We start from the raw sequence: 57671 nt of genomic DNA on the forward strand, positions 1-57671 counted from the left end.
AATCAGCTGACGGAAACGCTGCTCCTGTTCCGGCGACTGGAAAGGAAAAACATCAATGGCCGCCTGGGCCGAAACTGCGAGGAAAAGAAGCAGCGGCAGGATTTTTTTCACAGGCTGCTCCCCGAGGCATCGTCGTCGGCCGGCAGCGGCTTGTCGGCCAGCAGCGCCTCATAGCGCGGACGCAGCACGTTTTCCCATTTTTCCGCATCCAGCACGCCGATGTAGCGGTAACGGATATTGCCAGCTTTGTCGACCAGGTAGGTTTCCGGCGCGCCATAAACCCCGAGGTCCAGGCCCAGGTCGCCCTTGTCGTCAAACAGGGTGAAGCGGAAAGGGTTGCCGTGCAGTTCCAGGTATTTCTGTGCCGACTCGCGGTAATCCTTGTAATTGATGCCGATGATGGGCACGCCCTGCTCCGCCATGTGCTTGAGCACGGGATGCTCGACCTGGCAGGAAATGCACCAGGTTGCCCAGACATTCAGGAACAGCACCTGCCCTTTCACATCGGCTGCCGTCAGTTTTTTTTCCGGCGTATCCAGTGTGCTGAGGCTGAAGTCCGGCAGTGGCTTGCCGATGCGGGCAGAAGGCAGTTCGGTGGGGTCCTTGCCCAGGCGACTGCCCAGCAGGACGGCAAGACCGATGAAAAGGAGCAAAGGCAGGGCATAAAGTGCAAGGCGAACGGGCTTGCTCATCAGATTTTTTCTCCCGTCACCGGTAGGGCGGATGCTGTTGTCTTGCGCATGCGGTAACGGCGATCCGTCGCGGCCAGCACGCCGCCCGCGGCCATGACGAGGGCACCCAGCCACAGCCAGCGCACAAAGGGTTTGTGATAAACGCGCACAGCCCAGGAGTTGCCGTCTTCCAGCGGTTCGCCCAGCGCCACATAAAGGTCGCGGAACAGGCCCGGATCAATCGCCGCCTCCGTCATGGTGTTGCGCTGCACGTTGTACACGCGTTTTTCCGGATACAGGTGACGGATGCTGCTGCCGTTCTTCAACACTTCGACATCACCGCGACGCGCCATGTAATTGGCACCCTTGCGCTCGCTCACGCCGTGAAAGACAAAGCTGTATTCACCTTCCGTCACGGCCTCGCCCGGCGCCATGCGTACGTCCCGCTCCATGCTGTGCGTGGACACCAGCGTGACGCCCAGCACTGTCACCAGCAGGCCGAGATGGGCCAGCTGCATGCCGACATAGCTGCGCGACAGGCGACGCAGACCGGCCCACGCCCCTGCCCTGGCAGTACGCACTTTTGCCAGCACGTCACGCACGATGGCAATCGCCACGGTGAACACCAGCGTGCAGGCAATGGCCACGCGCACATTGATGTCGCCAAACCAGAGCAGCGGCAGCACCACGCCCAGCAGCATCCCGCCCAGCAACACCAGCAGATGCGGCTTGAGCAGCTTGCCGGCATCCTGGCGCTTCCAGTTGGCCTGCGGTCCCAGCGCGAGGAAGAAAAGCAGGAGCAAGGTCAAGGGCACGAAAAGCAGGTTGAAATACGGCGGCCCCACGGAAATCTTGCCGAGATGCATGGCATCGGCCACCAGCGGAAACAGCGTACCCAGCAGTACCACGGTGGTGGCGGTCAGCAGCAGGAGGTTGTTGGCCAGCAGGAACATTTCGCGCGAGACGAGCTCATAACGCGATTCACTGCTGAGCGCGCCGGCACGCACTGCAAACAGCGTGAGCGAGCCACCGATCACGACCGCGAGGATGCCCAGCACGAAAAGTCCGCGCGAAGGGTCGGACGCAAAAGCATGCACGGAGGTCAGCACGCCGGAACGCACGAGGAAGGTACCGAGCAGGCTGAGCGCAAAGGCGATGATGGCCAGCAGCACCGTCCACGCCTTGAACACGCCGCGCTTTTCCGTCACGGCCAGCGAGTGCAGCAGCGCGGTGCCGGCCAGCCAGGGCATGAAGGAGGCATTTTCCACCGGGTCCCAGAACCACCAGCCGCCCCAGCCCAGTTCGTAGTACGCCCACCACGAGCCCAGGGTGATGCCGATGCCCAGAAAGGCCCAGGCGACGATGGTCCACGGCCGCGACCAGCGCGCCCAGGCGGCGTCCAGCCGGCCGCCCAGCAAGGCCGCAATAGCGAAAGCAAACGCCACCGAGAAGCCGACATAGCCCATGTACAGCATCGGCGGGTGAACGATCAGGCCGATGTCTTGCAGCAAGGGATTAAGGTCATTGCCGTCGCTCGGAATCTGCGGCAGCAAGCGTACGAACGGGTTGGAGGTGAGGATCAAAAACAGCAGAAAGCCGATGCTGATCATGCCCATGATTGCCAGCACCCGCGCCAGCATCACCTGCGGCAACTGCCGCGAAAAGACCGACACGGCAAAGGTCCAGCCGCCCAGAATCATCGCCCACAACAGCAGCGAGCCTTCGTGGGCACCCCACACGGCGCTGAACTTGTAGTACCACGGCAACGCGGTGTTGGAGTTGCTGGCGACATAGGCCACCGAGAAGTCGTCGGCCATAAAGGCGTAAGTCAGGCAGCCGAACGAAAACAGCAAAAAGGCAAACTGCCCCCAGGCGGCGGGCTGAGCCAGGCTCATCCACAGTTTGTCGCCCCGCCACGCCCCCAGCAGCGGCACAGTGGCCTGCACCACGGCAAAACACAGGGCCAGAATCATGGCCAGGTGGCCCAATTCCGGAATCATCAGACCAGACATCATCACTTGTTCCCCTCAGCCGGCGCAGCATTGGCCGGCACAGGCGCGGACAGGCCGCTTTCGTTCAGCGCTTTGGTGACTTCAGGCGGCATGTATTTTTCGTCGTGCTTGGCCAGTACTTCATCGGCGACCACCACACCCTGGGCGTTCAACTTGCCCAGCGCGACGATGCCCTGCCCCTCGCGGAACAGGTCCGGCAGGATGCCGCGGTACTGAATGGTCACGCCCTTGTTGAAATCGGTGACCACAAATTCGACGTCCAGCGAATCGCCCGAGCGCTTCAGCGAACCGTCCTGCACCATGCCGCCCGCACGGATGCGGGTGTCGAGCGGTGCTTCGCCATTGGCGATCTGGGTCGGGGTGTAGAACAGGTTGATGTTCTGCTGCAAGGCGCTCAGGGCCAAGGCCAGCGCGGCACCCACGCCCACCACAAGCGCCAGGATGATGATCAGACGTTTTTTGCGCTGCGGATTCACTTCGAGTTCTCCCGGCGCACACGACGCGCCTCTTGTTGCAGATAACGCCGGCGTGCCAGGATCGGCAGCGCCACATTCAACCCCAGCACCGCCAGGCAAATGCCGTAGGCCGACCAGACATACACGCCGTGATGGCCCATCGCGATAAAGTCGCCAAACGACGCAAAGCTCATCGTGCCCCCTCCAGCGCTTTCAACACTTCTGCCTTGACCCAACTGCTGCGCGCTTCGCGCTTGAGCACTTCCAGGCGCATGCGCAACAGCACCACCGCGCCGAAGAAGCAATAAAAGCCCAGCACCGTGAGCAGCAGCGGCAGCCACATTTCCACTGGCATGGCGGGTTTTTCCGTGAGGGTAAACGTCGCGCCCTGGTGCAGGGTGTTCCACCACTCCACCGAGTACTTGATGATCGGGATATTGACCACGCCGACGATGGCCAGCACCGCACAGGCCTTGGCTGCACTGTCGCGATGGGCGATGGCGTTGCCCAGGGCAATCAGCCCGAAGTACAGAAACAAAAGGATCAGCATGGAGGTGAGGCGTGCATCCCAGACCCACCAGGAGCCCCAGGTCGGCTTGCCCCAAATGGCCCCGGTGATCAGCGCCAACGCCGTCATCCAGGCACCGATGGGCGCAGCGGACTGCAACGCGATGTCCGCGATTTTCATTTTCCAGACCAGGCCCACCACGCCGCAGACCGCCAGCATCACATAGCATGATTGCGCCAGCATGGCCGCCGGCACATGGATATAAATGATGCGAAAGCTATTGCCCTGCTGGTAGTCCGGCGGCGCAAACGCCAGGCCCCAAGCCACCCCACCGGCAATCAACAACACGGCGGCACTGCTTAACCACGGCAACATCCGCCCACTGATGCCATAAAACCATTTGGGCGAGCCGAGTTTGTGAAACCAAGTCCAGTTCATCACGCTGTTTCCATCACGGTGCCGATCACGACAGGTCACTGTCATGCCAGCCAGGGTCTTTACTGGCCCCGCAGGGCCAGACCTCATTATTCGCCGACGCTAATCTTCAGGCCGGCCGCTATTGCAAAGGGTGTCAAAGTGACTGCCAGGGCCGTGAGGCTACCCAGCCACAGCAAATAACCGGTCGCAGGCATGCCCTGCAAGGCCGCCTGCAAGGCGCCACTGCCCAGGATCAACACCGGGATGTACAACGGCAAAATCAGCAGTGCCAGTAACAGGCCGCCACGCTTGAGGCCCACGGTCAACGCCGCCCCCACCGCCCCCAGCAAGCTCAACACCGGAGTGCCCAGCAGCAACGACATCAGCAGCACCGGCAGGCAGGCCACCGGTAACCCTAACATCAAGGCCAGCAGCGGTGACAGGATCACCAGCGCCAACCCTGAAAACGCCCAGTGTGCCAGTACCTTGGCCAACACCAGAAGAGGTAGGGGGTGCGACGAAAGGACCCACTGCTCCAGGGAGCCGTCCTCAAAATCACTGCGAAACAGCCCGTCCAGCGAGAGCAACACCGACAAAAGTGCTGCCACCCAGAGCAGCCCCGGAGACAAGGTTTGCAACAATTGAGTCTCGGGCCCGACCGCCAAGGGAAACATGGCGATCACAATGGCAAAGAACACCAGCGGGTTGGCCAACTCGGCGGGGCGCCGAAACAGCAGGCGTGCCTCACGCACGACCAGGGTTGCAAACACACTCATACGGCCCAACGCCCCAGATCAATATCGCGGTAACCGGCCGGCGTCCGGGTCAACGTGTGGTGGGTAGTGAGCACCACCATGCCGCCCGCTTCGCAGTGGCGGGCCAGGTGTTCTTCCAGGTGTGCGACACCCTGCTTGTCGAGCGCCGTAAAGGGCTCGTCGAGGATCCACAAGGGCGGGCTGTCCAGATGCAGCCGGGCCAGGGCGACGCGACGCTGCTGACCGGCCGACAACGTGTGGCACGGCACATCTTCAAAGCCCTTGAGGCCGACCGCCGCCAGTGCCGCCCACATCGCGTCACGGCTAGCCGGGCGGTGCAAGGCACAGAGCCAGCTGAGGTTTTCTTCAGGGGTGAGCAAATCCTTGATCCCCGCCGCATGGCCGATCCACAGCAAGTGACTGGCCAGCTCCGCGCGCTGGTTGACCAGAGGCTGGCCGTTCAGTCGAATTTCGCCCGCGGTGGGCTGCATCAGGCCCGCCAACAGACGCAGCAGGCTGGTTTTGCCGCTGCCGTTGGGGCCACTGATCTGTAGCATATCGCCACTGCCGAGTCGCAATTCGAGACGCTCGAATAACATCCGCCAGTCACGCTCACAGGCAAGCGCTACGGCTTCTAAAAGAGGGCTGGTCACGTAATTGAGGCCTTCACGGTTCAAGTCGGCTCAGGCGCGGCCGTTAACGTACTGCAGGATAAAGGCATTTGCGGCCTGTTTCAGAGAGCTGGGTCAATGTTTTTATCCTCTCTGAACAACGGGGCAGCATTATACATGCCATGTCCTACGCTTATTGCGGCAATTTCGACAGGTTGTAACGATGAAAAGTGACATGACACTTCCCCCCATCCCACCTGCCGCAACCAACACCGTGCGGCCCGGCGTTGTGGGCGGTGAACGACTCACGTTGCTCAATCCCCTCGAAGGACTGATCAGCCCCGGTCACAACGCCCAGGCGCAAGTGCTGACGCTTAAACAAGGCGATGCGGCCTTTCAATTGCTGCTGCGATTGACCCTGGAAAACGGCCGCCAGACCAACGTTCAAGTCAGCAGCAACCAGGTGTGGCCGCTGGGCACCTTATTGAGCGTGTCACAACCAACCCCCGGCAGCCTGGCGGTGAGCGTGCAGCAGGCCATGAGCAGCAGCGCCGCCACCCTCACCCGTCTCGACCCGCAACAATTACCGATTGGCACGTTGCTGCAAGGCAAGGTGCTGACCACCCAACTGTTGCCCTCCGCCAATGGCCAGCCGTCGGTGTATCGCTCGATGGTGACGCTGCTCAACAGCGCCCTGAGCGGCAGCACCTTGACCCTCGACAGCCCACAACCCCTGCGTATCGGCAGCCTGTTAAGCGCCGGGGTCCAGGACGCGAACACCCTCAACTTCGTGCCGCTGAGCGGTCGCCAGGACCAGTTGGCCGTGGCGCAACAACTGGCCGCCCAGCAAAGCCGCCAGGGTTCACTGGAAGGCCTGCTCAGCGCACTGCAAAAACTCCCGGCCAGCGACAACACGTCTGACGCGCTGCGCACCGCTGCCGACAAATTGCTGTCGGGTTTGCCCACAGCCGCGCAACTCAGCAACCCCAAAACATGGGCCAATGCCCTGCTTAATAGTGGCGCTTTTCTGGAGGCCAAATTGCTGGATGGTCAGACCCAGGCCCTGGCCCCGGACATGAAAGCCACGTTACTGCGCCTGATCACGCATATCCTACCCGGCGTGCCGGCCAACGCCGCCTTCAACCCCGGCATGGCCGCCAGCACCCAGGCTCAGGCGTTGCCGACCTTTGTGCGCAATGCGCTGGGCATGCTCGGCCAGGTCAGCGTCAAACCTCAGCCCACCGGATTTCCGCTGCCACCGCGCACCGTGCGCAGCGGCGAAGGCGAAAGCAGCCTCGAAAACCTGCTAAAACTGGCCGCTGCTGCCCTTTCGCGCCTGCAAAGCCATCAACTGTCCAGCCTGGAACAAAGCGGCCGCACCGCTGATGGCAACCTGCTAACTACTTGGCAAGTGGAAATCCCGATGCGTAACGCCCACGACATCGTACCCTTGCAAGTCAAATTCCAGCGCGAAGACCCGCCCGCCAAAAGCCCCCAGGACACCCCCGAAGCCCGCGAGCAAGCTGATCAACTGTGGCGCGTCGAACTGGCGTTCGACCTCACCCCTCTGGGCCCGCTGCACGTGCAGGCGCAACTGCTGCGCGGTACGTTATCGGGCCAGCTCTGGGCCGAGCGCGCCTTCACCGCCGAACTGATCGCCAGCCAATTGGGCCAATTACGCCAACGCCTGAACGACGCCGGCCTGAGCGTGACCGACCTTGACTGCCATCAAGGCACTCCCCCTCCCAGTGGCCACACCCCACTGCACCAACGCTGGGTAGACGAAACCGCATGACTGACGACCGCGAAACCCGCCAGGCCATCGCCCTCCAATACGACGGCCAACAGGCCCCCACGCTCACCGCCAAAGGCGACGACGCGCTGGCCGAAGCCATCCTGCAACTGGCCCGCGAACACGAAGTGCCCATCTACGAAAACGCCGAACTGGTGAGGTTACTGGCGCGCCTGGAACTGGGCGACAGCATTCCGCAAGCGCTGTACCGAACCCTGGCAGAAATCATCGCCTTTGCCTGGCAGTTAAAAGGCAAATACCCGCCAGGGTTCGACCCCGATGCCGAGCCGGTCGAGCGGGATGTGACGCCGGAGTAGCCGCCGTGCCGCCCCGGCCTTGCTCATAGACCACTGCGCTAAATCAGCTCGCCCAACACCGTTTGCAGCGCCACCTGCCCTTGGCGCGGCGTACCCGCAAATTCGGTCCAACCTTCGTTGAAGCCATCGATCATTGGCATTCTCGGCAACGGACTGCGCGCGCCCTGCGTACTGAACACCTCGTGCCAGGTCTCACGGGGCACACCGCGCTGCCCGATTTCACGACGACTTCGTCGCCGGACGTAGCCTCGTTCACCTCGTCAACTGCTACGCGGGGGGATATCTGGGCCCTCAGGTCGGGCCGGTAGTGCGCATCTCACCCTTTGTGCATTTTGCGCATCAGTTCCGCTTCGGCTTGGGTCAGGCCGCAGGATTGGGTGAGTTCGTCGACGCTGGCACCCATGCCCACCAGGCGCGCTGCCTGGGCAAATGACAGGCTGGAGGGGTCGCTCTGTTCCAGCTGGGTGAGTTTTTCAGGCAGGGGCGCGACCACGGCTCGCAGTTCGTGCAGGGCTTCGCCCATTTGCACGTTGCCGTTCTGGTAGGTGTCCAGCCGGCGGCCCAGTTCCTTGAGGCGACGGTCGCGCATCAGGTCGGCGGCGGCCTGTTGTGCGGCCGCCACGCGCTGACGGCGCACGTACACCACAAACAGGCACGCGGTAACTGCCCAAAGCAGGCCCAGTACAATCACCGCCACCTCAAGGATCAATCAGATGCTCTCCAGTTCAGACCACTCTTCTTCGCTCATCATCTTGTCCAGTTCAACCAGAATCAGCAGTTCGCCGTTCTTGTTGCACACGCCCTGGATAAACTTGGCCGATTCGTCGTTGCCTACGTTGGGGGCCGTTTCGATTTCCGACTGGCGCAGGTAAACCACTTCCGCGACGCTGTCCACCAGAATGCCCACCACTTGTTTGTCGGCTTCAATGATGACAATTCGGGTGTTGTCGCTGGTTTCAGCGCTGTACAGGCCAAAACGCTGGCGCGTGTCAATGACGGTGACGACATTGCCACGCAGGTTGATGATGCCCAACACGTAGGAAGGCGCACCCGGTACCGGAGCGATTTCGGTGTAGCGCAGCACTTCCTGAACCTGCATCACGTTGATGCCGTACGTTTCGTTGTCCAGCTTGAAGGTGACCCACTGCAGAATCGGATCTTCGGAACCCTGTGCGCTTTGCTTCATACCCAAAACCCCTGACTTAAGTGCTGTACGACCGCGCCCTGGCACGGTCTTTTATTTATCTGCCTTGTGGGCCGTGTCCAGGTGGCGGGCTTCACCACTGGCAATCAACTCGGCCAATTGCGCCACATCCAGCAGCGCGCACATGTGTTCAATCACCGTGCCGGCCAGCCACGGGCGTTGCCCGCGCCGGGTGCGCCACTTGATCTGGCCCGGGTCCAGGCGCAACGAGTGACGGACCTGATGCACCGCCAACCCCCAGTCGTAGCCCTGAACCGAAATAACGTATTGAAGCCCGTCGCGAAAATCGGCGCGATAGCGCTCCGGCATCACCCAACGCGCCGTGTCCAGCACGTTCAAGTTGCCGCTCTGGCCGGGGATCATTCCCAAAAACCACTCGGGTTGACCAAACAACGGGGTCAGCTCAAGGCCTTCCAACGCGTAAATCGAACCCAGGCACACCAGCGGCACGGCCAGGGTCAACCCGGCCACGTCGAACAACAAACATTCGAAGGGCTGCGCCGCCCACACAGGGCGGCCGTCGTCCAGCACTGGCAGACGCGCGTGAACAGAGGCCGGCCGATGCACGTCCACCCCCAGCACATCCAGCCGCACCGGAGCCGCAAGCTCCTGCACCGGCAGTGCCACGGCCTGCACACGGGCATCACGCACCTGCTCTTCCAGTACCGCCGCAGCAAACGCATCCAGCTCGCCAGCCGGTGCCTGAACCTGTGCGGGTTCCGGCAAGGGCTCCAGCGCCTGCTCGGTCGCATCGAACAACAAGGCGTCGAGATAAGACTGCAGCGCCAGTTGCGGGCGGGTAGCCGGTGATACGGGTGGCTTCATGGGGTGACCCCTTCGATGAGGGCACAATACAGGCATTTGGCCATTATCGGCCATACTGAATACCTGCCTGAGTGCACGGGTGCCATCACCTTACACGGCCTGCGGCGCAAGTTGAGAGGTCAGCACGTGTTTGAGCAAGGCGCGGTAGGCGATTACCCCACGGCTTTTGGCGTCGAACTGCGATGGCGTTTGTCCCGCCCGGCTGGCATCGCGCAAGCGCGTGTCGACCGGGATAAAACCCGGCCACAGGGTGTCGGGGTACTGATCACGCAGCACCCGCAAGGTGCTCATCGAGGCCTGGGTACGGCGGTCGAACAGGGTCGGCACAATGCTGAAAGGCAAAGGCTGCTGACGCGAACGGTTGATCATCGTCAGGGTATGCACCATGCGCTCCAGGCCCATCAGCGCCAGGTGCTCGGTTTGCACCGGGATCACCAATTGCTGGCTGGCCGCCAAGGCGTTGACCATCAGCACGCCCAGCAACGGCGGGCTGTCGATGATCGCGTAGTCGTAGTCCTGCCACAGCTGCGCCAGGCTGCGCGCAATCACCAGGCCCAGGCCACTTTGCCCGGGGGATTGGCGCTCCAGGGTCGCCAGCGCCGTGCTCGACGGCAACAGGGAAATGTGCTCGTTACTGGTGGGCAACAGCAGTTGCGCGGCCAGACCGTCGGGTACCTGACCCTTGTGCAAAAACAAGTCGTAACAGCTCTGCTCCAGCGCATCCGGGTCATACCCGAAGTAACTGGTCATGGAGCCGTGCGGGTCGAGGTCGACGATCACCACGCGCTTGCCCGCCTCAGCCAGCAAACCGGCCAGTGCGATGGATGTGGTGGTCTTGCCGACCCCACCTTTTTGATTGGCTACTGCCCAGACTCTCATTATTTTGTTCCTCCCGGCTGCAGTCTTACCTGCCGAGACTTGACATGCACTTATAGGGCCGGTGACGGGGAATTGACGCCATCCCCGCGAACCAGTGACTTGACCTGCGTCGGTGCAGTTTGTGTGCCAGCCCGCTTCAGGGCCGCGTCCGGTGTTGCATGGGCCGTGCCCGTGCCGGTCAGGCTACGGCGCACGTCCAGGTTGCGCGACACCACCAGCACCACTCGGCGGTTAAGCGCACGGCCTTCGGGCGTAGCATTGTTGGCCACGGGCTGAAACTCGCCATAGCCCACAGACGCCATGCGCCCGGGGTTGATGCCTTGCATGGCCAGCAGGCGAACAATGCTCGCAGACCGCGCCGAAGACAGCTCCCAATTCGTCGGATACTGCGCCGTTCGAATCGGTAAATTGTCGGTAAACCCTTCAACGTGGATCGGGTTGTCAAACGGCTTAAGAATCGCGGCCACTTTATCAATGATGCTAAATGCCATGTCGCTGGGCATGGCATCACCGCTGCCGAACAGCAGGCTGGAATTAAGCACGATCTCGACCCACAACTCGTTGCCGCTCACCGTCAATTGTTTGGAGGCAATCAGGTCGCCAAAGGCGTCGGTGATATCGCTGGCAATGGTTTTGAGCGGGTCATCGGGGATTTTCCCCAGCCCGGCGTCCGTGTGCTCGCTGTCCTTGATCAACGGTTCGGCGGGCTGAGTGGTCAGCGGCCGTTCCTCGCCAATCGGGATGGGTTTAATGCTGCGCTCAGAATCACTGAACACCCCCACCAGTGCTTTGGAGATCACCCGGTATTTGCCTTCATTGACCGACGAAATCGAGTACATGACCACAAAAAAGGCAAACAGCAAGGTGATGAAATCCGCGTAAGACACCAGCCAGCGGTCATGATTGGCGGGCTCTTCAGCAGCGCGACGGCGGCGGCTCATACTTACCCCGCAAAGCCATGGAGCTTGAGTTCGATGGAACGCGGGTTTTCACCTTCGGCAATCGACAGGATCCCTTCGAGCAGCATTTCGCGGTACAGCGACTGGCGCAGCGCAATGGCCTTGAGTTTGCTGGCGATGGGCAACAGCACCAGGTTGGCACTGGCCACGCCGTAGATGGTCGCGACAAAGGCCACGGCAATGCCATTGCCCAGTTGGCTGGGATCCGCCAGGTTGCCCATCACATGGATCAACCCCATGACCGCGCCGATAATGCCAATGGTCGGCGCGTAGCCGCCCATGCTTTCAAACACTTTCGCCGCGTCGATATCACGGCGTTCCTGGGTCATGTAGTCGACTTCCAGAATGCTGCGGATGGCCTCGGGTTCGACCCCGTCCACCAGCAATTGCAGGCCTTTGCGCGAGTAATTGTCAGGTTCGGCGTCGGCCACGCCTTCAAGGCCCAGCAGGCCTTCCTTGCGCGCCGTGAGGCTCCAGTTGACGACGCGGTCGATGCCGCCGGCCATGTCGACCGTCGGCGGGAAAAAGATCCAGCCCACCGTCTGCATGGCCCGTTTGAAGGCGCTCATGGGCGACTGCAACAGCGCCGCCCCCACCGTGCCGCCCAGCACAATCAATGCCGCCGGGCCGTTGGCCAACGCCCCCAAATGACCGCCTTCCAGGTAGTTGCCGCCGATTATCGCGACGAAGGCCATGATGAGGCCGATCAGGCTGAGCACGTCCATCAGTGGCAGGCCTCGACCAGATGCCGACCCATGTCATCGAGGCTGTACACCGCGTCGGCCAGGTTGGCCTTCACAATTGCCATGGGCATGCCATAAATCACGCAGCTGGCTTCGTCCTGGGCCCACACGTTGCTGCCGTTTTGCTTCAACAGACGCGCACCTTCGCGGCCATCGGCCCCCATGCCGGTCAACACCACCGCCAAAACTTTGTCGCCGAACGACTTGGCCGCCGAGCCAAAGGTGATATCCACGCTGGGCTTGTAGTTCAGGCGCTCATCGCCCGGCAGAATTCTGACAGCGCCACGGCCGTCGATCATCATTTGCTTGCCGCCGGGGGCCAACAGGGCCAGACCAGGGCGCAGCAGATCACCGTCCTCGGCTTCCTTGACGCTGATGCGGCAGAGCTTGTCCAGCCGTTCGGCAAACGCCCGGGTGAACGCGGCCGGCATGTGCTGCACCAACACGATGGGGGCCGGAAAATTGCCCGGCAATTGGGTTAATACCCGCTGCAAGGCCACGGGGCCGCCGGTGGACGTACCGATGGCGACCAACTTGTAAGCCCGGCGTTTAGGCGCGGGGGACGCGGCAGCGGCAGGCAGCGGAGCCCGGCTGGCAAGCGGCGCGGTGCGCACCGGCGCAGGAGCGGCCGAGTGAGCAAACCCCGGGCGTGCCACCGGCACCGGAGCAGGTGCCGGGGCGCTGTAGCTGGCCAGACGCCGGTTGCTGCGTGAAATCGAGTGCACTTTTTCGCACAGCAGCTGTTTGACCTTCTCCGGGTTGCGCGAGATGTCTTCAAAGTTTTTCGGCAGAAAATCCACAGCCCCGGCGTCCAATGCATCCAGGGTCACGCGGGCACCTTCGTGCGTCAGGGACGAGAACATCAGGACCGGCGTCGGGCAGCGCTGCATGATATGACGCACGGCGGTGATGCCATCCATCAACGGCATCTCGTAATCCATCGTGATCACGTCGGGCTTGAGTGCCAACGCCTGATCAATCGCCTCCCGGCCATTGCTGGCCGTGCCGATCACCTGAAGGGTGGGGTCGGACGACAGAATTTCCGAGACGCGGCGACGGAAAAAACCGGAATCATCCACCACCAGGACCTTGACTACCATAAACACTCCGTTAGGCCGTGCGGGGGCTCGCGCGCCCCGCCGCCACCATCAAATGCGCCGTGAGGCGTAGTGCTTGAGCATGCTCGGCACATCGAGGATCAAGGCGATACGGCCGTCGCCCGTAATGGTGGCACCCGACATCCCGGGCGTGCCCTGCAGCATTTTGCCCAGCGGCTTGATCACCACTTCTTCCTGGCCAACCAATTGGTCGACCACAAAGCCGATGCGCTGGGTACCCACCGACACAATCACCACATGCCCTTCGCGCTGTTCTTCGTGCGCCGCCGAGCGCACCAGCCAACGCTTGAGGTAGAACAGCGGCAATGCCTTGTTGCGCACGATGACCACTTCCTGGCCGTCGACCACGTTGGTACGCGACAGGTCCAGGTGGAAGATTTCGTTGACGTTGACCAGCGGGAACGCAAAGGCCTGATTGCCCAGCATCACCATCAGGGTGGGCATGATCGCCAGCGTCAGCGGCACCTTGATGACGATTTTGGAGCCCTGCCCCAGGGTCGAGAACACACTCAGCGAACCGTTGAGCTGGGCAATCTTGGTTTTCACCACGTCCATGCCCACGCCGCGCCCGGAGACATCCGAGATTTCGGTTTTGGTCGAAAAGCCTGGCGCGAAAATCAGGTTGTAACAGTCCGACTCACTCAAACGGTCAGCCGCGTCCTTGTCCATCAGGCCTTTTTTCACCGCCAGCGTGCGCAGCAAATGGGCGTCCATGCCTTTGCCGTCGTCCGAGATCGACAGCAGGATATGATCGCCCTCCTGTTCAGCGGACAGCACCACCCGCCCGCACCGCGGCTTGCCCGCTGCTTCACGCTCTTGCGGGGTTTCTATGCCGTGGTCCACCGCGTTGCGCACCAAGTGCACCAGCGGGTCGGCCAGTGCCTCAACCAGGTTTTTGTCCAGGTCGGTGTCTTCGCCGATCAGTTCGAGGTTGATTTCTTTTTTCAGTTGACGCGCCAGGTCACGCACCTGCCGAGGGAAACGCCCGAAGACTTTTTTGATCGGCTGCATGCGGGTCTTCATGACCGCCGTTTGCAAGTCAGCAGTGACCACATCGAGGTTGGAGACCGCTTTGGCCATCTCTTCATCGCTGCTGTTCAACCCCAGGCGCACCAGGCGGTTACGCACCAGCACCAGCTCGCCGACCATGTTCATGATTTCGTCGAGCCGCGCCGTGTCCACCCGCACAGTGGTTTCCGCTTCAGAGGCCACCGGCTTTTCCGCCGGTGCAACCGGGGTGCGCGGCGGCGTGGCGGGGGGTGTTTTCGCCGCCGTAGCCACGACCGCTTCAACGGGTTTCACCGCCGCGACGACCGCCGGGCTGTGGGCCGAAAACTGGCCTTTACCGTGCAGTTCATCAAGCAGCGCTTCAAATTCATGATCGCTGATCAGGTTCGGGTCGTCAGCGGTAACGCCTGCCACGGGGGTAGCGGGGGCTGCCACGGCCGCCTCGCTGCTGCACGAACCGTTGCCGTGCAATTGATCAAGCAAGGCTTCGAATTCATCGTCGGTGATTTCATTGCCCGGCGTCTCGGGCGCGGCGGGTACCGGTTCAAGCGTTGGGCTGGCGACCGCGCGCGCAGAGAACTTGCCCTTGCCGTGGAGTTGGTCGAGCAAGGACTCAAACTCGGCGTCGCTGATTTCATCGTTCGCCACGGCGTCAGGCACGCCGGGCGTTACCACGGGTGCGGCCGCAGCAACCTTGACCGCATTCAACGAGTCCAGCAGTTGCTCGAACTCATCATCGGTAATGTCCATATTGCCACCGGTCGCATCCACCTGCGCCACCGGCTCGGGTTGCGCCGCAACCACGGGCTCGGCCACACCCGGTTCGGCCAGACGCGCCAGCGCCGCCAGCAATTGAGGCGTTGCCGCCGTAATCGGGCCGCGTTCGCGCACCTCGGTGAACATGCCATTGACCGCATCCAGGGCCTCAAGCACCACGTCCATGAGTTCCGCGTCGACACGCCGCTCACCCTTGCGCAGGATGTCAAACACGTTCTCGGCGATGTGACAGCATTCCACCAACTCGTTGAGTTGCAGGAAACCGGCGCCCCCTTTTACAGTGTGAAAACCGCGAAAAATTGCATTGAGCAAGTCCGCATCATCCGGTCGGCTTTCCAGCTCAACCAGTTGCTCGGACAACTGCTCTAGAATCTCGCCGGCTTCAACCAGGAAATCCTGAAGGATTTCTTCATCGGCGCCGAAGCTCATGGACCTGCTCCTTGAAATTGAACCTGGCAACACCGGGCGCACCAGCGCACCCGCACGCCCGCGACAGGCCTAGAAACCTAAACTGGACAGCAAATCGTCTACATCATCCTGGCCGGATACGACGTCTTCACGTTTATCGGCATGAATCTGCGGACCTTCACCCTTCGTCTGGTTTTTTTGCGAATTATTTTCTGCGCGCAACGCTTCGCGGTCATGTTCGATGCCTGCAAAGCGGTCGACCTGGCTGGCCATCAGCACCAGCTTGAGCAGGTTGCTTTCGACGTCAGTCACCAGCTGCGTTACCCGCTTGATCACCTGCCCTGTAAGGTCCTGATAATCCTGAGCCAGCAAAATGCCCGTCAAATGACCGGACACGGCCTGGTTCTCGACCTCGCTGCGCGCCAGAAAACGCTCCACCCGACGCGCCAACTCACGAAACTCTTCAGCGCCCACTTCGCGACGCATAAAGCGGCCCCAGTCGTGGCTCAAGGCTTTGGCGTCCTGGCTCAGGCCATTGACCAGCGGCGTGCTGCTTTCAACCAGGTCCATCGTGCGATTGGCGGCCGCTTCCGTGAGTTTCACAACATAAGCCAATCGCTCAGTGGCATCCGTGATCTGCGACACTTCTTCGGCGCGCGGCATGGACGGGTCGATGTGAAAATTGACAATCGCACTGTGCAGCTCGCGTGTCAGTTTGCCGACTTCCCGGTACAAACCGCGGTCGCGGGTCTGGTTCAATTCATGAATCAGTTGCACCGCATCACCGAACTGGCCTTTTTCAAGGCTTGCGACCAACTCATGGGCATGTTTTTTCAGGGTCGATTCAAACTCGCCCACTGTAGATTCCTTGTGCTCCATAGCGCCCCCGAGGCAAACCGGTCAACCGATACGGTCAAAGATCTTTTTAATCTTGTCTTCGAGTGCAAGCGCAGTGAAAGGCTTGACGACATAGCCGTTAACCCCCGCCTGGGCCGCTTCAATGATTTGCTCGCGCTTGGCTTCAGCCGTCACCATCAACACCGGCAAATGCTTGAGCTTGTCGTCAGCACGCACATGGCGCAGCAGGTCGATGCCGGTCATGCCGGGCATGTTCCAGTCGGTCACCAGAAAATCGATGCCACCGTGATTAAGGATGGGCAATGCCGTGGTGCCGTCATCGGCCTCGACCGTGTTGGTGAACCCGAGGTCACGCAACAGGTTTTTGATGATCCGCCGCATCGTCGAGAAGTCATCCACGATGAGGATTTTCATGTTCTTGTCCAATTCGACCTCCAAGCAGTCTTTAACGCGCCCACAACAGGACCGCGCCATTCAATCAAATTCGGTAAAAAGCGGACTTACCTGCAGGAGCAGCCGGTCGACGCTCCTACACGTGATCAGCGCGCGCGCCACTGGCCCAGGCGGGCCCGCAGGCGGGCGGCGCACTGGCTGTGCAATTGGCTGACGCGCGACTCGCTGACCCCCAACACTTCGCCGATTTCCTTGAGGTTCAATTCCTCGTCGTAATACAGCGCCAGCACCAGGCGCTCACGCTCAGGCAAATGGGCAATGGCATCGGCCAACGCTTTCTGGAAGCGTTCTTCCTCCAGATCCCTCGACGGTTCAAGGTGCGCACTCGCGCCATCCTCATGCAGCCCCTCATGTTCACCGTCCTGCAACAGGTCGTCGAAACTGAACAGGCGGCTGCCCAAGGTGTCATTCAAGATCGCGTAATAATCATCAAGGCTTAACTGGAGTTCGGCCGCAACTTCGTGATCTTTAGCGTCACAGCCGGTTTTTGCTTCAATTACCCGGATTGCGTCACTGACCATGCGGGTATTGCGGTGCACCGAGCGGGGAGCCCAGTCGCCCTTGCGCACTTCATCGAGCATCGCACCACGGATGCGTATACCGGCGTACGTCTCAAAACTTGCACCCTTGGTGGCGTCGTACTTGGTCGAAACTTCGAGCAGACCAATCATCCCGGCCTGGATCAAATCATCAACCTGTACGCTGGCCGGCAAACGCGCCAGCAAGTGATAAGCGATACGTTTGACCAGCGGGGCGTACCGTTCGATCAGCTCATACTGGCTGTCTCGCGATGACTTGCTGTACATGCGATAGCCGCTGGCAGTCATCAGGGGCGTCCTCCGCCCGTTTGCTGCACCAAACGCTCGACAAAGAACTCCAGGTGCCCGCGAGGGTTGGCCGGCAGCGGCCAGGTGTCGACTTTTTGCGCAATGGCCTTGAACGCCAGCGAGCACTTGGAACGCGGAAACGCTTCGTAGACGGCCCGCTGTTTTTGCACGGCTTTACGCACACACTCGTCGTACGGCACCGCGCCGACATATTGCAGGGCGACATCCAGAAAGCGATCGGTCACTTTGGTCAATTTGGCAAACAGGTTGCGGCCTTCCTGCGGGCTTTGCGCCATGTTGGCCAACACGCGAAAGCGGCTCATGCCGTAGTCACGGTTGAGCAATTTGATCAACGCATAGGCATCGGTGATCGACGTCGGCTCGTCACACACCACCAACAGCACTTCCTGGGCCGCCCGCACAAAGCTCACCACCGAGTCGCCAATACCGGCAGCGGTGTCAATCACCAGCACATCCAGGTTGTCACTCAGGTCGCTGAAGGCCTGGATCAGGCCGGCGTGTTGCGCAGGGCTCAGGTTGACCATGCTCTGGGTGCCCGAGGCCGCCGGCACGATGCGAATCCCGCCGGGGCCTTGCAACAACACATCGCGCAGCTCACAGCGCCCCTCGACCACATCAGCCAGGGTAAATTTGGGGGTCAGCCCCAGCAGGACGTCGACGTTCGCCAAGCCCAGGTCGGCATCCATCAACATCACACGCCTGCCCAACTCGGCCAGCGCGATGGACAAATTGACTGACACATTGGTTTTACCGACGCCACCCTTGCCGCCGGTCACTGCGATCACCTGTACGGGATGCATGCTGCCCATGATCTTTCTTTACCTTGTCTTACTTAGACGCGGCTACAGAGGTTGGCTGCGCGTTCCCCAGTGGAACAACACCTTGCAGGCCATCAATGTAGGTACATTGCAACGTAGTTTTTATAGTGCTAGCCGACCCTTTTAGGGGGGCTGTGATAGATATCTGCAAACATGTCGGCCATCGCTTCTTCACTGGGTTCTTCTTGCATTTGCACACTCACCGCACGGCTCACCAATTGGTGACGACGCGGCAGGTGCAGGTCATCAGGAATGCGCGGGCCGTCCGTGAGATACGCCACGGGCAACGCATGGCTGATCGCCAGGCTCAACACTTCGCCCAGGCTGGCCGTTTCATCCAGCTTGGTCAGGATGCAACCGGCCAGTCCGCAGCGTTTGTAGCTCAGATAAGCCGCCGCCAGCACTTGCTTCTGGCTGGTGGTGGCCAATACCAAATAATTGCGCGCCTTGATGCCGCGCCCCGCCAGGCTTTCCAGTTGCAGGCGCAGCGCCGGGTCGCTGGCTTGCAAGCCGGCGGTGTCAATCAGCACCACGCGCTTGCGCACCAGCGGCTCCAGGGTCTGACCCAACGACTGGCCGGGGGCAACATGGGTGACAGGCACATTGAGAATGCGACCCAGGGTTTTGAGCTGCTCCTGAGCACCAATGCGAAAACTGTCCATGCTCACCAGGGCAATGTTCTGCGCGCCGTACTTGAGCACGTAGCGCGCCGCCAACTTGGCCAGCGTAGTCGTTTTACCCATGCCTGCCGGACCGACCATCGCAATCACGCCGCCCTCTTCCAGCGGCTCCAGCTCCGGCGTGATGATCATCCGCGCCAGGTGCGCCAGTAGCATCCGCCACGCTTGGCGGGGCTCGTCTATCTCTGCCACCTGGGCCAGTAAGTCCCGCGACAGCGGCCCCGACAGGCCGATGCGCTGTAACCGGCGCCACAAGTTCGCTTGCTCGGGCCGGGTGCCCTGCAATTGATTCCAGGCCAGCGAGCCCAGTTGCACTTCCAGCAGTTCGCGCAAGCCGTTGAGTTCCTGGCGCATGCTGTCGAATACGCGCTGGTCAATCGACGGCGCGGGCATCTGCACCGGGCGCGGCGCTTCAAGCACCGTCGGCTCGATCAGCGGTTCAGCCGCCGTCAGTGGCAAACCTGCAAACAGCTGACGGCTGACCTCGGCATCGCCCTCCACGCGCAGGCTCAACTCCGCCTGGGCCGAGACAATTTTCGACTGGGTCTTGCGCAGCTCTTCTTCAAGCTCAATATTCGGCACACGCGGTGCCAGCGCCGATAATTTGTAGTCCAGCGCGGCAGTCAACTCAACTCCGCCGGCGATGCGGCGGTTGCCAATAATGGCGGCGTCGGCCCCCAATTCATCACGAATCAGCTTCATGGCCTGACGCATATCGGCGGCGAAAAATCGCTTCACTTGCATAAACCAAACCCTCAGCCGTTAGGGCCTACTGTCGCAACGATCGTGACTTGCTTGTTGTCAGGAATTTCCTGGTACGCCAGCACATGCAGGTTAGGCACCGCCAAACGTCCAAACCGCGAAAGCATCGCGCGCACAGGGCCTGCCACCAGCAAAATCACGGGATTGCCTTGCATCTCTTGACGCTGAGCCGCGTCGATCAGTGAGCGCTGGAGCTTTTCAGCCATGCTGGGCTCCAGTAAAACGCCTTCTTCCTGACCTTGCCCTGCCTTCTGCAAACTATTGAGCAATATTTGTTCCAACCTTGGCTCAAGCGTGATAACTGGCAGCTCAGACTCAACACCGACAATGCTTTGCACGATGGCGCGGGACAATCCGACCCTCACAGCGGCAACCAAAGCGGCAGTATCTTGACTCTTATGGGCATTGTTCGCGACGGCCTCGGCAATGCTGCGGATATCGCGCACCGGCACCTGTTCGGCCAACAGCGCCTGCAACACCTTAAGCAACTGCGACAAGCTCAAAATGCCCGGCACCAACTCTTCAGCCAATTTTGGCGACGATTTGGCCAGCAGTTGCATCAGTTGCTGTACTTCCTCGTGGCCAATCAGTTCGTGGGAATGCTTGTACAGAATCTGGTTGAGGTGCGTGGCCACTACGGTGCTGGCGTCTACCACGGTATAGCCCAACGACTGGGCCTGGCTGCGCTGGCTGACTTCGATCCACACCGCTTCCAGACCAAAGGCCGGGTCTTTGGTGGTAATACCGTTGAGGGTGCCGAACACTTGGCCGGGGTTGATTGCCATTTCGCGGTCCGGGTAGATCTCGGCCTCGGCCAGAATCACCCCCATCAAGGTCAGGCGATAGGCGCTGGGGGCCAGGTCGAGGTTGTCGCGAATGTGCACGGTGGGCATCAGAAAACCCAGGTCCTGGGACAGTTTCTTACGTACGCCCTTGATGCGCGCCAATAATTGGCCGCCCTGGTTGCGGTCTACCAGCGGGATCAGCCGGTAACCGACTTCCAGGCCGATCATGTCGATGGGCGTCACGTCATCCCAGCCCAGCTCCTTGGTTTCCTGGGCGCGGGCGGGTGAAGGCAGCAGGTCCTGCTGGCGCTTGACCTCTTGCAAGGCCTGAACCTTGGCAACGTTTTGCTTTTTCCACATGAGGTACGCTGCGCCACCCGCAACGGCGGCCAGGCTCAGAAAGGAAAAGTGCGGCATTCCCGGCACCAGCCCCATCACCGCCATCAAGCCCGCCGACACGGCCAGTGCCTTGGGCGAAGCGAACATTTGGCGGTTGATCTGCTTGCCCATGTCTTCGGAGCCCGAAGCCCGCGTGACCATGATGGCCGCCGCCGTGGACAGCAGGATCGATGGCAGTTGCGCCACCAAACCGTCACCAATGGTCAACAAGGCGTACACCCGGCCGGCATCGCCGAACGACATGCCGTGCTGGAACATGCCCACCGCCATGCCGCCAATCAGGTTAATAAACAGGATTAACAAGCCGGCGATGGCATCACCGCGCACGAATTTGCTTGCACCGTCCATCGACCCGTAGAACTCGGCTTCCTGGGCAACTTCCTGACGGCGTGTCTTGGCCTGGTTCTGGTCGATCAGCCCCGCATTGAGGTCGGCGTCGATGGCCATTTGTTTGCCGGGCATGGCGTCGAGGGTAAATCGCGCGCTCACCTCGGAAATACGCCCGGCACCTTTGGTGACTACCACGAAGTTGATGATCATCAAAATCGCGAACACCACCATACCCACTACGTAGTTGCCGCCGATCACCACCTCACCGAAGGCTTGAATCACCTTGCCCGCGGCCGCATGCCCGTCCTGGCCATGGAGCATCACCACCCGGGTCGAGGCCACGTTCAGCGCCAGCCGCATCAATGTGGCGACCAGCAAAATGGTGGGAAACACGGCAAAGTCCAAGGGCCGCAGCGCGTACACGCACACCAGCAGCACCACGATCGACAGGGCAATGTTGAAGGTGAAAAACACATCCAGCAGAAACGCCGGAATTGGCAACATCATCATTGCCAGCATTACCAGCAACAACAGCGGCACGCCTAACTGGCCATGGCCCAAACCGGCCAGGCCGCTGCGCGCGGTGTTGATGAACTGAGAACGATCCAATGACATTGCACAAACCTTTAGCAAACTTTTGACGCCCGGTGCGCCGTGAGCCTGCCTGTGCAAGAAACCTTCCAACTTTGGCCAATGGCCATATCGCAGACACAAACAACCCGGCCCATACGGGCAGCAATGCCAGGTTCACCGTTGTTATCCGCGTCAAATCGAGCAGTGCGTGTGGGCAGCACTCAATTCCAGCACCACTCGCCCAAATCGATCACCAGGCACGCACTGCTGCTGGAACCAAACACCACGTCGATCTTGCGATTGGGCACATAGTGCGCCGAGGCTTGCCCACCAATCAGAATATCGCCGCAACGACCGTCACGGGTTCGGGGGCGATCCCGCCAGACCGGTACGCTGTCGAGCTGCAACTGCCGTACCAGGTTGCAAAGAATGAAACTGCGCACACACCGACCGTTAATCCCCTCAAAGCTCAGGGATTTGCGCACAAACGCCAGAATGGAATCGCGCTCTTTGTTGCAGCGCTCAACAACCGCAGCGTAATAGTCTTCCCGCCCCCACCCGTGGGGCACCGTAGGCAGCGAAATCACGGCCAGCAGGTTAGACCCTTCGGTGCTGAACCCCATGATCCGTCGCCCGCATGTTTGGTCGACCCAGAAAATGGCAAACGTACCTTTCAGCACTGGAAAAGCCGGGAACAGCCCTTCCAGTTCGACGTGGGCCATGTCCCAAGAGTCGCTAAGGGCATGGGTTTTGACTGAGCCGTCAGGAATAAGCGTTAACTCGATGGGCATCGCGCCTCTCCATAGCTGAGCACTGGGCACTCCACAGCGCGCTGCCTTCAAGTTAAGCGGATTTTTGCGATGCCTCTACTGGCAACAATGACAGTCCGTCGGTCAGGGCACGCCCATGACAAGCGTTGCGCTACCGGTATAAACGCCAGCATCGGGGTAACTGCCTGGCTTTCGAATGAGCGAGAAGGTGACGTCATCGCTTCCGACGCTGTTGTGCAGGTTTGTCGTAAAGGATTTACCTGGCCCCACCACCACGCCTCTGCGGATCAATCCCGTGCCGAGGTCAGCATGACTCATGGCAATGGAATCGGTGTTGAACGAAGCCGGCGCCCCCTTCAGCGTAATGGTAATGGGCAGGGTAATATTGGGATCAGGGCATGAATAGTTAAGGGTCACTGTCTTTTGAACAGTGGAGCTGAGCGGGCTGTCGCCGATGGTAAGGGGGTCAACCTGATCAAAATCCACATCAATGGGGTTATTACCATTAATTGTGCAAGTTGATGGCTCTAGAATGAAGCCATTTTGGGCAATAATGTTAACGGTCATATCGTTTCCAGGTATGCCCAAGTTATTCACCTGCCCTATAAGAAGAGTACCCAGTAGGTCCCCCGCCAAAATATTAATGGGTTTGCCGGGTAACCCCTGAAGACTCATATACATGTTCGTTTTAAGGTCTACCCCGTTTCCGTTATTAGGCAGCGTTGCCATGTGGGTCCTAAGGAAGATGGGAGCGGCGTGCCGGCGGCCTGAGATGAGCAGCCCCATCTTGTGGCCTACGAATTTCGCGCCCGGCGTGAGCCCAACAGATCGCGTGGACATGACGTCGTAGTCAGAATTGGGAGTGGTTGGGCCTGGCTGGTACCTACACTCTAATTGATAGCCGTCCAGATCAATCAATCCCGCTCCTGGCGTCGCCTTCACATTGACGCGTATGTCCCAAGTTGGGCCAACTTGTAACCAGGTACCGCCATTTATTCTGCATTGAGTGGCATCAGCGGTTTGCATGACTAACAGAAAAAGTATGCCCGCAAGGTATTTCATGATGTTCTGTACTCCAGGCAGTGCACTGCACAAGCCACGACTGGGTGGGGTTACGGATAGCTCAACGTAAACGTCGACACTGCGCTATACGCACCCGCCACGATTGATTGATCCGCAAGGGCCTTGGGTTCACCTATGACATAGGCCTTGAACTCAATCAGGTTGTTCCCGTCGCTGAGTGCCTGTTTGTCAGTGGCTGTGTTCAAGGGCAGCGGGGTGTTCTCCGGCGTTTCCAGGCCAATGGCAACCCCTGAGGTGCTACTTCCCGCGTCCAGGGCCAGCAGGCCCGGAAGCTCGAGGCTTTCATTGCCGCTAAAGGTTGTGGTCACCGAGTCGCCTATGCGGGTATCGCACCCTTCAAGATGAATCTGGAACACCTTGCCTAGCGTGCGGGTGTTGAGGTACAGGTCTTTAGGTGAGGTGTCCCACAACTCAAGCGCCAGCGCTTCGTCCCCGGGGCGAATGCTGCAAGCCTCTTGAACCAATACGCCCTTGAAACTCAAATTGTCTGCGCCATGACTGCTGTGAGGCAGCACCCACGGCAAAGCCGCCAGCACTGATAGCGTTAAGGCCTTGCAACTCTGCCTATTTATCCAACGTGGCATGGTCTGCTCTCCTCATTGGTACTTGGCCAACAACGTTGCCGTTGCTGAAAACTCGCCCGGGCCCAAAGAAGTGCCTGCACGAATGATCGGCACCACTTCCAATACGGGTGCTGCCGCCGGGTTAATCATTAACGCTGTGTTGAGATCCAGCGGTACTCCGCCTTGCAAGAAGCGAATCCCAAGATCAGGTACGCTGGTCTGCAACGCTGAAGTCTCAAAGGCTGTCGCTGCGCCCTCAACCCTGAGCACCATTTCCCACGGCAGCGTGCCCGCCTCACACGTAATGGTGTAATCAATCCGCTTGCGGTAATTAACCCCATCAATTTTTTTGAGTCCGACTTCCTTGAAGTCAACTTCAACGGTGCTGCCACTGTTGATGAGGCATGCAGGTGGCTCCATCAACGTGCCATCAAAGGTGAGGTTGGCCAGTGCACCGCTGGAGAGCCCAACGCTAAACACTGCAAACACCGCAGACTGTTGCCAGGATTTCATCCTTTTTTCCCCTTTCATTGCAGCGCAACCACGATCGTCGCCGCGGCCGAAAAGGCCCCCCCTTCAAGAGTGCTGTCGGCTTTTTTAACGAGCACCGCTTCCATTCGTGGCAAGGTCGGGTAGGTAAATTTCAGTGCGTCATTGAGGGGCCATGCCACCCCGTCCATCAGGAACTTGATCCCAAGATCGCGGTTATTGGTGCTCAAGGAAGTGCCATCAAACGCTGCACCAGCACCCTGCAAGGTAATGGTCATGGCAGTTGAGGGCTGTCTTTCACACTCCACGGTGTAGGGCACATCGCGCCGATAATTCACCCCGTCAATCCGGGTCGTCATCAGGTCGTTTCCAAAGGGCACGTTAGGCGTGCCGCCGCCGTTGATGATGCAGGGTGGAGGCGCAAGGATTTCCACGCGAATGTCCACTCCGACCGCAGCCAGGGTGCCTTGGCTCAGGGTCACCAGCAGACAGCCGCAGACAACTGCCCAGTGCGAAGTCGCCATCTTTTTTTCCTCACTCATAAATGAGCCTGAAATCCATTGCCGCTTTGAAGGCACCATTGCCCAGTGCCGCTGAAGTGCGCGTTGGTTGCACGTACCACGTCAGCGTGTCGCTGCCGTGGGCTAAAAACAGTGGTTCGCCACGGGCCCCCAAAGGCACACCGCGCCCCAGGGCATCGGTAATACGCAAACCCATGCCCGTGACACCCTGTACCTGGACCAGCCGCGGATCATCCACGTCTGCCGGGGCTATAAAGGCGACAGACACCACTGGCTGGTAGGCACTCCACACCAAATTGCCGGTACGCTCGCTTTGCAAACTTCCGGAGGCGCGCTGGCAATCGAGAAAGCGCAGCTGGAAAGCCACGGGTGCTGCTTGATCACCCGGGCGCTCCAATTGGCTGCGCGGCACGGTGTTGAGGTCGACCGTCTGGTCGTACGAAGACATGTCCAGCACACAAGGTGAATTGTGCAGCGAGCCCGAGACTTCAATGAGCCCGCTCATTCCATCAATCGCCTGCGCCTGAAAAGGCAGGGTTTGCAACACCAGCCACAACGCACTGAGGGCTGTCACTTTGAACGGGTTCATAAGGGTTATCCCTGCACAGGCTACTGATTGTCCGGGGACGCGCTCGGGTCTACCTTGCAGGTCGTGTCGCTGCACGTGAATGACAAGGTGGGGCGGCCACCGTAATCGTTCACATAGGTCAAATACGGCGTGGTGCCCAGCGCAGTAACAGTAGGTGCCAGCTTCAGCGCGCCTTTGGGGGGCACCATCAGCGGTTCAAAACCCGGAGCGGTTTTGGCGTCTTTACCGGGGCGGGCATCAATCAGCGTGATGTAATACGGGGTGGGGTTATTCACCTGGTAGTAATCCCCCATCCGTGTGAGGGTCAGCTTTTTCTGCCAGGGATCAGCCAACTCCTGCTGGCTGGGGATGATAGCGGCCGGGCGGTAGAACAATTTGATCCGGGTCTGCAGGGCAATTTGCAGGCTGTTGGCCTTGTCGCTGCGCGGCGGTATTTCGCGCAGGTTGAAGTAAAAAACCGTTTCTCGGTCCTGCGCAAGCGACTTGGCAGCCGGCAGCGCCTGAACTTTTACCTGGCTCTGCTTACCCGGCTCCAGGCGTTGAACGGGAGGGAGTACGATCAAGGGCGAAGTGATTTTCTGGCCTTGCTCATCTTCCAGCCACCCTTGAGCCAGATAAGGCAGTTGGGTGTTGTTGTTTGTAATGGTCATGCTGACGGCGTCTTTGCTGCCATCAAACACAACTCGAGTTCGGTCAAGGCCAATAGCTGCATGAGCAGTATTGATCAGGCACATCGTCAGAAGACTGAACGCCAAAGGCGCGAAGCGAGATTTCATAATCATGAGGAAGTTTTCTCTGTATCAGTAAGCGTTCCGCTCAGCGAGGCTGGCGCAGGGACGTCGTTATTTTCCTCTGCCATCTGGCAGAGCAGGTTCAGTGCCGAGGTAAACCCTGCGGCCGGTAAACGTGCCGGCATTTCGAGGGTGCAACGCTCAGCGCCATCCCAACTGACCCTCATCTTCGCGCCCGGCTCAATACCACTCAGATAGACACTGCCCCCGTCATTGACGATGCCGGTGTCCTGCTGCCTTGCATTTTTCACCGTGGCCCCGAACGGCGGGACGCTGCCATCAGCCATGCGTAACACCGCCATGGATTTAAAGCCGGCCACCACATCCAGCGTGCGATAGCCGATAGCCCCTTCTGTCAGCGTGAGCTGAGTAACGGACTGCGTGGCCTCGACATTCTCGGGCAGACTGTCAATGTCAACACTGGCAGCGGTGCGCAAAAAGCTGCTGACGTCAGACACCACAGCCTTGCCATAGCGGTTGCTGCGGGTAGGCACACCTGAACCCCGGATCGGTACATCAGGCACGCCACTGGTATCAACCATCAACCGAGTCCCGCCGGTACCCGAACTGCGATGCAGTGCACCGCCATACGGCGTTAGCGTGGCCCCACCCCGTGCCGACAGGCCAAGGCTGGTGTGATCGCGCGCTTGCATACTGGCGCTAAGGGACAGATCCGCACGCTCACCGGCGTGGCTAAGGTAACCACTCACGGACGTGTCGCTGGCCGACAGTTGATAGCTGTTACGCTCATCCAGCCGGTCACTGAAGCGCGTACTGACACTGCTCGCGCCCGAGGCGCGATTCGCACTGGTCGTGAGCGTGCCGGACTTGCCCAGCGGCAGGCTGACCGATACATACAGGCCGGTACTGTCGTTTTTGGCACCGCTGTAGTGATCTCTTTCCTGGTTTTGAAACACATTCAAAGACAGGCTCATATTTTTGACATTGCCCACACTGAAATAGCGGGCCATCGACAGGCTCCATCGCTCACTGTCAGGTCGATCCCAGTAGGATTGATTGCTGTAGTTGAGGTACACGGAGAGCCCGGCATCTTGAAACCGTTTGTTAAACGTCGCGGTGTAGAGCGCTTTGCTTGAGCCTATCGGCCCACCGTACTCACTCGCATTCAAGTACTCGCTCATGCTCAGGTAGTTCTTCTCGGAAAACCGGTAACCGGCAAACGAGACCTGCGTGTCGTATTCGTCAAAACTCTTCGAATAGCTCAAGCGATAGGACGCGCCAGACAGGGCTTCATCCTCAATCTCGGCATGAGATTTCGTGGCATCCAATGACACAGCCCCGAAGGCCAGCAAGTCGCGACCGACCCCAAGCGAGAGCGCTTTATAGTTTTTGTCGCTGATGCCACCCCCAAACAGCGACCAGCCGTTAGTGACACCCCAGGAAAACTCACCTGTCGTAAAGGCTTTACCCTGCCCACCATCGTGAAGGTCGGAGGGCCGCCCGGCAGCCAGTTTGTAACGCACGGTTCCGGGGCGGGTCAGGTAAGGAATGCTGGCCGACTCAACCGTGAAGGTGTGTACGCTGCCATCCTGCTCTTCAACCCGCACATCCAGCGTGCCGGTGACGGCATCGTTGAGGTCCTGAATTCGAAAAGGGCCCGCCGCAACCAGGGCGTCATAAAGAACGCGACCCTGCTGGCTGATAATGACTTTGGCATTGGTTCTGGCCACGCCGACCACTTCGGGCGCATAGCCGCGCAAGTTGGGCGGTAACTGGCTGTCGTCGGAGTGAAGTGACGCACCGGTAAAACGGAAGCTGTCGAACAGGTCCGAATACAGGTAGTTTTCACCCAGCGTCAGGCGAGCATTGAGTGAAGGCAGCGCGCGATAGGCATAAAAACGGCTCCATTGCAGCGCTTGCTGGCGGCTGTCACTGCCCTTCTCGACACGGCCCTGCCAATCGGCACGCAACCGCCATGGGCCGGCGTTGGCACCAAAAGTACCGTTGCCAGTCAAGTCATTGCGCATCGCCGTGCCGGGGTCACGAATCGACTGTGCCGTCAGGTTGTAATCAACCAGCAGGCCCGTCACACCGTCATCCCAGCGTGCCGGCGGGTCCCAATTCGGGGCGTTGTACTGCAGATAAGCTTGCGGCAGCGATACGTAGAGTGTCGCGGTGCCCAAGTCCCCTCTGACCTCCATCCCCGGCAAACTTTGACTATTGAGGCACTCACCGTTTTTCCACCAGGTGAGTTCAGCCATACGTTCGGGTTTCAACCCCAACTGCGCCACCAGATCGGGTGACAAACACGCCTGGCTACCTTGGGGATCTTCATCGGGAGCATAAAAGCTAACCGGCTGTTCTGGCTGCTCCTGGGTGTTTATCTGAACCACCATAGGATAGGTTCCCGGCAGGATAAACCCACTGCGAGAAAACCGTGACAGATCGATATTGGAGCGATCATCAAGGTCGAGAATATCGGTATTGAATTGGATATCGGCGGCGAAGGCTTCACCTCCAATCGACATAAGCCCTCCCAGCACGCCAGAACGAAGCACGGCCCTAACGGTCGAGGGGGTTCGCAAGGTAAACAACCGATGCATATTAGAAGTACTCCAGCCTGAAGCGCACCGCAGTACGGTGAGACCCAACAGCCATAGGGCGGCCATTACCGACCAATTGAAGGGTGTAGCGCAGCTCTTGATCCTCACCCGTAAGGGGCGTCAACGGCATCGGGACACCTGAGGTGCTTGTGCGGCCTTGGCTATCGGCAATGCGCAGGGCTATACCCTCTGAGGTGCCCTCGGTACTAAAAAGCGCACTTGCCGAATCAACCCGTCCTTCAAAGGTCACGCGCACGTGCTGCCAATCAGGCAAATAATTGCCGGGGCGAGAAGGGTCAGAACGACTTAATGAGCACTTGACCAGGCGCAACGAAAACGGATGAGGCACGCTTGCTCCTTGGCGAATAAGTTGCCCCATAGCCGTAACATCCATCTCAATGAGTTGATGTGCACTGCTACTCTCCAGCGCGCAGGCCGAATCAACAAGTTGCCCCTCAAGGGTGACAAGCCCACTGCCCTGCCCAGCAGCAAGAGCAACACCGAGAAAAGTTGCACCGCCGACGAACATGGACGTTTTAATTAACGCTGCAAATGTTCTCACCCAAACCTCCGGCAATAACCCTCACCGCCAATAACAGCAGCGAGGGAAAACAGCTTACTGATAAGCCAACGAGAAGTTAGTAACGGCTGCGAATTCACCCACAGTAATATCGCCTGTGGCTTTGCCTTTCAAATACGCATTAAAAGACAGCGTATTGTCCCCTTCAACCAGGCCGCGCGGCGAAGTAGCCTTACCCAGTGCAACAGGCGTATTACGATCATCCAAAATGACAATCCCTGCGCCCTTGGCGGTGCCGCTAATGGCCAACGCGCTCGGAACATCCACTGACTCTGTACCGGTAAAAGTGGCGGTCACGGTGTTGTCTGTCAGGTCCTCAAGGTCGCAACCTGTCAGCTCAATTTTAAAAGGCCTCAACGCAGACGATCCGCCTTCTTTCAACTGAGAATTTGCAACTTGACCAAACATGACAGATTGATCAGAAGTACCGGGCGTGATAGAGCAAGCCGCTGCAATGATTTCCCCGCTAAAGTTGATCTGCCCCGAACCGGCTGCATGAACAACAGAAGCAGAAGTTGCCATCAAGACCATGGAAGCCAAGACTGTTTTCATTTTAAAAGACATAAAAAAACCCCTGATAAATTATAGTCAACGCACACAGATAAACTTAAGCCAATAAAACCAGGCACATCATTACCCAATGAAAACCGGAAGACATGAATAATCAATATCAGCTTCGGATGTTTAACTGCATTTATGAACGCGGAGCTAATCTAACAGACGAATTTAAAAAACAACGTAGGGGTCAAACGACCAAATTTGTAGGAATTTTCTTTGTATATAGGAAAATTCCCAAATAATAGAAATTCATCTCGGGATGGCTTGTCTTGCCCATCAAAGGCCGCGTAACCGATGCGCCGATAGCGTTCGTGCAGAGCTTAAGAGCGCGACAGACCCAGGCACTGCTCAGTCATCGCGCCGCAAGTCCGGCGGAATAGGGACATCCTTAAGCGGATCCGGGCGTTTGCCCTTGCCTGCCTGATGCTGGCGGATCTGGTACACGTAGGCCAGCACCTGAGCAACGGCCAGGTACAGACCGGCCGGGATTTCCTGCTCAAGCTCCGTGGAGTGGTAAATCGAACGCGCCAACGCGGGCGACTCCAGCAGCAGGATATTGTGCTTGGCACCGATCTCGCGAATTTTGAGTGCCAGAAAGTCGCTGCCCTTGGCTAACAACAGCGGTGCCCCGCCCTTCTCCGGGTCGTACTTGAGGGCTACGGCGTAGTGCGTCGGGTTGGTGATAATCACATCGGCGTCAGGAATGGCCGCCATCATGCGACGCTGTGACATTTCCCGCTGCACTTGGCGAATGCGCTGCTTAACCTCGGGACGACCTTCCTGATCTTTGTGTTCGTCGCGAATCTCCTGTTTAGTCATCAGCAATTTCTTACGGCTTTCCCACAATTGCACCGGCACGTCCACTGCGGCAATCAGGATCAACCCACAGGCCATCCACACGGCACTCCACGCCACCACTTGCAGGCTGTGAATCACCGCCAGTTCCAGCGGTTCCTGGGCGATGCGCAGCAAATCGTCAATGTCAGACTTCAATACCAGCAAGGCCACGATCAAGATGATGAAAAACTTGGCCAAAGCCTTGAGCAATTCGACCAGCGCTTTGGCCGAAAACATGCGCTTGATTCCGGCGCCAGGGTTCATGCGACTGAACTTGGGGGCCAGGCTGCCGGCGGCAAATAGCCAGCCGCCCAGGGCAATCGGCCCAACCAGGGCAGCAATCAGCAGCGTGACCAGCACAGGCTGTACGGCCATGAGGGCCACTTTGCCGGAGTGCAGCAAAAAAGCCGCCATTGAGTCAGTGTTGTATAACGTTTCGCGGCTGATGCTGAAGTTGTAGCGCATCATGTCCATCATGTCGCGCGCCAGCACGCCACCGAAAATCAGCAATCCCAGCGAACCCGCCAACATGATGGCCAACGTATTGAGTTCTTTGGAGCGCGCGATTTCGCCCTTTTCCCTGGAGTCTTTTTTTCGCTTCTCCGTGGGTTCTTCTGTTTTGTCTTGACCGCTTTCGCTCTCTGCCATGGCTATTTCGCCTGTGCCAGTTCACGTAAAAACTGCAAGGCCTCAACGGCCAGCGGCTGATACTGATTGAGGATGTCCGCCATGCTGACCCACAAAATCACCATGCCCAGCACCAGGGTCAAGGGAAAACCAATCGCAAAAATGTTGAGCTGCGGCGCGGCACGGGTCATCACGCCAAACGCGATATTGACCACCAGCAGCGCGGTGATGGCCGGCAGTACCAGCAACAGCGCGGCCCCCAGCACCCACCCCAGCTTGTTGGCGATCTCCCAGAAGTGATTGGGCATCAGCCCGCCGCCCACAGGCAAGGTGGTGAAGCTTTCGGTGAGCACTTCGAACACCACCAGATGGCCGTTCATGGACAAAAACAGCAAGGTCACGAGCATCGTTAAAAACTGCCCGATCACTGCCGAATTGACGCCGTTGGCCGGGTCGACCATCGAGGCAAAGCCCATGCCCATTTGAATGGCGACAATTTGCCCAGCCACCACAAACGCCTGAAAGAACAACTGCAACGAGAACCCCATCAGCGCGCCGATGATGATTTGCTCGGCAATCAGCATCAGCCCGCTCAGGCTCAGCGGGTTGACCGTGGGCAACGGCGGCAGGCTCGGCATGATGGCCAGCGTGATCGCCAGCGACAGAAACAGCTTGATGCGCTTGGGCACCAGCGGCGTGCCGATGATGGGCATGGTGCTCAACAGCGCGCCCACCCGAAACAGGGGCAACATAAACGTGGCGACCCAAGTGCTGATCTGCGCGTCGGTCAGGGTAAGCAGCGACATTTAGCCGATCAACTGAGGAATGCTGCCGTACAACGACAGGATGTATTCCATAAAGGTCTGCACCAGCCACGGCCCGGCCACGATCAACGTCACCAGCATCATCAGCAGGCGCGGCAGAAAGCTCAGGGTCTGCTCGTTGATTTGCGTGGCAGCCTGGAACATTGCCACCAGCAAACCGACCAGCAGGCTGGGCACCACCAGCACCGCCACCATCACGGTGGTCAGCCACAACGCGCTGCGAAACAGGTCAACCGCGACTTCCGGGGTCATTGCGGGTTACTCCAGGTCATGACTCACACTCCGCCGAAACTGCCAGCCAACGTGCCAATAATCAGCGCCCAGCCATCCACCAACACAAACAGCATGATTTTGAACGGCAGCGAAATGATCAACGGGGACAGCATCATCATGCCCATCGCCATCAACACACTGGCCACCACCAGGTCGATGATCAAAAACGGAATAAAGATCATAAAGCCGATCTGGAAAGCGGTTTTCAGCTCGGACGTCACAAAGGCCGGCACCAGAATCGTCAACGGAGCTTCGTCCGGCGTGGCAATGTCGGTGCGCTTGGACAGGCGCATAAACAGGTCAAGATCGCTGGTGCGGGTCTGGGCCAGCATAAAGTCCTTGATCGGGCCCTCGGCCTTGAGAATCGCGTCCTGGGCCGTGAGCTTTTCCGCCAGGTAGGGTTGCAGCGCGTTTTCGTTCACCTTGTCGAACACCGGAGCCATGATAAACATCGTTAGAAACAGCGCCATGCCGGTCAGGATCTGGTTGGAGGGGGTTTGTTGCAGCCCCAACGCCTGACGCAAGATTGAAAACACAATGATGATGCGGGTAAAGCTGGTCATCAGCATGACAAACGCCGGAATAAAGCTCAGCGCGGTCATGATCAGCAAAATTTGCAGACTGACCGAATATTCTTGCTGGCCGTTGGCCCCGGTGCCCAGGGTAATGGCCGGGATCGACAACGGATCGGCACCTAACGCCAGCGGCGCGGCCAGCGCCAACAACAACGCGACAACTAAACGCATTACGGCTTGTCCTTTTGGTGACGCAATATGTCCATCAGCCGCTTGGCAAATTCCGGGGTCGCCGGTTGCGTGCCGCCCGGGGCCTGCACGGGTTCCTTGAGCACGTGCAACGGGGTGATGCGGCCCGGCGTCAGGCCCAGCAGGATTTGTTCGTTGCCCACTTGCACCAGCACCAGCCGGTCACGTGCGCCCAAGGCCCGCGAGCCAATCAGCTCAATGACTTGCCCCTGCCGAGGCCCGGCGTGCTGAACACGTCGCACCAGCCAGGCCAGAGCAAAAATCAGCCCTAGCACCAGCAGCAACCCCAGCACCAATTGCGTCAGTTGCCCCCCCACACTGCTGACCACCGGTACTGTTGCCGTCGTCGCCACGGGTTCAGCCGCCAACACGCTCAGGGGCATAGCCAATAACACGCCAAGGAGCCGTTTCACTTAGCGCAACTTCTTGATGCGTTCGCTTGGGCTGATCACGTCAGTCAGGCGGATCCCAAACTTTTCATTGACCACCACCACTTCGCCATGGGCAATCAGGGTGCCGTTCACCAGTACATCCAGCGGCTCACCGGCCAGGCGGTCCAACTCAATCACCGAACCTTGATTGAGTTGCAGCAGGTTACGGATATTGATGTCCGTGCTGCCCACTTCCATGGAGATGGACACAGGGATGTCCAGAATCACATCCAGGTTAGGGCCGTCGAGCGTGACCGACTCATTGTTCGGGCGCGCCACGCTGCCAAATTCTTCCATCGGCAGGCGGTTGGGTGCCGGCTTTTGTGACTCCCCTGCGGCCAGCAGCGCGTCGATGTCCGCCTGCCCCGCATCACCGGTTTCTTCCAGCGCCGCCGCCCATTCATCAGCCAGGGCCTGGTCTGCAGCAGTTGTATCGTGTTCGGTAGCCATCGGGTGTCCTCGGCGGGCAGTCAGTCGTTAACACAGTAAATTCGGAAAGGCCGGGCTTAGCGCCGGCCGATGGGCTCAATCACTTGCAAAGCCAGGTTGCCTTTGTGCGAGCCCAGTTTGACTTTGAACGCGGGCACGCCGTTGGCGCGCATCACCAGTTCATCGTTCATTTCGATGGGAATCACATCGCCCGGCTGCATGTGCAGAATGTCCCGCAGGCGCAATTGGCGGCGGGCCACCGTAGTATTCAGCGGCACGCTTACGTCCAGCACGTCTTCGCGCAAGGCTTTGCTCCAGCGCTCGTCCTGATCGTCAAGGTCGGACTGGAAGCCGGCATCGAGCATTTCCCGCACCGGCTCGATCATCGAATACGGCATGGTCACATGCAGGTCACCGCCGCCGCCGTCCAGCTCGATATGGAACGTGGACACGACAATGGCTTCACTGGGGCCGACGATATTGGCCATGGCCGGGTTCACTTCCGAGTTGATGTACTCGAAGTTGACTTCCATGATGGCCTGCCAGGCCTCTTTCAAGTCAACGAAGGCCTGCTCCAGCACCATGCGCACGACGCGCAATTCGGTCGGGGTGAATTCGCGGCCTTCGATCTTGGCGTGACGGCCGTCACCGCCAAAGAAGTTGTCCACCAGTTTGAACACCAGTTTGGCGTCCAGAATAAACAGCGCCGTCCCCCGCAAAGGCTTGATCTTGACGAGGTTAAGGCTGGTGGGCACGTACAGCGAATGCACGTACTCGCCGAACTTCATCACCTGCACCCCGCCCACGGCCACGTCAGCCGAGCGGCGCAGCATATTGAACATGCTGATGCGGGTGTAACGGGCAAAGCGTTCGTTGATCATTTCCAGGGTCGGCATGCGCCCCCGAACAATCCGGTCTTGACTGGTCAGGTCATAACTTTTGACGCTACCGGGTTCGGCAGCGGCTTCGGCCTGTACCAGACCATCATCGACGCCATGCAACAGCGCATCGATCTCATCCTGGGACAGCAGGTCTTGCACGGCCATGTCGTGGTCCTACTGCAATACAAAGTTAGTGAAGAGCACCTGATCAATCACCACTTTGCCGAGTTCCTTCTGCGCGACTTCCTGCACGCTGGCAGTGGCTTTCTGACGCAGCATTTCCTGGCCCACCGGGGTGGCCAAGTCTTCGAAGCGTTGGCCCGAGAACAGCATCACCAGGTTGTTGCGGATGACCGGCATATGCACCTTGAGGGCATTAAGGTCATTGAGATTGCGCGCTTGCAAGGTAAGACTCACTTGCAGATAACGCTGGCGACCGTCCGCGTTGAAGTTGACCACAAACGCGGGTGGCAGTGGCTCATAGATGGCGGGTAATTTGGCGTCGGTTTGAACGGCTGCCGGGGCTTCACTTTTCGGGCCACTGAGAAAATACCAGGTGGCACCCACAGACACACCGATCGCCAGCAATACCGCCACGGCGACCAGAATAATCAGCTTGAGTTTGCCTTTGTCGGCGGGATCTTTTACTGCGTCGCTCGTCGCCATGCCAATAATCCGTCACTTTTGGGTTTTCACAGGTGCAGAACAAGGCAGAGCAAGTGTTATGCCAGAACGCTCGCGATCTTTTGATCTGACCAGTGATCCAAGCCCCCCCCACTTAAACCACGCTCACCTCACACCGGGTTAGCCGCGACACGGCCAAGGAGGGCCGATCGCGGCGGGCCCACGGAGCAAAGCCTGTGGTGAGGGCATGCCGAGACACAGCGAGGCACCGAGTGGTAGGGGCGTAAGGCCAGTTCAAGCCGGAGCCTTAAGTGGCCGTGATCGCAGCAATGGATAGGCCGAAGATGGGGCGGTACTGCTTTTAAAGATCAAAAGATCGCGAGCAATCGAGCGTCGACCGGCTGCTCCTACGGATCACGGATGGCAGCGTTTGTAGGAACGAGCTTGCTCGTGATCTTTTGATCTGGCTTTTGATCTAAAGGGCCCCCGTACACCCGTCAACCATGTGTCCGGTCTGTACAGCTTTTCAAAGTGGCACGGCGTAAAGCCGGAGCCTTAAGTGGCCGTGATCGCAGCAATGGATAGGCCGAAGCTTCTAAAGATCAACAGATCGCGAGCAATCGAGCCTCGACCGGTTGCTCCTACGCGTAGTAATCCACAGCGCTGGAGCCCAGCACGACCGTGGGGGCAATAATTGGGGCGGGGGCCGCTTCGTCATCGCCGCCCCCATCAACCCGCGACCCTGGCGTACGGGCTTGAGTTTGCGGGTCTTGACCCTGGCCCTGCCACTGCCGGGACTGGTCAGAGACGTTAACGTCCACTTGCGTCATGCCATGCTGCGCCAGCATTTCGCGCAGACGGTGCAACTGGCTGTCCAGCGCTTCGCGCACGCCCGCGTGACCACTGGCGAAGTTGACCTGCGCCGACTGGTCGGCCGCTATATTGACGCGAATGTCCAGACGCCCCAATTCCGCAGGCTCGAGCTGGATATCAGCCGATTTCAGGTTGGCGCTGGACAAGTACATCACACGGTTGACGATCTCTTCAGACCAGCCGCTTTGGTGCATAGCCAAGGGTTGATTAACGGGCAGGGCATTGACGGTTTTGGGCACACTGGCCTGTGTCAACGCCGCCAAACGGTTGGCAAAGTCGTCGACCCGCGTGTCGCTGGCGGTGCTTTTCAAGTCTTTTAGACCTTCCTCGACCAAACCTTTAAAGGCCTTTTCGCCGCCCTCTCCGGGGCTGGCCGTGTCGGCCTCAGGCTCAATGGCCAAGGCGACTCCGCTGGCCTGAGCCGTTGCCGCAGTAGGCGGCGAATCGGGCTGCGCGGTTTTGGCCGTAGACTGACTGCCCGCAGAAATATGCCCGCCCTGCTCCATCGCCAGGCGCACGGCTGGCAGGTCGTCCAGCGGGTCGGCGGCGGGGTCGAAGTGTTCATCCGCCACCGGCAGGGTGGGCGCGATCATAAGGCTGGAAGCTACGGGGTCAGGCGCTTGGCCATCAGGCGGCGCAGGCACCTCTGGCACGGAAACCGCAGGGGATGCGGGCAGTGTGGGTTCGATACCGGCATTCCCGTCACCCGGCTCAAGTGCGCTGCCCTCCTGATCGGCCTGCACCGTGTCATGCGCTTTGCCAACAGGCAAGGGCTTGCCGCTATCGGCAACGTCACGCGCACCACCAGATATTTTATCGTGGCCTGACTCAGACCGGGGCACCGGGTGTGCCGACGAATCGGACGCCTTGGCGTACACCTTCGAAAAAGTGTCGCGCCCTGCACGCACGGGCTCGACATCAGGCGGCGAGGCTTTGGCGGCAACAGCAGACGCGGCAGCGGCCGGGGTTTGAATCAACGGGTTGGCGGCAAGGGGCATTAGCGGGTCTCCACTGTACGGCTGGCATCGGTACAGGTCAGAGACTTACAGCAAGGTTCGGGCCAGCTCGACTGCCTTCATCGCGAGATCAGGCTAGGGGAGCCACAACGCTGGCGCTCGAGCTTGTACAGGCGTTGCACATGCTGGAATTCGTAGTCGATCTTGCCCACCAGTTCTGCGAGACCTGACAGCGGTCTTTTGCGAGCGCTGTCTTCAAGCTCGCCGCACAAAAGCGCCAAACGAAGAGCGCCCATGTTGCTGCTGCTGCCCTTGAAACTGTGCGCGACCCTTGCTAACTCACTGGCATCCTGAGCGTTGTGCAAGCGAGCCAGATGCTCTTGGGAATCCGCCAAAAAAGTGTCGAGCAAGTCGGCATACCCGGCTTCCATGACCTCTCGCAACGCACAAAGCACGGTTGAATCCATATGAATATCAGTCACTTGTTCACTCCCTGATCAACAACGAGGCCGATTATGCCAGACCCCTCCATGAAAACTCCACGTACGCGCTGCGGCCACCCACCGTTGCAGCCGATCAGGCAGCGAGTCAAGCGTTGCGGCGTGGGGGCACGATACTTAAAGCCGGCCAGCCAATCCAGCGCACGACACTGCCCGCCGTCGGAATAAAGCCTGACCGGAATACTTAATGGCAATGGCTTACCGAAGCAACTGAGATCATCATCAGCGACATTTCGAACGACAAGGGGCGTGTAGGCGACAGAGTGTACGTCCACCCGCCCAATGATTGCAAATGGCCATCAACCTCTTCTGACACCCACCCGGCTTCGCCAAGCGACTGCCGTTGAAGCGCATTTTTACAGCTGCATGGGCTAACTTGCGGATACCGCAAAAGAGGTCTAAACCTACAGTCGGGGAAGAAAAACCTTACAAGTTTTTTGCCAGAGTTTTTGCCAGCGAGAACACCATGCCTGCTCTGCTAGTCACCGCGCTCACATCCACGCTACACCAACAGACACCCACATTGGGGGTGATCGACCCTCGCGGGCTACTGACACGCACGGTACGCTACTGTCGATCAGCCATCGGCTCAGAGGCCGAGGCCCGTATCGAGCGCTATGCCTACGACAGCGCCCAGCGTAATACCGCGCAGTGGGATGCTCGACTGGGGGCCAAAGCGCAGAGGGGTGAAAGCATCGCTCCCAACCTGCAGATGGTTTATGACCTCGGCTCCAAAGTGTTGGCCAGCGATACGGTTGATGCGGGATGGACAGTAGGGCTCTTCGGTGCAGCCGCTGAAAAACGTCACACATGGGACAGCCGCAACAGCCAGCACACGACCGTTTATGACCAGTGGCTACGGCCTGTTGCACTGTTTGAACAGGCTGAAGACGGCGACATACGCTGCGTTGAGCGCATGACCTATGCCAGCAACGATGACACCGGAGCTAACCGACGCGGCCAACTGATACGCCATGACGATCCGGCCGGGACGCTGATATTTCCCGCGTTCGGCGTGGCTGGCCAAGCCTTGAGTCAGGTACGTCGCTTTGTAAAGTCGCCGGACGATATTGACTGGCCTGAGAACGAAACGGCTCGCGATGAACGGCTTGAAACAGATACCGCCTACACCACCACCCAGACATACGATGCCGTCGGCGGGCAACTGAGCCAAACCGATGCACGCGGCCACACGCAACGCCAGACATGGACAGTGGACGGGCAACTGAAAAGCGTGTGGCTACAAATAAGCGGCCACGACGAACAGCAATTGGTCAGCCAGATTGACTATGACGCCGTCGCCAACCCCGTGCGCGAGGTGTACGCCAACCAAGTGACACACACCCTTGAGTATGGCTCGCGCACTCAACGCCCTCGACGCATCAAAACCCAACGATTAGACGGCACACTGTTGCAAGACAGCATTTACGCCCATGACCCGGTCGGTAATGTGGTGCGCTTCGAAGACAAGCTGGAGCCCGTCAAGCATTTCGCCAACCGCCGCACTGATGGCGTCAGCACCTACAGCTACGACACGCTCGATCAGTTGATAACCGCCACCGGGCGCAGGAGCGCCGGTGACGATAGTGGCCCTCAATTACCGAGGCTGCTGGCGCTGCCTGGCACCGGGGACGACAGCGTCGTGCTGCCCTACACCCACACCTACCGTTATGACGCGGGCGGCAATCTGCTCGAACAGCGCCAAACCGGCTCAGACCCGTACACCCGCACCCTGGCGGTGGCCCCCAACAGCAACCGCAGTATGGTGCACCTTGAGGGGCAACCTGACCCTGACTTCGAGGCAGGGTTTGATGCCAACGGCAACCAACAGTTTCTGGCACCCGGCCAGCCCATGGAATGGGACCTGCGCAACCAGTTAAAACGCGTGGTACAGGTACGGCGCACCGACAGCATTGATGATGACGAACGCTATATCTACGACGCAAACAACAGCCGCGTGCGCAAAGTTGCCACGACATTGGCCAAAAGCGTGATGCACACCGCTGAAGTGCGTTACTTGCCCGGTATTGAGATACGCAGCAACACGGCCACCGATGAAGCACTGGAAGTCATTACGGTATCGGCCGGGCACGCCAGTGTTCGTGTACTGCATTGGACGCGTAATAAGCCTGACGACATTCCCGATAATCAGGTGCGTTATCAGATCGGCGATTACGTGGGCAGTGTCGCGCTGGAACTGGACAACAACGGCCTGGTCATCAGCCGCGAAGGCTATTACCCGTTTGGTGGAACAGCATGGCACGCCGCCCGAAGTGACGTTGAAGCCCGCTATAAAGTGGTTCGATATTCAGGGCAGGAACGGGATGCCACCGGGCTTGTTTATTACGGCTTCCGGTATTACGCACCGTGGCTTAATCGCTGGATCAACCCGGACCCAGCGGGAATTATAGACGGGCTTAACGTTTATCGGATGGTCAGAAACAACCCGGTTACGTTAAAGGATATAGGCGGTTTGGGCCCGTTTGAAGAAAGTTCATATCTGTCACTGGTCCAAAAAAAGCTGAAGAGCGACAGCAAGCTCAGTGCAGCAGAACTCAAAAAAAATCTTATCAAGCACCATCCCAAGGCAGCAGGTGTCGCAACGGATATTGTGAAAGCTGTGATGAGCAACCCTGCAAATCCAAAAGCCGGGCTTGAAGCCATCAGAAATGCCTCAGCCAGTAAACAAGCCACTGAAAAGAAGAAAGAGAAGAGAGTCAAGGAAGAAAGAGCCATTGATATTGTGTCTGACGCGTTGGATTACATATGGGCAAGTGAGACAGGTTTCAGGTACATAAAATTCGGGAAAGTACCTGAGGGCCGCGGCAGCATGGGCGATAAAATCATCGCGGACCTTGTCGGGCGTGATGAGGTTATGTTCCATCGTCAAGATGATTTGAAAAGCAAAGTAAAAGAGCTTGGAGACCTATCACAAAAAGATTTATCAACACTATTTGAAAAGAAAATACAAAACGAAAAAACGAAAATATCTGTCTGGAGAGGAACACCATTTGCAGATGTAGCCGAGTTAGCCGAGTTGGCAAATAATGGCGGGGACTACATCGCCGGAAACTTTCTGGCTGCATCCACCAGCAAAAAAGTTGCAGAATCATTTAGGGGTGATGGCGTAATCCTTGAAATGGAGGGCGAAGCAGCTCATATCACGGGCATATACAAAAACGATAATGAACATGAATATGTATTCTCAATGCAAGCCAAATTCAAAGTCACTGAAATCAGCAAAAATCAATTCAAACTCACTCAAGCCATCAGAAAATGAGCACACCACATAGCGGTTAGTTATGTAGGAGCGGCCGCCCCGTCTTCGACGCCGCGCGGTCGCGCAAAGAGCTGGGGCGCACTTCAATTACCAAGCCTCGCTGCGCTGCAACCGCTGGGACAGTTCGTCCATGAGTTTTTGTTCGCGCTTGTCTTCAAGTTGGCGAGCTTCGTCGGCGTAACGCTGCACCAGCTTGCGCAGCCCTTCAACCCGCGCATAGGCCTGTTGCCAGGTCTCGCGGGCCTTGTCGAGGTTGTTCTGGTGCCACACCAGGCTTTGGCGCTGCTGGCCCACCGCGGTTTCCAGTTGGCTGAGAAAGTATTGATAGTTGCGCAGCCACTGGCCCGTCACGCCCTGGCTGCCGCGGTCGACCCATTGCGACTGGTATTCGCTGCGAAAGTTTTCCAGATCGCCCAGTTTGCTGTTGGCCAGGTTGACCTGGCCCTGAAAATGGCCAAGGCGCTGGGCCGCCGCTTTTTCGGCGCTCTCGGCCATGTCCACGACGGGCGTCAGACGCGCGGCTCTTCCACCACTGGCCATCAGCGATTAACCACCCGCCGCTGGGGCGAAGATCGAGCCCAGATGGCCACTGCTTTCGCCCAGGCTGATGTTATCGTTCAGGCCTTGGCGCAGGTACGCCACCATCGCCGGTTGCAGGGCAATGGCGGTGTCGGTTTCGCGGTCGCCGCCAGGCACGTAGGCCCCCACGCTGATCAAATCCCGCGCCTGCTGGAAGCGCGACCACAGTTGTTTGAACTGCTGGGCTCGGCGCATGTGCTCTTCGGTGACCACCGACGGCATCACCCGGCTGATGGACGCTTCGATATCAATGGCCGGGTAATGGCCCTCTTCAGCCAGCCGCCGCGATAGCACGATATGCCCGTCGAGCACGCCCCGCGCCGAGTCGGCAATCGGGTCCTGTTGGTCATCGCCTTCAGACAGCACGGTGTAGAACGCGGTGATCGAACCGCCACCGGCCTCTGCATTCCCGGCGCGCTCCACCAGTTTGGGCAATTTGGCGAACACCGACGGCGGGTAGCCTTTGGTGGCAGGCGGCTCACCAATGGCCAGGGCAATTTCCCGCTGGGCCTGGGCGAAACGGGTCAGGGAGTCCATCAGCAACAGGACATTTTTGCCCTTGTCTCGAAAGTATTCGGCAATGCGCGTGCAGTACATGGCCGCGCGCAAACGCATCAGCGGTGCGTCATCGGCAGGCGATGCCACCACCACCGAACGCTTGAGGCCTTCAGTGCCGAGGATGTGTTCGATAAACTCCTTCACCTCCCGGCCCCGCTCGCCAATCAGCCCGACCACAATAATGTCGGCCTCGGTGAAGCGGGTCATCATGCCCAGCAGCACACTCTTGCCCACGCCCGTACCGGCAAACAGGCCCAGACGCTGACCCCGGCCCACCGTCAATAAACCGTTGATGCTGCGAATGCCCACATCCAGTGGCACGCTGATGGGGTCGCGCTTAAGCGGGTTGATGGTCGGGCCGTCCATGGGCACCCAGTCTTCGGCTTTCATCGGCCCCTTGCCGTCCAGCGCCCGCCCGGCACCGTCCAGCACACGCCCGAGCATGCTCATGCCCATGGGCAAACGCCCGGTATCGGCCAACGGCACAACCCGCGCACCCGGCGCGATCCCAGCCACGCTGCCCACCGGCATCAGAAAGATTTTGCTGCCGGAAAAGCCCATGACCTCCGCTTCGACTTCCACCGCGTGGAAGCTGTCATCGTTGATCACCAGACAACGGCTGCCCATTGCCGCACGCAGGCCTTCGGCTTCCAGGGTCAGGCCGACCATGCGTAACAGCCGGCCTTCGACCACCGGCTGGGCGGTTAACGACACCGCCGGGGCGTACGTGCCCAGGCGCTTGGCAAAACTGGTGCGCTTAAGGCGCATCGGGCGCGTCCAGGTCGACATCGATATCCGGCGCTAGCGGGTGCACGGCCTGTTCATGCAACTGGTCAAACAATTGGCTCATTGCCCGCTTGATACGGGTTTCAATACTGGCATCGACACGGCTGTGTTCGGTCTCGATACGGCACCCCCCCGGCTGCAAGCTGTCGTCTTCAACAATGCGCCAGCGTTCATCGTGGCGCTCGCGCAAGGCCTTGATCTGATCGAAGTCCTGCGGGTTGATAAACAGGCGGATGTTCTCAGCGCCCATCGGCAGCAGCTTCAAGCCATCGCGCAGCACCTGCGCGATATGGGTCGAGTCGGTGTTGAGTTCGCGCTGGATCACCAGCCGGGTCATGTGCTCGACCAGCCCGACCATGGCTTTTTCCAGCTGGTGGTCTTGCTCGGCCAGCGGTGCCAGCAAGCTGGCCATCAACCGCTCCAGGCTCGCAACCTTGGCGGTCAGGGCCACGTCGGCTTCCTGGCGAACCTTGAGTTGCGTGCTGTGGAAGCCTTCTTTCTCGCCCACCGCAAACCCTTCGTTCCAGGCTTCCTGGCGAATGCTTTCGAGCTCTTCGAGGGTCAGCGGCTGAACGTCTTCCAGCGGCACTTCTTCGCTGTCGACGGGCAGCGCTTCAACGGGTTCCGGCTCGGGCTCAAACACCTCGGGCTGTTCCTGCCAGGGGTCAAAGCTGGGCAGCCCCCACACGTCGAAAGCGCCCACATCCTTGGCGCGGATTACATCACCGGGCGACTCACCGTTGCTCACTTAGATCATCTCTTCGCCGCCCTTCCCGCCGAGAACGATTTCTCCGGCTTCGGCCATACGGCGGGCAATGGTGAGGATTTCCTTTTGTGCCGTTTCCACATCGCTGACACGCACCGGCCCTTTGGCCTCCAGGTCGTCACGCAGCAATTCGGCAGCCCGTTTGGACATGTTCTTGAAGATCTTTTCCTGGACGTTTTCGTCCGAGCCCTTGAGTGCCAGCACCAGCACGTCCGAGGACACTTCGCGCAGCAGCGCTTGAATGCCGCGGTCGTCGACATCGGCCAGGTTGTTGAACACAAACATCAGGTCTTCGATCTGGCCGGACAGGTCGGCGTCGACTTCGCGAATCGAGTCCATCAACTGGCCTTCCATGGAACTGTCGAGGAAGTTCATGATGTCCGCCGCCCGCTTGATCCCGCCCAGCGAGGTGCGTGCCGCGTTGGAATTGCCGGAGAATTGTTTCTCCAGAATCTGGTTCAGCTCCTTGAGCGCCGCCGGTTGCACGGTGTTGAGCGACGACACGCGCAGGATGATATCGAGCCGTGCCTTCTGATCGAAATGGCCCAGCACTTCGCCCGCCTGATCGGGGTCGAGGTAAGCCACCACAATGGCCTGGATTTGCGGGTGTTCGAAACGAATGACATCCGCCACCGCGCGGGGCTCCATCCATTTCAGGCTGTCCAGGCCACTGGTGTTGCCACCCAGTAGGATGCGGTCAATCAGGCCATTGGCCTTGTCTTCGCCCAGTGCCGAGGTGAGCATTTTGCGAATGTAGCTGTCGGAACCCACGCCGAGGCTGGTCTGGTCGCCTACAATTTCGACGAACTCACTCATCACCTGCTCAACCTGTTCGCGATGCACGTTACGCATCTGCGCCATGGCCACGCCCACGCGCTGAACCTCTTTCGGGCCCATGTGCCGCAGCACTTGCGCCGCGTCGGACTCGCCGAGCGACAGCAGCAAAATCGCAGCTTTGTCCACGCGGGTCAGCTTGGCGTTCAGGGCGGCTCGGTTTTCACTCATCGGCGTTAATCCACTCTTTCACAACTTGGGCCACGCGGCCCGGGTCTTCGGCTACCAGACTCTTGATGGCGTTCAATTGAGCGTCATACCCTTCACTCGGGCTCGGCAACAAGATGCTGTGCGGGCCGCTCAAGCTGACGCGGTCGTTGCCCAGTTCGCCATCCAGCCCGGCGATGCCCCCCATTTCAGCATCGCTGCCAATACCCGCCACGCCCTTGTTGCGGCCGTGGCCGGTGATGTTGTTGAGCACCGGGCGCAACACGCCAAACACCAGCACCAAAATAAACACCACGCCCAGCACTTGCTTGAGCACGTCCCAGAACCAGGGCTGGGAATAGAACGGAATGTCGGCAATGACTTCGCTGCGTTCCGACGAAAACGGCACGTTGATCACACTGACGCTGTCGCCACGGCTGGCATCAAAGCCCACGGCGTCCTGCACCAGCCGGGTAAAGCGCGCCAGTTGATCGGTGGTCCAGGGCGCGCGGGTGATTTCACCGTTGGCCGGGTTGACGTTGACCTGATCATCGATCACCACCGCCACCGACAGCCGATTGACCCGGCCTGGCTGCTGCTTGGTGTGGCTGATGGAGCGGTCCAGTTCAAAGTTACGGGTCGACTGCGAACGCTTGTCGGCCGGGTACGGGGCCAGCATCGGCTGGCCGGTGGCCGGGTCCATGATTTGCTGACCGTTGGCATCGAGCAACGGCTGGCCGGGCTGAATCATGCCCGCGCCGCCCGCCGCCTGACCGGCCTGTTGCGGGGCGGTGGCCGGGCTTGGCGGCTGATTGCTCAACGCCCCCGGCACGCCTTGCGGGCCATTACTGGCGGTGCGCTGCTCGCTGGTGGACTGTTCGCTGCGCAACGCCGGCTGGTCGGGGTTGAACTGCTCGGACGTGGACTCGACGGCCGTGAAGTCCACATCGGCCGACACTTCTGCCTTATAGCGGTCATTGCCCAGCACCGGCTGCAGAATGTTATGTACGCGCTGAGTGAGCATGTTTTCCATGCGGCGGCTGTAGTCGAACTGCTTGCCGGCCATCATCATTTCAGAGTTCTGCGCCTGATCCGACAGCAAGTTGCCTTTCTGGTCGACCACCGTGATCTGCGATTTGGTCAGCTCAGGTACGCTGGTGGCCACCAGGTTGATGATCGCCTGCACCTGGCCGGGTTCCAGCGAACGGCCACCGTACAACTCGACCAGCACCGAAGCGCTGGGCTTGCGCTCATCGCGCACAAACACCGAGCTTTTGGGGATGGCCAAATGCACCCGGGCCGCCTTGACGTTATTGAGGCTGGAGATGGTGCGGGCCAACTCACCTTCCAGACCCCGGCGATAGCGCGTGGCCTCCATAAACTGGCTGGTGCCCAGGCCCTGGTCTTTGTCGAGAATTTCAAAGCCGATATTACTGTCGGTCGGTGAAACACCGGCGGCAGCGAGTTTGAGGCGCGCACGGGACACGTCATCGGCCTTGACCAGCAAGGCCCCGGAGTTGGGCTCGACGGTGTAAGCGATGTCCGCGTTGGCCAGGGTGTCCATCACCTGCTTGGCGTCCATCCCGGCCAGGCTGCCGTACAGCGGCCGGTAGTCGGGCTGTTGCGACCACAGCACCACGGCAAAACCGATGGCCACGCTCGCCGCCAGGCCGACCATAAGGCCGACCTGACGCAACATGGTCATGTCCGCCAGGTTGTCGAGAAATGACAGGCCAAACCGCGGCAGTTTACTGCCGGGGGTGCCTGCGTTGGCCGGAACCTTATCCGGGAGTGCATCTGCCATGACTTGATATCGCCCTTAAACCGGCATCTGCATGATGTCTTGGTACGCTTGAACCAGCTTGTTACGCACTTGGGTCAAGGCCTGAAAGGACACACTGGCCTTTTGCGAAGCAATCATCACGTCCGTCAGGTCTGCACCACTTTTGCCAATCTCGAACGCATTGGACAACTGGCTAGACGCCTGCTGCGTCTCGCTGACCTTGTTGATCGCATGGCCGAGCATGTCAGAGAAGCTGGCAGCACCCGCTTCAGGAGCGGCTTGCACAGCGGGTTTCGATTGCGACATGGCGTCCATTTGCATGGCCCGCATATCCAGCATCAATCGATTGAATTCAACACCTTGGCTCATGGATGACTACCTCCGACGACCCGCATTTTTTTGACGCCTACACCGCGATGGATGAGCTATAGCAACAAGGGTGCCAGCTCTTTGTCGTTTTCGCACGATTAACATTACAAAACGTCGCAGGCGACGAACTGCACACTCGCTGTCGGTGCTCGCCAGCTTGCGATCTTTTAAACGGATCAAACGATCGGGAGCCCGCTTGCGCCTACCGTTCACGTTGCGGCGAACAGGTAGGCTTCGACGTCCATACCGGCATCGCGCATTTGCGCCAGTTTGTAGCGCAAGGTGCGCGGGCTGATGCCCAGCCGTTCGGCGGCTTCCTTGCGGCGACCGCGCTCGGCGCGCAGGGTGTCGATGATCATTTGGAATTCGCGGCGGCGCAGGTCGTCACCCAGCGCGCCTGCCGACTCGGCCACCTCAATCGGCCCGGCATTGCTCACCGGCGACAAGGGCGCGCACGCCACTGGCCCGGCCAAGCAAAAATCCGGGGCCTCGATCAACCCGCCCTGCTGCAAAATCAGCGCGCGCTGAATCGCATTGTCCAGCTCACGTACATTGCCCGGCCACGGATAGGCCGTCAGGGTCGCTTTGGCCTGCGGCGAAAAACGCACGGCGGTGTGTTTCATCTTGCTGATGTGCTTGGCCAGCAACCGCTCTGCCAGCGGCAGAATATCGGCCGTGCGTTCGCGCAACGGACGCCAGGCCAGCGGGAACACCGACAATCGGTAGTACAGGTCTTCACGGAAACGCCCCGCCGCCACCTCGCCCGCCAAATCACGGTTGGTGGTGGCCACTACGCGAATATCCAGCACGATCGGCTTGCGCCCGCCCACTCGTTCCACTTCACGCTCTTGCAGCACCCGCAGCAATTTGGCCTGCAAGCCCAAGGGCATTTCCGAAATTTCGTCCAGCAGCAACGTGCCGCCGTCGGCCTGCTCAAACTTGCCCGCTTGCGCCGCAATGGCACCGGTAAACGCGCCCTTCTCATGACCGAACAGGGTGGCTTCGAGCATGTTGTCGGGGATGGCTGCGCAGTTGATCGCCACAAACGGCTGATTGCCTCGGTGCGAGTGCTGGTGAATGTAGCGCGCCAGCACCTCCTTGCCGGTGCCCGACTCGCCGGAGATCAGCACGGTTGAATCACTGCGCGCCACCCGTGCCGCCAGTTCAAGCAATTGCGCACTGGCCGGCTCAACGGCGACCGGGCCTTGGGTCTCGGCCACGCCCAGGCTGCCCAAGGCATGGCGAGCCACCAGGTCGAGCAAGGCCCTGGGCTCGAACGGCTTGACCAGATAATCCGCCGCGCCCTGGCGCATGGCGTCCACTGCCCGCTCCACGGCCCCGTGGGCCGTCATCAACAACACCGGCAATTGCGGCTGCGTGGCGCGCAAGCGGGCGAGCAACTGGTGCCCGTCCATGCCCGGCATATTGACGTCACTGACCACCAGGCTGAAGGCTTGCGTGGTCACCGCCTGCAGCGCTTCTTCGGCCGACGCCACCGCGTGAAAACCATGGCCGGCCAACAACAAGGTGTCCGCCAGCGCTTCGCGCAGGGCCGCATCGTCTTCGACCAACAGCACATTAATACGCATCACCATCAGCAGGCCTCCGTTGCAGCAGGAATCAAGGGCAGGCCGAGCACCACACAGGTGCCGCGCCCCCGCCGCGAATGCAGGTGAATATCGCCCTGATGCGCACGCACCACGGCATTGACCACCGCCAACCCAAGCCCGGTGCCCGTGGCCTTGGTGGTGAAAAATGGTTCGCCCAGGCGTTGCAGCACCTGGGGCTCGATGCCGCTGCCGCTGTCGCTGACGCACAGCCGCAACGTGCTGCCGCGCGCGTACAGGTGCACTTTGAGGCGCACCTGCGGCGTCCCGGCTTGCAAGGCGTTTTCGATCAGGTTGAGGATCGCGCCCACCAGTGTGTCGCGGTTGCACAGCACTTGCCCGGCATACGCGTCACATTGCCAGCGCACGGCAACCCCCTGAACCTGCGTCTGCGCTGCCGCTTGCAGAGCCTGCATCAAGGCCTTGGGGGTCACCCGGTCAGTCAATGGCAGTTCGCCACGAGCAAACACCAGCATGTCGCGCACCTGGTGCTCAAGCTCATGCAGGCGCTCCTTCAAGCGCCCGGCAAAACGCTGCTGGGTTTCCACAGGCAGAGCCTGCTCAGTCAAATGACTGGCGTAAATCAGCGCGGCCGACAACGGTGTGCGGATCTGATGAGCCAGGGAGGCGACCATGCGGCCCAACGATGACAGCCGCTCATGACGGGCGAGCTGATCCTGCAAGCGCCGGGTTTCTGTCAGGTCGTTGAGCAGCACCAACTGGCCAGGCTCGGTGCCCAGAGAGCGGGTGGCAATCGACAACCGCCGCCCGTCCTTAAGGGACACTTCGTGGCCGTCGTCCTCGCGGGGGGCGAAACAGCGCGTGATCACATGGCGCCACAACTCGCCTTCCAGGGGCAGGCCCAACAACTCACAGGCCGCCGGGTTGGCTTCGCGCACGTGGCCACGGTCATCAATCACGATCACGCCGCCGGGCAACAGGTCGAGCAGGTGTTGCAGGCGATTGGCCAGCCGTTCTTTTTCCGCCAGTTCCGCCATGCGTTGCGCACCGACGCGCGCCAGCTCACCGTTTAGCTCGGTGACCCGGGCTTCCAGCAGGCTGTAGGAATCCGACAACTGGCTCGACATTTCATTGAACAGCGAGAACGCCTGCTCCAGCTGCGCTGGCGTAGACGGGGCAGAGACCAGGGAGGATTGAGCAGTGTGAGGCATGGCAGGTTCTCGCTTGGCTGACCGTCATAAAACGGTGCGTTGTGCCAAGGAGTGCAATACCCATGCCTACCTCTGCAAGCGCGCGCTGGGTCGCGACCTTTAACGGCGCAATGCCCGATCAATCCTCGGATTGCTCTTCACCGTCGCGGCGACTCATGCCGTACTTGCGCATTTTTTCAACCAGGGTGGTTCGGCGAATACGCAGGCGTTCGGCCGCGCGGGCAACGATGCCATTGGCATCGTCCAGCGCCTGCTGGATCAACCCTTGCTCCAGCCCGCCCAGGTAGTCCTTGAGGTCCAGCCCTTCGGGCGGCAACTGCGCCGTCGCCATGACTTCTTGCGCGCTGTGGTTGAGGGCCACACGCTCTTCCATGTCACTGCGCAAACTGTTGACCAGTTGCTCGTCTTCGTCGTCCACGTAGCGGAATTTTTTCGGCAACTCCGCCACGCCGATAACGCCATAGGGGTGCATGATCGCCATGCGCTCCACCAGGTTGGCCAGTTCGCGCACGTTACCCGGCCAGGCATGGCGGCACAAAGACATGATCGCGCCCGAATTGAAGCGAATGGACCCGCGCTTTTCGTGTTCCATGCGCGAGATCAATTCGTTCATCAGCAACGGAATGTCTTCAACGCGCTCGCGCAGCGGGGCCATTTCAATCGGGAACACATTGAGGCGGTAATACAAGTCTTCGCGGAACGCGCCGACTTCAATCATGCTCTCAAGGTTTTTGTGGGTGGCGGCAATGATGCGCACGTCCGCGCTTTGGGTCTTGTTGCTGCCCACGCGCTCAAAGGTGCGTTCCTGCAACACCCGCAGCAATTTGACCTGCATGGGCAGTGGCATGTCCCCAATTTCATCAAGGAACAGGGTGCCGCCGTTGGCCAGCTCAAAACGCCCGGCCCGGCTGGTGATCGCGCCGGTGAAGGCACCTTTCTCATGGCCGAACAGTTCGCTTTCAAGCAACTCGGCAGGAATCGCCCCACAGTTGACCGGCACAAACGGGGCATCGCGGCGCTTGGAGTGGTAATGCAGGTTGCGCGCGACCACTTCCTTGCCCGTGCCGGACTCACCGAGGATCAGCACGCTGGCGTCGGTGTCAGCGACTTGCTGCATCATTTGACGTACATGTTGAATGGCTCGGCTGGTACCGACCAGGCTGCGAAACAGGTTGGGTTCGCGGTGGCGCCCCCGCACTCGCGCCTCATCGTACATCTCGCGGTACACCTGAGCACGGTGCAGCGAATCCAGCAATTTGCTGTAGCTGGGGGGCATTTCGAGGGTGGACAGGACACGGCGGCGTTGGTCTTCAGGAAGATCGACCAACGAAATATCACCCAACAGCAGTACCGGCAGGAATTCATCCCACACAGCGAGCGTCTTGAGCAAGCCAGAAACCCCACCCGCAGCACTCACCGTGCCCACAAGCACACAGAGCACTTCATGGCTGGACGACAAAACACTGACGGCCTGTTCCCATTGATCACTAGGACTGGCTAAATTTTCTTCACCGAGAAAATTTAAAATTACCGCCAAATCACGGCGGCGAACGCTATCGTCATCAATCAGCAGAATTTTGGTTTCACGCCACATGCAATAGCAACTTCCCTAGTCAACTCAATGCCCAGGATAATTGGGCACACTCGCCGCCCCCGCCCTGTTGGGCATGTGGGACGACTAAAACAGAATACGCGCTAGTTAAGTCAAAATTATGTTCACAGTCAAATTTATGACGCAAGGTGCGCCAATTAACCACATCTTTCTTAAGCCTTAACCGAAGAGATGGTAAACCTTTGAAGCACTTTTTGCTTGATTGATCTGTGACATTTGCTCGACGACCTGTTGCCGCTCATCGGTCGCCGCTTCCAGCAGCATGCGATACACCACCAACAACCCTTCCAGATTCTCGCGCAACACGGCCTCATTGACCTGCTCTTCATCCAGCACGGTCTCGACACAGGCCCGGCAGGCCGAGTCCAGTTCGCCGATGGCATCCCAGTTGCGTTCCGCCAGGGCATCGATCAGCGCGACACGGGTTTCTTGAATACGTTGCAATTGGCTCATGACACTCTCCTGCGGCCATTACATTGAGTGTGGGGCGATCTCATCCCAGCCGCTTTTCACCGTAATCAGCAGGCGAGCCACTTCATCGATGATTTCCGGGTCGTTCTGCGCATTGGCCAGGGTCAGGCGCACGGTCATGTATTCGTACAGGTCATCGAGTTGCTGCAGTGCAGCTTTGTCGTCGGTCTTGTCGGCATCCAGGCCCTGACGCAGGCCACCGATAATGTCGACGGCCTTGCTGATCAACAGGGCCTTTTGCGCGATATCGCCACGGCTCATCGCGCCTTTGGCCTGTGCCATGCGCTCCAGGCCGCCTTCCATCAGCATTTGAATCAAACGATGGGGGCTGGCTTCAGAAATCTGGGCGTGGGAATTGACCTTCTGGTACTGACGAAGGGCGCGCATCGGGTTCATGTTTCTACCTCATTACAGTGACAGGCAAAAATGGCTGGAGCTTGATCTCTATGTCGACGTTCAGGCCTGAAACTTTAGCGCCGGGCCCGGCTGAAATCAGTCGGATTTACGGTTATTCAGCGAGTTGAGCGTGGTCATGATGCTGGAGCTGCTGGCGTTGATCTTCGCGATCATGCCGTCCATCGCCGTGTACTTGGCGGTGAGGGTGGTTTTGAGGGCTTCCATGCGCCGGTCCAGGTCCGACACTTGGGTCGTCAGGTCCGTCAGCTTGTCATTCAGGTCCGTGGCGCGAGCCGCCAACAGCCCCGTGGTGCCCACATACGCCTCGGTGGCCTTGTTCATGCGCGCCACCAGGCCGGTGGTGCCCGTGAACACCTTGGCAATTTCGGCCGGGCCGTTCTTGGTCGCCACCGCGGCGTTCCACTTGCTGTCATCCAATGTCAGCAGGCCGGTTTTTACGTCGGTGCTGATGCCCATTTGTGACAGATTTCCGACACTGGACTCGCTGCTGTTTTGCAGCAGCTCATTGCGAATGCCGCTGACCAATTGGCGCATCGACGCATCGCCGGTCAAGGCACCGGACGTGGTGGTCGCCGCATCGCCCGTGGCGCTCACTTTGGTCTGGCCGTTGATGCTGGTCATCAGCGCGTTGTAGGCCGAGACAAACGACTGCACCGAGGTTTTCAGCGTGTCGGTGTTAGACACCACGTTAATGGTGGACGGTTTGGTATCGATCAGCTCCAGGGTCACGCCACTGATGGCCGAGGTGACTTTGTTGCTCGACGACTCCATGGCAATGCCGTCGATGCTGTACACCGCATTCACGGGTGGCTTGCCCGCGTCATAGCCGGTCGACAGCTCGGAGTTGCCGCCGATGGTGATGTCGGTGCCTTTGCCCGTGGTCTGCGAACTGATCACCAGCCGCGCGCCATTGGCGTCGCTCAATACGTTGGCGCTGATGCCTTTGGATTGCAGTTGCGTGTTGATGGCGTCACGGGTCTGTTGCAGGGTAGCCCCTGCCGGAATCACCACATCGTAATCACTGTCGGACTGCGAAATGGTCAAGGTGGTGCTTTCAGTGCCCGCATTGACCACGGCTGAACCGCCGCCCTCGAACACCTTGCTGGTGACTTTGGACGCGGTGGCCAGGGTGGTGACATCCAGCGCGTACTTGCCGGCCGAGGCCTTGTCGTCAATGGTCACTTTGGAAATTTTTTCATCGGACGACGTCGCCACCAGTCCGTTGAAATTGGCTACACCACTGAGCTTGCCAATGGCGGTACGAAAGGTTTCAAGCGAGGCCTTCACCGTGCCCACCGCCGACAATTGCGTGGTGGTGCTGGTTTGCAGCTTGGTGATCTGGCTGAATTTGGGGGCTCGCTCGGCATCCACCAAGGCTTTTACGATGCCGATGGTGTCAAAACCCGAGCCGATACCCGTAATGGTTGAACTGGCCATCTGAATTCTCCTGTTCCGGTGGCTGGCGCTTTATTGGCGAGCAGAGCCGAGGCTGCACAGTGCATCACGATTCATGCCACCTTGCACCGCTGCCTACCGAAAAAACAAAAGGGCGCGTTAAGGCGCCCTTTTGTACTCAACCGAACGCGACGATTACTGAAGCAGCTTCATCACAGCGGACGGCAGTTGGTTGGCCTGAGACAGGATCGCGGTGGACGCCTGCTGCATGGTTTGCTGCTTGGTCAACTCAGCGGCTTCGGAAGCGAAGTCGGTGTCCTGAACACGACCCAGTGCGGCGCTCGAGTTCTCGGAGATGCTTTGCAGGTTAGCCACGGTGCTGGTGAAACGGTTTTGCACCGCACCCAGCGCCGAACGTTGAGTGTCGATCTGCTGAATCGCCTCAGCCAGTGCCTGGACGGTGCGCTGAGCGTCAGCAGCGGTCAAAACGCTCAAGTCAGACACGGTGGTTTCGACGGTAGTGGCAGTGGTTTTGCCTGTGCCCTTATCCGCAGCGGCTGCGTCTTTCAGACCCAGTGCTTCAAGGCCCGTACCGGCTGCGCCATCCTTGACCGTGATGTCTTTGTTGGAGAACAGCTTCAGGGTGCCGTCAGCGTTCTTGCTGGCGATCACGCCGGTGCTGGCGCTGTTGATCGAGGAAACGATCGAATCCGCGGTATCACCCTTCTTGAACTTGACTTCAACACCGTTCAGTTCAATCGAGGTATCGGCTGTGAGTTTGGCCTGAGAAGTACCGGCCGACAGACCCAACTGAGCCAGCGAGCCGCCCTGACCGTTGGCCAGCTTAACGTCCTGCCCATCAGTCGATTTAAGCTCGATACGCCCTTCAGCATTCAGGGTTGCAGATGCAATGCCTTCAACGTCTTTGAGTGTCTTCAAAACATCATTAATCGTGTCACCGGCGTCCCACTTCACTTCTTGGCCATTGACGGTGATAGAACCTTCCTTCTCCATCGCAGTAGTGCCTACTTTAGTAGGACCTTGACCTTCAACAGCTGGAATTTCAGCAAGGCCTGCTTTGGCTGCATCAGCACCGCCAACAACGACAGCCCCTGTAGTGGAAGTCAGCGTCATAACGCCTTTGCCTGCGTCAAACACCGCAGTCACACTTGTGTCAGCAGTCATAATGGCCGCAGCAAGATCGGCACCACTCATGCCAGCGGTAACGCCCACCTTTTTATTGTTAATGGTGATGTCGTCTGTAGCCGCTAACTTCGAGGTACCGCCAGTCGCCAGGCTAGGGACCGCGAGGCCTACGGTTTTGGTCGTGGTGCTGGCGGGAGTACCACCAGTAGTCGTCGGAGTGGCTGGATTATTTTGTGCAGTAAGGCCTACTTTACCGACAGCAGTACCACCCACTTCAAAAGCGGTATCCGAGGTGAGCGTCAACGCCCCAGTAGTGCCATCGATAGTTGCTTTCAGTTTGCCAGTGACATCAGCGGCTTCAATTGCGTCAGTAAGTTCAGCCCCGGTCATGGTAGCCGTGAGCGTTACGTCGTTGCCATCAATCGTCAGTGTGTCGGCGGGGAGCGTGAACGCCACCGAGTTTGTAGCCGTTTCCAGACCCGCCACCGCTGTCCCGACAGCCGTCGCCGTCGTAGTCGTGGTTCCAGGAACGGCAGGGACGGTGGTCGTCGTAGTCGTAGGACCAAACGAGGCACTTTTCAGCACGGAACCCGTTGTGCTGGCCGACAGGTTTTTCATGGCCGCACCGGCGACAGAGGCTTCACTGAAAGTGCCTTTCAGGCCCGTAGCGCTCACATCGCTCATGCCAAACGAAATGGTCTGGTTGGCGTCAGCACCGACCTGGAAGGACTGGTTCTGGAACGAGCCGTCCAGCAGGTTACGACCACCGAAGGTGGTGGTTTGGGCGATACGGGTCAGTTCACCGGTTTTCGCCGTGAATTCTTGTTGCAGGGCCGAACGGTCAGCAGCGCTTTTGTCACCGTTGGAGGCTTGCAGGGCCAGTTCACGCAAACGTTGCAGAATGTTGGTCGACTCTTGCATCGCGCCTTCAGCGGTCTGCGCAATCGAGGTGCCGTTGTTGGCGTTGGCAATCGCTACGGTCATGCCTTTGGTCTGCGAAGTCAGACGGTTAGCCATCTGCAGGCCGGCGGCGTCGTCTTTGGCGCTGTTGATTTTCAGGCCCGAAGACAAACGGTTCATCGAGGTGCTCAGCGCATCGCCGGCTTTGTTCAGGTTCTTCTGAACGGTCTGGGACGTGACGTTAGTGTTTACTGATAAAGCCATGACGAAATCCTCATTGGATGAATACTGCGGCTTCCGGCCCTGGCAACCGCCGGGTGTGGCCTAGAGAACCTTCGTATTAGTTATCGTCGTGAACGCGGGTTGCTTGAGGGCTTTTTTGATTTTTTTTACTGGCCGCAGGCCACCCCTTGTATTTCAGGGGCTTAGCCCCTTTTTTGTCGGCGTGGGCAGAATGCAAAACGCCCGTGGTGTTTGGCCACGGGCGTTGGGGGTGTCGCGTGAAGCTTACGGGCGATAGATGATGGCCGAACCCCAGGACAACCCTACGCCAAAGCCGCTGAGGGCAACGCGCTTCCAGGTGGTGTTCATCGCATGGTGTTCCAGCAGCAACGGAATGCTCGACGACACGGTGTTACCGGTCTCGACCATGTCTTTGATGAATTTCTCGGGCTCGCTTTCCTCGAACCGGCGCGCTACGGCGTCAACAATCGCGGCGCTGCCCTGGTGGATGCAGAAGGCGTCGATATCAGCCGCGACCAGGTCCGATTCGTCCAGCAGTTCACGCAGATGCGCCGGTACTTTGAGCAGCGCGAAGTTGAACACCTGGCGGCCGTTCATAAAGAACACGCCGTCGCTGACTTTCAGGTGCGGGGCACCGGAGCCGTCGGTGCCGAACTTGGCCTTGCCCAACTGCCAGGTGGCGTCTTCACCCATCCAGGTAGCGGTGGCGGCGTCGCCAAACAGCATGGTGGTGTTGCGGTCTTCAGGGTCGACGATTTTCGAGTACGGGTCAGCGGTCACCAGCAGGCCGTTCTTCAGGCCCGCCGCTTCCATAAAGCCTTTCATGGCGTAAAGGCCATACACGTAGCCCGAGCAGCCCAGGGAAATATCAAACGCGGCCACGTGGGTCGGCAGGCCGAGTTTGTCTTGCACGATGGCGGCCGTGTGCGGCAGGCCTTCGGCGTCACCGTTTTGGGTGACCACAATCAGCGCATCGATGGATTCGCGCTTGAGCTGCGGGTTGTTGGCGAACAAGGCGTTGACAGCCTCGACACACAGGTCGGAGGTTTCCTGGTCATCGTCCTTGCGCGGCAAGAAGGCGGAGCCGATCTTGCCGATGATAAATTCTTCGTCT

59 protein-coding genes (1 of these 59 running past the window's edge) are annotated in these 57671 nt (G+C 59.3%); 3 read left to right on the plus strand and 56 right to left on the minus strand.

Annotated elements, in window-relative coordinates; translation table 11 throughout:
• Positions 1–107 precede the first annotated feature (107 nt).
• The 7 genes from Q1W15_RS07790 to ccmA all read right to left on the minus strand — a co-directional run bounded on the left by Q1W15_RS07790 (position 108) and on the right by ccmA (position 5471).
• Positions 108–692, minus strand: coding sequence for a DsbE family thiol:disulfide interchange protein (locus tag Q1W15_RS07790; protein ID WP_300725880.1), 585 nt, complete (start codon positions 690–692; stop codon positions 108–110).
• Positions 692–2671 carry a heme lyase CcmF/NrfE family subunit gene (locus Q1W15_RS07795; RefSeq protein ID WP_300726037.1) on the minus strand — a complete coding sequence of 660 codons (1980 nt, stop codon included), beginning with the start codon at positions 2669–2671 and terminating at the stop codon, positions 692–694. Before Q1W15_RS07795 ends, Q1W15_RS07790 begins: the two co-directional genes overlap by 1 nt.
• 14 nt (positions 2672–2685) lie before the next feature.
• Positions 2686–3159 (minus strand): cytochrome c maturation protein CcmE, encoded by a 474-nt coding sequence (ccmE, locus tag Q1W15_RS07800; RefSeq protein ID WP_300725884.1) that lies wholly within the window; start codon positions 3157–3159, stop codon positions 2686–2688.
• Positions 3156–3332, minus strand: coding sequence for a heme exporter protein CcmD (gene ccmD / locus Q1W15_RS07805; RefSeq protein ID WP_300725887.1), 177 nt, complete (start codon positions 3330–3332; stop codon positions 3156–3158). The genes ccmE and ccmD overlap by 4 nt, the downstream gene beginning before the upstream one ends.
• Entirely contained in the window at positions 3329–4087 is a 759-nt protein-coding gene (locus Q1W15_RS07810) for a heme ABC transporter permease (protein ID WP_300725891.1), read from the minus strand. Before Q1W15_RS07810 ends, ccmD begins: the two co-directional genes overlap by 4 nt.
• 83 nt (positions 4088–4170) lie before the next feature.
• The gene (gene ccmB, locus Q1W15_RS07815) at positions 4171–4839 is read right to left on the minus strand and encodes a heme exporter protein CcmB (protein ID WP_300725894.1); all 669 of its coding nucleotides are present in this window, start codon (positions 4837–4839) and stop codon (positions 4171–4173) included.
• Positions 4836–5471, minus strand: a complete 636-nt coding sequence (gene ccmA / locus Q1W15_RS07820; protein ID WP_300726040.1) for a cytochrome c biogenesis heme-transporting ATPase CcmA — start codon at positions 5469–5471, stop codon at positions 4836–4838. The genes ccmB and ccmA overlap by 4 nt, the downstream gene beginning before the upstream one ends.
• A 181-nt stretch (positions 5472–5652) precedes the next feature.
• Here ccmA and Q1W15_RS07825 point away from each other — a divergent pair, with 181 nt between their 5' ends.
• Positions 5653–7224: a flagellar hook-length control protein FliK gene (locus tag Q1W15_RS07825; RefSeq protein ID WP_300725897.1), complete on the plus strand. Its 1572-nt coding sequence runs from the start codon at positions 5653–5655 to the stop codon at positions 7222–7224.
• Complete coding sequence (locus Q1W15_RS07830; protein WP_300725900.1) at positions 7221–7538, plus strand: EscU/YscU/HrcU family type III secretion system export apparatus switch protein; 318 nt, start codon at positions 7221–7223, stop codon at positions 7536–7538. Before Q1W15_RS07825 ends, Q1W15_RS07830 begins: the two co-directional genes overlap by 4 nt.
• A gap of 38 nt (positions 7539–7576) precedes the next feature.
• Here Q1W15_RS07830 and Q1W15_RS07835 read toward each other — a convergent pair whose 3' ends face one another.
• The 35 genes from Q1W15_RS07835 to Q1W15_RS08005 form a co-directional block, all read right to left on the minus strand.
• Positions 7577–7741, minus strand: coding sequence for a hypothetical protein (locus tag Q1W15_RS07835; RefSeq protein WP_300725903.1), 165 nt, complete (start codon positions 7739–7741; stop codon positions 7577–7579).
• 113 nt (positions 7742–7854) lie between these two features.
• Positions 7855–8247, minus strand: a complete 393-nt coding sequence (locus Q1W15_RS07840) for a DUF2802 domain-containing protein (RefSeq protein WP_300725906.1) — start codon at positions 8245–8247, stop codon at positions 7855–7857.
• Positions 8248–8724 carry a chemotaxis protein CheW gene (locus tag Q1W15_RS07845; protein ID WP_300725909.1) on the minus strand — a complete coding sequence of 159 codons (477 nt, stop codon included), beginning with the start codon at positions 8722–8724 and terminating at the stop codon, positions 8248–8250.
• 51 nt (positions 8725–8775) lie between these two features.
• The gene (locus Q1W15_RS07850) at positions 8776–9567 is read right to left on the minus strand and encodes a chemotaxis protein CheW (RefSeq protein ID WP_300725912.1); all 792 of its coding nucleotides are present in this window, start codon (positions 9565–9567) and stop codon (positions 8776–8778) included.
• Between the two features lie 90 nt (positions 9568–9657).
• Positions 9658–10446, minus strand: a complete 789-nt coding sequence (locus Q1W15_RS07855; RefSeq protein ID WP_300725915.1) for a ParA family protein — start codon at positions 10444–10446, stop codon at positions 9658–9660.
• Positions 10447–10496: 50 nt separating this feature from the next.
• Entirely contained in the window at positions 10497–11387 is an 891-nt protein-coding gene (gene motD / locus Q1W15_RS07860) for a flagellar motor protein MotD (RefSeq protein WP_300725918.1), read from the minus strand.
• A gap of 2 nt (positions 11388–11389) precedes the next feature.
• Complete coding sequence (locus tag Q1W15_RS07865) at positions 11390–12130, minus strand: flagellar motor protein (protein WP_300725920.1); 741 nt, start codon at positions 12128–12130, stop codon at positions 11390–11392.
• Positions 12130–13248 carry a chemotaxis response regulator protein-glutamate methylesterase gene (locus Q1W15_RS07870; RefSeq protein ID WP_300725923.1) on the minus strand — a complete coding sequence of 373 codons (1119 nt, stop codon included), beginning with the start codon at positions 13246–13248 and terminating at the stop codon, positions 12130–12132. The genes Q1W15_RS07865 and Q1W15_RS07870 overlap by 1 nt, the downstream gene beginning before the upstream one ends.
• Before the next feature lie 48 nt (positions 13249–13296).
• Positions 13297–15480 (minus strand): chemotaxis protein CheA, encoded by a 2184-nt coding sequence (locus Q1W15_RS07875; RefSeq protein WP_300725925.1) that lies wholly within the window; start codon positions 15478–15480, stop codon positions 13297–13299.
• Positions 15481–15549: 69 nt separating this feature from the next.
• Positions 15550–16338, minus strand: a complete 789-nt coding sequence (locus Q1W15_RS07880) for a protein phosphatase CheZ (RefSeq protein WP_300725928.1) — start codon at positions 16336–16338, stop codon at positions 15550–15552.
• 21 nt (positions 16339–16359) lie between these two features.
• Positions 16360–16731 carry a chemotaxis response regulator CheY gene (locus Q1W15_RS07885; RefSeq protein ID WP_300725931.1) on the minus strand — a complete coding sequence of 124 codons (372 nt, stop codon included), beginning with the start codon at positions 16729–16731 and terminating at the stop codon, positions 16360–16362.
• A gap of 125 nt (positions 16732–16856) precedes the next feature.
• Positions 16857–17600, minus strand: a complete 744-nt coding sequence (fliA, locus tag Q1W15_RS07890; protein WP_300726043.1) for an RNA polymerase sigma factor FliA — start codon at positions 17598–17600, stop codon at positions 16857–16859.
• The gene (gene fleN, locus Q1W15_RS07895) at positions 17597–18427 is read right to left on the minus strand and encodes a flagellar synthesis regulator FleN (RefSeq protein WP_300725934.1); all 831 of its coding nucleotides are present in this window, start codon (positions 18425–18427) and stop codon (positions 17597–17599) included. Before fleN ends, fliA begins: the two co-directional genes overlap by 4 nt.
• A gap of 119 nt (positions 18428–18546) precedes the next feature.
• Positions 18547–19860: a flagellar biosynthesis protein FlhF gene (flhF, locus tag Q1W15_RS07900; protein WP_300725937.1), complete on the minus strand. Its 1314-nt coding sequence runs from the start codon at positions 19858–19860 to the stop codon at positions 18547–18549.
• A gap of 11 nt (positions 19861–19871) precedes the next feature.
• Positions 19872–22001 carry a flagellar biosynthesis protein FlhA gene (gene flhA, locus Q1W15_RS07905; RefSeq protein ID WP_300726046.1) on the minus strand — a complete coding sequence of 710 codons (2130 nt, stop codon included), beginning with the start codon at positions 21999–22001 and terminating at the stop codon, positions 19872–19874.
• Between the two features lie 185 nt (positions 22002–22186).
• Positions 22187–22756: a hypothetical protein gene (locus tag Q1W15_RS07910; RefSeq protein ID WP_300725940.1), complete on the minus strand. Its 570-nt coding sequence runs from the start codon at positions 22754–22756 to the stop codon at positions 22187–22189.
• 102 nt (positions 22757–22858) lie between these two features.
• Positions 22859–23797 (minus strand): fimbrial protein, encoded by a 939-nt coding sequence (locus Q1W15_RS07915; protein WP_300725943.1) that lies wholly within the window; start codon positions 23795–23797, stop codon positions 22859–22861.
• A gap of 50 nt (positions 23798–23847) precedes the next feature.
• Complete coding sequence (locus Q1W15_RS07920; protein ID WP_300725947.1) at positions 23848–24402, minus strand: fimbrial protein; 555 nt, start codon at positions 24400–24402, stop codon at positions 23848–23850.
• 12 nt (positions 24403–24414) lie between these two features.
• Positions 24415–24894: a fimbrial protein gene (locus Q1W15_RS07925; protein WP_300725950.1), complete on the minus strand. Its 480-nt coding sequence runs from the start codon at positions 24892–24894 to the stop codon at positions 24415–24417.
• A 14-nt stretch (positions 24895–24908) separates the two neighbouring features.
• Positions 24909–25394, minus strand: coding sequence for a fimbrial protein (locus tag Q1W15_RS07930; RefSeq protein WP_300725953.1), 486 nt, complete (start codon positions 25392–25394; stop codon positions 24909–24911).
• Between the two features lie 10 nt (positions 25395–25404).
• On the minus strand, positions 25405–25980 hold the full coding sequence (locus Q1W15_RS07935) for a fimbrial protein (RefSeq protein WP_300725956.1): 576 nt from the start codon (positions 25978–25980) through the stop codon (positions 25405–25407).
• Between the two features lie 20 nt (positions 25981–26000).
• Positions 26001–26762 (minus strand): fimbria/pilus periplasmic chaperone, encoded by a 762-nt coding sequence (locus Q1W15_RS07940; protein WP_300725959.1) that lies wholly within the window; start codon positions 26760–26762, stop codon positions 26001–26003.
• Positions 26759–29260: an outer membrane usher protein gene (locus tag Q1W15_RS07945; protein ID WP_300725964.1), complete on the minus strand. Its 2502-nt coding sequence runs from the start codon at positions 29258–29260 to the stop codon at positions 26759–26761. The genes Q1W15_RS07940 and Q1W15_RS07945 overlap by 4 nt, the downstream gene beginning before the upstream one ends.
• A 76-nt stretch (positions 29261–29336) precedes the next feature.
• A complete protein-coding gene (locus Q1W15_RS07950; protein WP_300725967.1) occupies positions 29337–29897 on the minus strand; it encodes a fimbrial protein in 561 nt (186 codons plus the stop codon).
• 54 nt (positions 29898–29951) lie between these two features.
• A complete protein-coding gene (locus Q1W15_RS07955) occupies positions 29952–30479 on the minus strand; it encodes a fimbrial protein (protein WP_300725969.1) in 528 nt (175 codons plus the stop codon).
• 342 nt (positions 30480–30821) lie between these two features.
• Positions 30822–31958: a flagellar biosynthesis protein FlhB gene (gene flhB / locus Q1W15_RS07960; RefSeq protein ID WP_300725972.1), complete on the minus strand. Its 1137-nt coding sequence runs from the start codon at positions 31956–31958 to the stop codon at positions 30822–30824.
• 2 nt (positions 31959–31960) lie between these two features.
• Positions 31961–32743 (minus strand): flagellar biosynthetic protein FliR, encoded by a 783-nt coding sequence (fliR, locus tag Q1W15_RS07965; protein ID WP_300725975.1) that lies wholly within the window; start codon positions 32741–32743, stop codon positions 31961–31963.
• The gene (gene fliQ, locus Q1W15_RS07970; protein ID WP_300725978.1) at positions 32744–33013 is read right to left on the minus strand and encodes a flagellar biosynthesis protein FliQ; all 270 of its coding nucleotides are present in this window, start codon (positions 33011–33013) and stop codon (positions 32744–32746) included. It abuts the gene before it with no gap.
• Positions 33014–33036: 23 nt separating this feature from the next.
• Positions 33037–33780, minus strand: coding sequence for a flagellar type III secretion system pore protein FliP (gene fliP / locus Q1W15_RS07975; protein WP_300725981.1), 744 nt, complete (start codon positions 33778–33780; stop codon positions 33037–33039).
• Entirely contained in the window at positions 33780–34211 is a 432-nt protein-coding gene (fliO, locus tag Q1W15_RS07980) for a flagellar biosynthetic protein FliO (RefSeq protein ID WP_300725984.1), read from the minus strand. Before fliO ends, fliP begins: the two co-directional genes overlap by 1 nt.
• Positions 34212–34679, minus strand: coding sequence for a flagellar motor switch protein FliN (gene fliN / locus Q1W15_RS07985; protein ID WP_300725987.1), 468 nt, complete (start codon positions 34677–34679; stop codon positions 34212–34214). It abuts the gene before it with no gap.
• A gap of 56 nt (positions 34680–34735) precedes the next feature.
• Positions 34736–35704: a flagellar motor switch protein FliM gene (gene fliM, locus Q1W15_RS07990; protein WP_300725989.1), complete on the minus strand. Its 969-nt coding sequence runs from the start codon at positions 35702–35704 to the stop codon at positions 34736–34738.
• A 9-nt stretch (positions 35705–35713) separates the two neighbouring features.
• Positions 35714–36205, minus strand: coding sequence for a flagellar basal body-associated protein FliL (gene fliL / locus Q1W15_RS07995; RefSeq protein WP_300725992.1), 492 nt, complete (start codon positions 36203–36205; stop codon positions 35714–35716).
• Between the two features lie 599 nt (positions 36206–36804).
• A complete protein-coding gene (locus tag Q1W15_RS08000) occupies positions 36805–38034 on the minus strand; it encodes a flagellar hook-length control protein FliK (protein ID WP_300725994.1) in 1230 nt (409 codons plus the stop codon).
• 77 nt (positions 38035–38111) lie between these two features.
• Positions 38112–38474, minus strand: a complete 363-nt coding sequence (locus Q1W15_RS08005) for an Hpt domain-containing protein (RefSeq protein ID WP_300725996.1) — start codon at positions 38472–38474, stop codon at positions 38112–38114.
• Positions 38475–38835: 361 nt separating this feature from the next.
• Between Q1W15_RS08005 and Q1W15_RS08010 the strand changes: the two genes are divergently transcribed.
• Positions 38836–41772 (plus strand): RHS repeat domain-containing protein, encoded by a 2937-nt coding sequence (locus tag Q1W15_RS08010; RefSeq protein WP_300725999.1) that lies wholly within the window; start codon positions 38836–38838, stop codon positions 41770–41772.
• Between the two features lie 87 nt (positions 41773–41859).
• Here the strand turns inward: Q1W15_RS08010 and fliJ are convergent, their stop codons facing one another.
• From fliJ to Q1W15_RS08080, 14 genes are all read right to left on the minus strand, one after another.
• The gene (gene fliJ / locus Q1W15_RS08015) at positions 41860–42312 is read right to left on the minus strand and encodes a flagellar export protein FliJ (RefSeq protein WP_300726002.1); all 453 of its coding nucleotides are present in this window, start codon (positions 42310–42312) and stop codon (positions 41860–41862) included.
• Between the two features lie 6 nt (positions 42313–42318).
• Positions 42319–43677 (minus strand): flagellar protein export ATPase FliI, encoded by a 1359-nt coding sequence (gene fliI / locus Q1W15_RS08020; protein WP_300726049.1) that lies wholly within the window; start codon positions 43675–43677, stop codon positions 42319–42321.
• On the minus strand, positions 43667–44443 hold the full coding sequence (fliH, locus tag Q1W15_RS08025) for a flagellar assembly protein FliH (RefSeq protein WP_300726005.1): 777 nt from the start codon (positions 44441–44443) through the stop codon (positions 43667–43669). The genes fliI and fliH overlap by 11 nt, the downstream gene beginning before the upstream one ends.
• The gene (gene fliG, locus Q1W15_RS08030; protein WP_300726008.1) at positions 44444–45466 is read right to left on the minus strand and encodes a flagellar motor switch protein FliG; all 1023 of its coding nucleotides are present in this window, start codon (positions 45464–45466) and stop codon (positions 44444–44446) included.
• Positions 45459–47246: a flagellar basal-body MS-ring/collar protein FliF gene (fliF, locus tag Q1W15_RS08035; RefSeq protein WP_300726010.1), complete on the minus strand. Its 1788-nt coding sequence runs from the start codon at positions 47244–47246 to the stop codon at positions 45459–45461. Before fliF ends, fliG begins: the two co-directional genes overlap by 8 nt.
• A 15-nt stretch (positions 47247–47261) precedes the next feature.
• Complete coding sequence (gene fliE / locus Q1W15_RS08040; RefSeq protein WP_300726013.1) at positions 47262–47594, minus strand: flagellar hook-basal body complex protein FliE; 333 nt, start codon at positions 47592–47594, stop codon at positions 47262–47264.
• 209 nt (positions 47595–47803) lie between these two features.
• Positions 47804–49183, minus strand: coding sequence for a sigma-54 dependent transcriptional regulator (locus Q1W15_RS08045; protein ID WP_300726051.1), 1380 nt, complete (start codon positions 49181–49183; stop codon positions 47804–47806).
• A 5-nt stretch (positions 49184–49188) separates the two neighbouring features.
• Positions 49189–50373 (minus strand): ATP-binding protein, encoded by a 1185-nt coding sequence (locus Q1W15_RS08050; protein WP_300726016.1) that lies wholly within the window; start codon positions 50371–50373, stop codon positions 49189–49191.
• Positions 50374–50491: 118 nt separating this feature from the next.
• Positions 50492–51967, minus strand: a complete 1476-nt coding sequence (locus Q1W15_RS08055; protein WP_300726019.1) for a sigma-54 dependent transcriptional regulator — start codon at positions 51965–51967, stop codon at positions 50492–50494.
• Between the two features lie 177 nt (positions 51968–52144).
• On the minus strand, positions 52145–52438 hold the full coding sequence (locus tag Q1W15_RS08060) for a flagellar protein FliT (RefSeq protein WP_300726022.1): 294 nt from the start codon (positions 52436–52438) through the stop codon (positions 52145–52147).
• Between the two features lie 18 nt (positions 52439–52456).
• Entirely contained in the window at positions 52457–52852 is a 396-nt protein-coding gene (fliS, locus tag Q1W15_RS08065; protein WP_300726025.1) for a flagellar export chaperone FliS, read from the minus strand.
• 96 nt (positions 52853–52948) lie between these two features.
• A complete protein-coding gene (gene fliD / locus Q1W15_RS08070) occupies positions 52949–54310 on the minus strand; it encodes a flagellar filament capping protein FliD (RefSeq protein WP_300726028.1) in 1362 nt (453 codons plus the stop codon).
• A 153-nt stretch (positions 54311–54463) separates the two neighbouring features.
• Positions 54464–56578 (minus strand): flagellin, encoded by a 2115-nt coding sequence (locus Q1W15_RS08075; RefSeq protein ID WP_300726031.1) that lies wholly within the window; start codon positions 56576–56578, stop codon positions 54464–54466.
• A gap of 243 nt (positions 56579–56821) precedes the next feature.
• Positions 56822–57671 carry the 3' portion of a ketoacyl-ACP synthase III gene (locus Q1W15_RS08080; protein WP_300726034.1) on the minus strand. It continues 80 nt past the right edge of the window, so the window shows 850 of its 930 coding nt (coding positions 81–930); its start codon lies beyond the right edge, outside the window; the stop codon is at positions 56822–56824.

Origin of the sequence: Pseudomonas sp. (genome assembly GCF_030150285.1) — a bacterium.
GTDB lineage: Bacteria > Pseudomonadota > Gammaproteobacteria > Pseudomonadales > Pseudomonadaceae > Aquipseudomonas.

Excerpts from the sequence above, each read along its gene's own strand:
- Q1W15_RS07790 (WP_300725880.1), bottom strand. The coding sequence starts at position 692 with ATGAGCAAGCCCGTTCGCCTTGCACTTTATGCCCTGCCTTTGCTCCTT.
- Q1W15_RS07795 (WP_300726037.1), bottom strand. The coding sequence starts at position 2,671 with ATGATTCCGGAATTGGGCCACCTGGCCATGATTCTGGCCCTGTGTTTT.
- ccmD (WP_300725887.1), bottom strand. The coding sequence starts at position 3,332 with ATGAGCTTTGCGTCGTTTGGCGACTTTATCGCGATGGGCCATCACGGC.
- ccmB (WP_300725894.1), bottom strand. The coding sequence starts at position 4,839 with ATGAGTGTGTTTGCAACCCTGGTCGTGCGTGAGGCACGCCTGCTGTTT.
- Q1W15_RS07825 (WP_300725897.1), top strand. The coding sequence starts at position 5,653 with ATGAAAAGTGACATGACACTTCCCCCCATCCCACCTGCCGCAACCAAC.
- Q1W15_RS07830 (WP_300725900.1), top strand. The coding sequence starts at position 7,221 with ATGACTGACGACCGCGAAACCCGCCAGGCCATCGCCCTCCAATACGAC.
- Q1W15_RS07845 (WP_300725909.1), bottom strand. The coding sequence starts at position 8,724 with ATGAAGCAAAGCGCACAGGGTTCCGAAGATCCGATTCTGCAGTGGGTC.
- Q1W15_RS07850 (WP_300725912.1), bottom strand. The coding sequence starts at position 9,567 with ATGAAGCCACCCGTATCACCGGCTACCCGCCCGCAACTGGCGCTGCAG.
- Q1W15_RS07855 (WP_300725915.1), bottom strand. The coding sequence starts at position 10,446 with ATGAGAGTCTGGGCAGTAGCCAATCAAAAAGGTGGGGTCGGCAAGACC.
- motD (WP_300725918.1), bottom strand. The coding sequence starts at position 11,387 with ATGAGCCGCCGCCGTCGCGCTGCTGAAGAGCCCGCCAATCATGACCGC.
- Q1W15_RS07865 (WP_300725920.1), bottom strand. The coding sequence starts at position 12,130 with ATGGACGTGCTCAGCCTGATCGGCCTCATCATGGCCTTCGTCGCGATA.
- Q1W15_RS07870 (WP_300725923.1), bottom strand. The coding sequence starts at position 13,248 with ATGGTAGTCAAGGTCCTGGTGGTGGATGATTCCGGTTTTTTCCGTCGC.
- Q1W15_RS07875 (WP_300725925.1), bottom strand. The coding sequence starts at position 15,480 with ATGAGCTTCGGCGCCGATGAAGAAATCCTTCAGGATTTCCTGGTTGAA.
- Q1W15_RS07880 (WP_300725928.1), bottom strand. The coding sequence starts at position 16,338 with ATGGAGCACAAGGAATCTACAGTGGGCGAGTTTGAATCGACCCTGAAA.
- Q1W15_RS07885 (WP_300725931.1), bottom strand. The coding sequence starts at position 16,731 with ATGAAAATCCTCATCGTGGATGACTTCTCGACGATGCGGCGGATCATC.
- fleN (WP_300725934.1), bottom strand. The coding sequence starts at position 18,427 with ATGGGCAGCATGCATCCCGTACAGGTGATCGCAGTGACCGGCGGCAAG.
- flhF (WP_300725937.1), bottom strand. The coding sequence starts at position 19,860 with ATGCAAGTGAAGCGATTTTTCGCCGCCGATATGCGTCAGGCCATGAAG.
- Q1W15_RS07910 (WP_300725940.1), bottom strand. The coding sequence starts at position 22,756 with ATGCCCATCGAGTTAACGCTTATTCCTGACGGCTCAGTCAAAACCCAT.
- Q1W15_RS07915 (WP_300725943.1), bottom strand. The coding sequence starts at position 23,797 with ATGAAATACCTTGCGGGCATACTTTTTCTGTTAGTCATGCAAACCGCT.
- Q1W15_RS07920 (WP_300725947.1), bottom strand. The coding sequence starts at position 24,402 with ATGCCACGTTGGATAAATAGGCAGAGTTGCAAGGCCTTAACGCTATCA.
- Q1W15_RS07925 (WP_300725950.1), bottom strand. The coding sequence starts at position 24,894 with ATGAAATCCTGGCAACAGTCTGCGGTGTTTGCAGTGTTTAGCGTTGGG.
- Q1W15_RS07930 (WP_300725953.1), bottom strand. The coding sequence starts at position 25,394 with ATGGCGACTTCGCACTGGGCAGTTGTCTGCGGCTGTCTGCTGGTGACC.
- Q1W15_RS07935 (WP_300725956.1), bottom strand. The coding sequence starts at position 25,980 with ATGAACCCGTTCAAAGTGACAGCCCTCAGTGCGTTGTGGCTGGTGTTG.
- Q1W15_RS07940 (WP_300725959.1), bottom strand. The coding sequence starts at position 26,762 with ATGATTATGAAATCTCGCTTCGCGCCTTTGGCGTTCAGTCTTCTGACG.
- Q1W15_RS07945 (WP_300725964.1), bottom strand. The coding sequence starts at position 29,260 with ATGTCGATTGGAGGTGAAGCCTTCGCCGCCGATATCCAATTCAATACC.
- Q1W15_RS07955 (WP_300725969.1), bottom strand. The coding sequence starts at position 30,479 with ATGTCTTTTAAAATGAAAACAGTCTTGGCTTCCATGGTCTTGATGGCA.
- flhB (WP_300725972.1), bottom strand. The coding sequence starts at position 31,958 with ATGGCAGAGAGCGAAAGCGGTCAAGACAAAACAGAAGAACCCACGGAG.
- fliR (WP_300725975.1), bottom strand. The coding sequence starts at position 32,743 with ATGTCGCTGCTTACCCTGACCGACGCGCAGATCAGCACTTGGGTCGCC.
- fliQ (WP_300725978.1), bottom strand. The coding sequence starts at position 33,013 with ATGACCCCGGAAGTCGCGGTTGACCTGTTTCGCAGCGCGTTGTGGCTG.
- fliP (WP_300725981.1), bottom strand. The coding sequence starts at position 33,780 with ATGCGTTTAGTTGTCGCGTTGTTGTTGGCGCTGGCCGCGCCGCTGGCG.
- fliN (WP_300725987.1), bottom strand. The coding sequence starts at position 34,679 with ATGGCTACCGAACACGATACAACTGCTGCAGACCAGGCCCTGGCTGAT.
- fliM (WP_300725989.1), bottom strand. The coding sequence starts at position 35,704 with ATGGCCGTGCAAGACCTGCTGTCCCAGGATGAGATCGATGCGCTGTTG.
- fliL (WP_300725992.1), bottom strand. The coding sequence starts at position 36,205 with ATGGCGACGAGCGACGCAGTAAAAGATCCCGCCGACAAAGGCAAACTC.
- Q1W15_RS08000 (WP_300725994.1), bottom strand. The coding sequence starts at position 38,034 with ATGCCCCTTGCCGCCAACCCGTTGATTCAAACCCCGGCCGCTGCCGCG.
- fliJ (WP_300726002.1), bottom strand. The coding sequence starts at position 42,312 with ATGGCCAGTGGTGGAAGAGCCGCGCGTCTGACGCCCGTCGTGGACATG.
- fliI (WP_300726049.1), bottom strand. The coding sequence starts at position 43,677 with ATGCGCCTTAAGCGCACCAGTTTTGCCAAGCGCCTGGGCACGTACGCC.
- fliG (WP_300726008.1), bottom strand. The coding sequence starts at position 45,466 with ATGAGTGAAAACCGAGCCGCCCTGAACGCCAAGCTGACCCGCGTGGAC.
- fliF (WP_300726010.1), bottom strand. The coding sequence starts at position 47,246 with ATGGCAGATGCACTCCCGGATAAGGTTCCGGCCAACGCAGGCACCCCC.
- fliE (WP_300726013.1), bottom strand. The coding sequence starts at position 47,594 with ATGAGCCAAGGTGTTGAATTCAATCGATTGATGCTGGATATGCGGGCC.
- Q1W15_RS08045 (WP_300726051.1), bottom strand. The coding sequence starts at position 49,183 with ATGCGTATTAATGTGCTGTTGGTCGAAGACGATGCGGCCCTGCGCGAA.
- Q1W15_RS08050 (WP_300726016.1), bottom strand. The coding sequence starts at position 50,373 with ATGCCTCACACTGCTCAATCCTCCCTGGTCTCTGCCCCGTCTACGCCA.
- Q1W15_RS08055 (WP_300726019.1), bottom strand. The coding sequence starts at position 51,967 with ATGTGGCGTGAAACCAAAATTCTGCTGATTGATGACGATAGCGTTCGC.
- Q1W15_RS08060 (WP_300726022.1), bottom strand. The coding sequence starts at position 52,438 with ATGAGCCAATTGCAACGTATTCAAGAAACCCGTGTCGCGCTGATCGAT.
- fliS (WP_300726025.1), bottom strand. The coding sequence starts at position 52,852 with ATGAACCCGATGCGCGCCCTTCGTCAGTACCAGAAGGTCAATTCCCAC.
- fliD (WP_300726028.1), bottom strand. The coding sequence starts at position 54,310 with ATGGCCAGTTCAACCATTACGGGTATCGGCTCGGGTTTTGACACCATC.
- Q1W15_RS08075 (WP_300726031.1), bottom strand. The coding sequence starts at position 56,578 with ATGGCTTTATCAGTAAACACTAACGTCACGTCCCAGACCGTTCAGAAG.